The following is a 54,419-nucleotide window of genomic DNA, read 5'->3' as shown; positions in this document are numbered from 1 at the left end:
CCACCCTCGTCGACGAGCTGCCGCTGATCCACTACATGGCCGGAGCCCTCGGCGGTCCGGTCCGCGTCGCCCCTTACGCCCTCTACGGCAGCGACGAGCTGGCCGCGCACGCTCTGGAGGCCCTCACCGGCCGCACCGGCTGCCTCCTGCGCAACCACGGAACCCTCACGTACGGCGCGAGCCTCGACCAGGCGTACGACCGCACCGCCCAGCTGGAGTGGATGTGCCGGGTCTGGCTCACCGCATCCTCGGTACCCGGCCGCGCGCCCACCCTCCTCACTCCGGCCCAGACCGAACAAGCCAGGGAAAAACTCCGCGACTACGGCCGCCCGTAGGCCACCCTAGGGCCACCTGTGACCTCCGCCACCCCACTGCGACGGAGTCCGGCGGTGCCGTGCCGGCGGCTGGTCCGGCACCGCCGGTAGGGCGCGTGGCGGTTGCGCGCCGCGGCGGCGGCAGAAGTTTCCGGCTCGGCCCGTGCGGCGGGACGCCCGCCGCCCCGCCGCCGCCAGGCGTCTCGCCCACTGGCCGGTGCCGGGCCGGCCGCCCACACTGGAGAGCATGGGCATACGGACCACGGCGGCCGTGGCCGCCGTCACGGCTTTCGGTGCCGGTGCGGCCGCCCTGGCGGCCGGACGGTACGCCTCCGACGCCGCCCTGCGGGCTTCCCCCGGCGGGCCGCCGCCCGACCAGCCGCGGCTCGCCGTCCACGCCGTCGACGGCGACTTCATCACCCTCACCCGCCACCAGGCCTCGCTGCGCCCGGGCACCTACGGGCTGACCGGAAGCGGCCTGCACGCCGTCGTCGGCTCCGTCGTCCAGGACGCGCCGCACGCCGCCGACGCCGTGGTGCGCCGCCTGGAGCGCGTCACGCGCGGCGTGCCCGAGCCCGGCGACCGGGTGTGGATGACCCCGCAGCTGCACGCCGGGAACCCCCGCGACGCCCTCGGCCTCGACCACGCCGACGTCGTCGTCCCCGGCGAGCTCGGACCGCTGCCCGCCTGGTTCCTGCCCGCCGCCCGCGACACCTGGGTGATCACCGTGCACGGCCTGGGCGCCACCCGGGAGCACCCCATGGTCGTCATGCCGCTCCTGCACCGCCTGCGCCTGCCGGTCCTCGACCTCGCTTACCGGGGCGATTCCGGAGCCCCCCGGCCACCGGACGGAATCAGCCGTTTCGGGCTGGCCGAATGGCATGATCTCGCCGCTGCCGTCCGCTATGCCCTGGCCCAGGGCGCCCGCCGCATCGTCCTCCACGGCTGGTCCACCGGCGCCACCATGGCGCTGCTCGCCGCCACCGACCCCGCCCTGCGCCCGCACATCAGTGGCCTGGTCATGGATTCGCCCGTGCTCGACTGGCCGGCGGCCCTGCACTCCCTGGCCGCGGCCCGCGGCGTGCCCGCCCCGCTGCTCCCGCTCGCCCTGCACGCCGCCCGCGGCCGGACCGGAATGGCCCCCGACGGGCTCGCCCGGGTCCGGGACCCGGCCCGGCTGACCCTGCCCGTCCTCCTCGCCCACGGCCCCGACGACACCGTCGCGCCGTGGCACACGTCACGCGAACTCGCGGCCGCCCGCCCCGATCTGATCGTCCTGCACACCGTCCGCCGGGCCCCGCACGCCGCGATGTGGAATGCCGCCCCGGGGCGCTACGAGGAGGCCCTGCGGAGGTTCCTCATCCCCTTGATGTGACGTCCTCAGGGCCTCCAAGCAGCCCTGATCCAGCGGCAGGAAGTGAATGGTGGACTGCTGGACAATTGATTCCGATTGGGTTTTCGGAGCGGCAGCGGCAAGACTGCTCTTGTGACGTCCCGTACTCCGCGCGACTCCCGGCTCAGACTTGTCCCCCGACAGCCGATCGCCGCTGCCCGCCGGGCCGTGGCGAACCGAGGCTCCCGCCCGGCGCCCCGCCCGCCCGCCGGCACACCGGCACCGGCGGAGCTGGCCCGGCAGGCCAGAAACTGCCTCACCGGCGCGGTCCGAGTGGCCCGCTGGGCGGCCGACGAGCGCGGCCGCGGCGCCACCTTGCGCCCCGGCACCGCCGGAGGGCTCTCCGCGGAGACGGCCGAGCGGGCCGCCGCAGCCTTGGGCCTGACGCCCCACCAGGCGCGTACCGACTGGGATCACGCCCGCCTCGCCGGGCTCGTCGAGCTCCACGGCGGCACCGCCCGCCCCGGCTGGCGCCTGCAGGCGTGGGACCGCGACGACGGCGCCGTCCTGCGCGGCTGGGTCGCCCTCTTCGACGCCTGGTCCCTCGCCCACCCCGCACCCGCGGGCAGCGACGCGACGGTCGCCGCCGAGGTCGTCGAGGCCGCGCCGCAGCTGCTGTCCGTCATGCACCTGTCGGCCGGGCCCGTCGCCGTGCCGATGCTCCTCGACCTGCTCCAGCAGCGCGTCGCCGAGATCCGCGCCGAGCGCTGTGAAGTGCCCTACGGCGGCCGGCCGGTGCCCCCGGCCCGGTCCGCGCCCACCGACGAGGACCCCCTGGAGGAGTTGCTGGCCTGGGCGCTCGAAGGGCTCGCCTCCGTGGGCGCCCTGGTCGTGCCCGGCGGCACCGGGCCGGGGGCCGAAGCCGTGCTGACGCCGCTCGGCAACTGGGCGGTGTGGGTCAAGCTGGAGCAGATCTGCGTCGCTGCCCAGAGCCCCGCGGGCAACATCGAGCTGTCCGCCGAGGCCATGCTGCGCGGCTGCGCCGACCTCACCCCGGGCCCGGCCCGCGCCGAGTACCGCGCCTGGCTGGCCGCCCGCCCCGCCGGCAGCGCCCTCAGCGAGCTCCTCGACGCCGCCCGCGGCGACGACGCCCTCGTGCGGGGCCTGGCCTTCGAGGCCCTGCGCGCGGTCGGCGCGGCCGCGGAACCGGCCGTGCGGGCCGTGGCCGGCGAGCCGTGCCTGCGGCCCTACGCCCTGCTGTGGCTCGCCGAGCACGAGGGCCGCGACCCGGAGCAGGCCGCCGAGGTGCTCACCCGCGAGGAGGCCACCTGGCTGTGGGTGGACACCGCCGCGGCCGTCGCCGACCACGGGGAGAGCCGGCTGCTGGTGCGCCACCTCGACTCGGCGGTCCAGGGCACGGTGCCGGGCCTGCTGGAGGAGGTGCGGGCGGTGGGGCACCCGCGCACGGTGCAGGTGCTGGTCGCCCTCGCGGCGGCGCACCCGGACCCGGCCTTGGCCAAGGCTGTCCGGAAAGCCGCCTTCCAGGTCCACACGGGCGGAGCCTAGGCGCCCGGGCGGAGCCCGGCCCGGCAGGCCGCGCCGGGCTCCGCCCCCGCAGGCCGCGCCGGGCTCACCCGGCCGGGACGTACGTCCCGAAGCTCCACACGTTCCCCTCCAGGTCCCGCGCCATGTAGTCCCGCGAGCCGTACTCCTGGTCCGTCGGCGGCATCAGGATCTCCACGCCGCTCTTGTCGGCCTGCCGGAAGTGCGCGTCGGTGTCCTCGACCACGACGTAGACGCCCACCGGACCGCTCTCGCGCATGGCCTCGGCGAACACCCCCACCCGTCCCTTCGAACCGATCATCACCCTGCCGTTGCCGTAGGCGAGTTCGGCGTGCAGGACCGTGCCGTCCTCGCTCTCGTACAGGGCGGCCTGAGCGAAGCCGAACGCCTTGGTGAGCTGTGCGATCGCCGCCTTCGCGTCGCGGTAGAGCAGCGTGGGATAGATGCTCGGCGTGTGCGTGCCTGTCATCTGAGGTCACTCCTCGGTCAGCGGAAGGTGTTGCACCGGGCCATGTCCCCCGTGCTGTACCCCGTGTTGAACCACTGCTGCCGCTGCGCGGCCGAGCCGTGCGTCCAGCTCTCGGGGGTCACCCGGCCCTGGAACTTCTCCTGGATGCGGTCGTCGCCGACGGCCGCGGCCGCCGACAGGCCGTCGTCGATGTCCGCCTTGGTCAGCCGTTCGATCAGCGGACGTCCGGTGGACTTCTCGGGTGTGGTCGTCGCGTGCCGGGCCCAGACCCCCGCGTAGCAGTCGGCCTGCAGCTCGACCCTGACGGCGTTGCTCCCGGCGCCCGTGCCGCCGTCCCGGGAGCGGCCGAGGGTGCCCATCAGGTTCTGGACGTGGTGCCCGTACTCGTGCGCGACGACGTAGGCCTCGGCGAACGGGCCGCCGCTCGCCCCGAACTTCGTCCGCAGCTCGTTGAAGAACCCGAGGTCGAGGTAGACCTTCCGGTCGCCGGGGCAGTAGAAGGGCCCGACGGCCGAGGACGCGGCTCCGCAGGCCGTACGGACCTGGCCGGTGAAGAGGACCGTCGACGCCGGTGTGTAGGCGGCCGAGCGGCGGGCGAACTCCTGGCTCCAGAAGGACTGGGCGCTGTTGACCACGGCGACGATGCGGCAGTCCTCGCGGGTGTTGGCGTCGTGGCCCGTCCTGCAGTCCCGGGCGACCTGGGCTTCGCTGCTCGCGGTGCCGCCCGGCGCCGGTTCGGAGGTGAGCCCGAGCTCCTGCGGGCCGATGCCGAAGAACAGCCCGAGCACCAGCGCGACCAGCCCGATGATGCCGCCGCCGATGGTCATCCCGCCGCCCGGGATCCGGCTGCCGCGCTCGTCCTGGACCTGGGAGGTGTCCAGCCCCGCGTCGTCGTCGAACTGCATGCGCCCACCGCCTTCCCATCCCTGAGTATCGGCGAATCACCCTATTTATGGCTATTGAGGAAATGCCCGGCCCGGCGTGTCGGCGGGACCGTCCGGCGGTGCCCCGGATATCCAGGACAAACGGTACGGAAGGAGTGCCCCCATGGCGACGGCGGACACGGTGCACGGCGGCCGCGGCACCCCCTTCGCGGCCTCCCTCGCGCTGCTCCTCACCACCCTGCTCCTGGCCCTCCTGATGGCCGCCGCGGCCCGCCACGTCCAGCACGCACCCTTCGGCGACCGGCTCACCCTGCACGCCGCCGCCCGCCCGGCCCACTCCGGCGCCGCCCGCGCGCCCCGGCTGCGCATCGTGCGGGGCGGCCTGGAGGCGTACGACCCGGGCACGGGCGCGCGCCGCTGGACGTACGCCCGTGACGGGCACCACCCGCTCCAGGCCCGCCCCGCCCGCGGCGCGGCCGTCGCCCTCTGGGACGACGGCCTCGTCACCGGCACCGCCCTGCACCACGGCGCCCTCTCCGTCTGGCACCGCGGCGCCCCCGGCTGGCCCGGTGCCCCGGCCGCCCGGCACGCCCTCCAGCTGCTCGGCCCGCAGCCGGGCGCCGTGGCCGTCGTCACCCCGCGGCTGGTCACCGCCTACGCACTCGGTGACGGCGGCCTCCGGTGGCACCGCGAAGCGGGGCCCGGCTGCGCCTTCGACCCGTCCCGCACGGCCCGCCGCACCGACGTCCTCCTGATCGCACGCCACTGCGCCCCCGGAACGCCGTGGACGTCCCGGATCGCGGCCTTCTCCGCGGACCGCCCCTTCGCCTGACCTCGCGCGGCGCCCGCTCCGCGGACCCGCAAGCGCCCCGGAAAGCGAGTTGCGCTTCCCCGTTAGACTGATGGGTATGGCATTCCTCCTCGTGCATTAGACGGCGCCGGCCGCCCGTCGCCCGCGCGCCCGCAAGGGCCCGCCCGCGCGCTGCCGAGTTCACCCCCGTCCCCACCGCCGTCCACCACGCCCTGGAGTAATCCCCGTGATCACCGCCTCCGGCATCGAGCTGCGCGCCGGCGCTCGCATCCTCATCGAGAACGCCTCCTTCCGTATCGCCAAGGGCGACCGCATCGGCCTCGTGGGCCGCAACGGCGCGGGCAAGACCACCCTCACCAAGTGCCTGGCCGGCGAGGGCATGCCCGCGGGCGGCACGATCAGCCGTTCCGGCGAGGTCGGCTACCTCCCGCAGGACCCGCGTACCGGCGACCTCGACGTGCTCGCCCGCGACCGCATCCTCTCCGCCCGCGGCCTGGACTCCGTCCTGCGCAAGATGCGCGAGAACGAGGACCGCATGGCCAACGGCAAGGGCGCCACCCGCGACAACGCGATGAAGAAGTACGCCCGCCTGGAGACCGAGTTCCTCACCAAGGGCGGCTACGCCGCCGAGGCGGAGGCCGCCACCATCGCGGCCGCCCTCGGCCTGCCCGACCGCATCCTCGGCCAGCCCCTGCACACCCTCTCCGGCGGTCAGCGCCGCCGCGTCGAGCTGGCCCGGATCCTCTTCTCCGACGCCGACGTCCTGCTGCTGGACGAGCCCACCAACCACCTCGACGCCGACTCCATCGCCTGGCTGCGCGACTACCTCAAGACGTACCGCGGCGGCTTCATCGTGATCTCCCACGACGTCGACCTCGTCGAGACCGTCGTCAACAAGGTCTTCTACCTCGACGCGAACCGTTCGCAGATCGACGTCTACAACATGGGCTGGAAGCTCTACCAGCAGCAGCGCGAGGCCGACGAGAAGCGCCGCAAGCGCGAGCGCCAGAACGCCGAGAAGAAGGCCGCCGCCCTCAACTCGCAGGCCGACAAGATGCGCGCCAAGGCCACCAAGACCGTCGCCGCGCAGAACATGGCCAAGCGCGCCGAGCGGCTGCTCAAGGGCCTGGACGAGGTCCGCGTCTCCGACAAGGTCGCCAAGCTCCGCTTCCCGGAGCCCGCCCCGTGCGGCAAGACCCCGCTCACCGCCGAGGGCCTGTCGAAGTCCTACGGCTCGCTGGAGATCTTCACCGACGTCGACCTGGCCATCGACAAGGGCTCGCGCGTGGTCATCCTCGGCCTGAACGGCGCGGGCAAGACCACGCTGCTGCGGCTGCTCGCCGGCGCCGAGAAGCCCGACACCGGCCAGGTCACCCCCGGCCACGGCCTCAAGCTCGGCTACTACGCGCAGGAGCACGAGACGCTCGACCCGGACCGCACGGTCCTGGAGAACATGCGCTCCTCCGCGCCCGACCTCGACCTGGTCGAGGTCCGCAAGACGCTGGGCTCCTTCCTGTTCTCCGGCGACGACGTCGACAAGCCCGCGGGCGTGCTGTCCGGCGGCGAGAAGACCCGGCTGGCCCTGGCCACCCTGGTCGTCTCCTCCGCCAACGTGCTGCTGCTCGACGAGCCCACCAACAACCTCGACCCGGCCAGCCGCGAGGAGATCCTCGGCGCGCTGCGCACGTACAAGGGCGCGGTGGTGCTGGTGACCCACGACGAGGGCGCCGTCGACGCGCTCGAGCCGGAGCGCATCATCCTGCTGCCGGACGGCGTCGAGGACCTCTGGGGCCCGGACTACGCGGACCTGGTCGCCCTCGCCTGACCCCCCGCCCCGTACCGGGCGTGATCGGTGCCGTCCCGATCATTCGGCCGACGGGTGATCCTTCATCTGAGTGAGAGCGGCTCGTACCCCGCTGCCACCTGCTGCCCCGGCGCACGACCAGTGTCATGCGCCGGGGCGTTCGCACCACCGGGCGGGAGTGCCCCGTCTGACCTGCCCCTTCGCTACGCCACCCGTACGGCCGTACGAGCGCGCCCGTTCGGAATTGCCTGTTCCAAGGCCCGCCGACGCCGGATTTCAGGGCCGCCGGGGCCCGCGGACTTCTCATGGACCTTGTCGAATGGGTGGCCAGGAGGCCGTATAGGGGTGATCATGAGAGTCAAGAGGCGCATCTCCCATGAGGAGGCACGGGTGGCCGAGACTCTGAAGAAGGGCAGCCGGGTGACCGGCGCCGCGCGCGAGAAGCTCGCGGCAGACCTGAAGAAGAAGTACGACTCCGGTGCGAGCATCAGGGCGCTGGCCGAAGAGACCGGCCGCTCCTACGGCTTCGTTCATCGGATGCTCAGTGAATCCGGCGTGATCCTCCGGGGTCGCGGCGGAGCGACGCGCGGCAAGAAGGCCGCCTCGGCCTGACGCCCCGCGCACCCCAGGGCAACCGACAGTGTGGACAGTGCCACCCGGTCGGTCGAGCAGTCGACCGGGTGGTTACTGTGCAGTCACCTACTGTGCAGTAGTCCGATCGGAGGCCCTGATGACTACCCCCAAGACTCTGCTCGACCAGGACGGCGTACGGCTCACCGTGGATGACGCGGTGGCCACCGTCACCCTCACCAACCCCGCCAAGCGCAATGCCCAGTCGCCCACACTCTGGCGGGCGCTGGCCGAAGCCGGGCGGCTGCTCCCGGGCAGCGTGCGGATCGTCGTGCTGCGCGGGGAGGGCAAGTCCTTCTCGGCCGGTCTCGACCGGCAGGCCTTCACTCCCGAGGGCTTCGAGGGCGAGCCCTCGTTCCTCGACCTGGCCCGCGGCCCCGAAGAGGCGCTCGACGCCGAGATCTCCGCGTACCAGTCCGCTTTCACCTGGTGGCGGCGGAACGACATCGTCTCCATCGCCGCCGTCCAGGGCCATGCGATAGGCGCCGGCTTCCAGCTCGCCCTCGCCTGCGACCTGCGGGTCTGCGCCGAGGACGTGCAGTTCGCCATGCGCGAGCCCAGCCTGGGCCTGGTGCCCGACCTGGGCGGCACCCAGCCGCTGGTCGCCCTCGTCGGCTACGCCCGCGCGCTCGAGATCTGCGCCACCGGGCGCTTCGTGCACGCCGAGGAGGCCGAGCGCACGGGCCTCGCCAACCTGGTCGTGCCCGCCGGAGAGCTCGACGCCGCGGTCCAGGACCTCGCCGCGGCCGTCCTCGCCGCACCGCGGGACGCCGTCGTCGAGACCAAGGTGCTGCTGCGCGGCGCGGCCGGACGGACGTACGACGACCAGCGCGCCGCCGAGCGCGCCGCCCAGGGGCGGCGCCTGCGGGACCTGGCGGGGCTGGGGGAGTAGGCGGAGTAGGCCCCCTTTCCGTGTCGCAGCCTTCTGTGCCGCAGCTTTCCGTGTCGCAGCTTTCCGCGTCTCAGCCGCGGACGCGGACGCCGTAGCGGGTGCGCAGCACGTGCAGCTCCCAGTACGACACGGCGGTGACGGAGAAGGGGCCGCCGAGGAAAGCGGCGATCTGCACGCCGACCGGCCCGTTCGGCAGGCCGTCACCGAGCTGGACGATGTTCAGCACCCACACCAGGACGGCCGTGAGGACGGCCGGCAGCGCGGCGTGCACATCGGCCGTGTTGAAGGCGTAACGGGCGGCGGAGCCCGAGGAGAAGACGAGGAACGCCGCCGCCCAGACCAGGAACGGCAAGCCCACGATGAGGATGATGAGCGAGATGATCGCCTGGAGGGCCAGGATCCCCTGTGAGACCTTGAGCAGCAGGGCCAGGACCGCGAATCCGGCGATCGCGCCGAGCGGTATGCCCAGGTACCAGCCGATGGCCCTGAGCGGGTAGCGCAGCCGTGAGCGCAGCACCGGGCGGTGCTGCGGCGGCACGTACCAGATGAAGCCGGCGATGACGAGCGGGCCGACGAGCAGCAGGACCAGTGGTGCCACGAACAGCTTGGTGAGCCCGTCCTCGAACACCGCGCTCCAGCCGCCGTCGACGCCGTAGACGGATATCAGCCCGAACGTGGTGAGGGCTCCGACGACGGCCCGGACCTTCTGGACGCGGCCTATGACCGGGTCGGTGGTGCGGCCGGGGCCGGCGGTGGCGAAGATGCTGTTGGCGTGGCGGCGGGCGTGGCGTACGCCTCCCAGCCAGGTGCTGCCGCCGAATGCCATCAGCTGTCTCAGCGCCATGAGTCTTTCTCCCCCTGTGATGCGCGTGACGATTTTCCGCGGAAGCTTATCCGGGGCTTATCCCGCGGGGTGACCGGTGTGGTGGCCGCGGACGCGGACGCCGTAGCGGGTACGCAGGAAGTACAGCTCCCAGGCGGAGACGGCGGTGACGGAGAGGGGGCCGCCGAGGAGGGCAGCGATCTTGATGGGGAGGGGCCCGTTGGGAAGGCCGTCGCCCATGGATATGAGGTTGAGCCCCCAGACGCAGATGGCCGTGAAGATTGCAGGCAGCATGGGGTGCACGAGCCCGGTGTTGAAGGCGTGTCGCGCAACTGCGCCGGAAGCGAAGAACACGAAGGTGACCAGCCACAGGAGTACTACGAACAGGACGATCCTCAGGACGATGCCGAGCAGCAGGCCCTTGTAGCCGTAGCCGGCGATCGAGTGGTAGATGTCCTGCACATCCCGTAGCGCTATGAAGCAGCCGTAGGTCGCCACGGCACCCATGACGTAAAGGACAACGGCCTTCAGCGGATAGCCCAGGCGGGAGCGGAGCAGGGGGCGATTCTCCTTCGGCGCGTACCAGATGAAGCCCACCAGCACGAGGGGACCTACCGCCAGCAGGACCACCGGCGCGAGGAAGAGCTTGCTGATCCCGTCCTTGAGAGCAGCGCTCCAGCCGCCGTCCACGCCGTACGTCCAGAGCATGAAGAACGTCGCCACTGTGCCGATGACTGCCCGGAGCACCTGGACGGCCGTGATGGCGTCGTCCTCTATGCGCGCCGCGTCGGGGCTGGTGACGGCGCGGCGAGCCAGTGTGTGGGCGCTGGCCAGGAAGACCACCACACACCCGCCGTTGTCCTCCGCCTGCCCGGCCTGCCGACCGTCTGCCATGAGGTCCCTTCCCCCGGGACCTGCTGCCGCCGCCCCGCCCACTTGATCAGATAGGCGGGGATTCTATCGTTGTGACCATGACAGACACCGTGGACGGTGGCGCTACGACCTGCGCCGACGCCCCGGTCACCGCCGTGCGGACGTCTCGCGCCACATCCAGTGCGCGGCGCTCCGCGGTCACGGCGATGTCCGTCTGGACGTGATCGCCCTGGACGTGATCGCCGCCCCGGGTCCGCAGCGTCGCGCGGGAGACGCCCCGGACGGAGAGGGCCGCCCGGGTCAGGGGGTCCCGGCCCTGGCCGGCCGGGGGCGGAGGCTGGGGTGGCGGCGGTGCGGTGGCGGTGTCGTCCCGCCCGTCCCGGGATGGCCTGTCGTCCAGTAGTTCCGTCAGCCTGAGGTCGATCGCCTCCACGCGCAGGCCGATCCGCTCCGCCGCGGCCCGCCCCAGCACCGCCCGCAGCCGGGCCGCCGTCTCCGGGAACGGGACGTCCGCCGTCGTCGCGCACTCCGCCTCGATGCGCAGGGGCCCCGGCGGGAGCGCGCTCGGGGGCGGCGGCACCGCCGGTGGGGAGGCCGCCTTCGTGAGGGCGATGCGGACCGCGTTCAGACGTACCGCCGGGAGCGCGGCGTGCGTCGCACGGCGCAGTACGCCCACGGCCGCCGACTCCGTGATCCAGGCGCCGTCCGCCGCGCCGCCCAGGGGGAGCAGCCTGCCGAGTGCGAGCTGCCGCCGTACGGTCTGTGCCCACTGGTCCGCGGCCATCGTGGTCACCCCTCAGCCCTGTGGGGCAGGCCCTCGCCGCCCCCTCGCCTTCAGCCTGCCCCACCCGGCGCGTTCCGGACGGAGGGCTCACTCGGACAGCGGTTCGCTCCGGTCGTTTCCCCCGGATCCCCCGAGCGGTACGGGTGTAGCGCACCTAAGGTGGCAAACGGAGCCCGTCAGCGTCAGCCATGACGTTTCCTTTCACGGGAAAGAGGCGAATGGACGATGAGCGAGACCGTTAGCGGCAAGGAGACCGTTCCGACCGCCCCGGCCGACCGTGGCCGCACCACCATCGCCGACGGGGTCGTGGAGAAGATCGCCGGGCTCGCGGCGCGGGACGTCGTCGGCGTCCATGCGATGGGCAGCGGCCTCTCCCGCACTTTCGGAGCCGTCCGCGACCGGGTGCCCGGGGGGAGCAGGTCCGTCGCCCGCGGGGTGAAGGCCGAGGTCGGCGAGGTCCAGACGGCCCTCGACCTGGAGATCGTCGTGGATTACGGAGTGGCCATCGCGGATGTCGCCCGTTCCGTCCGGGAAAACGTCATCGCGGCGGTGGAGCGTATGACCGGCCTCGAAGTCGTCGAGGTCAACATCGCCGTCAGCGACGTGAAGCTGCCCGACGAGGAAGAGGAAGAGCCGGAGCCGAGGCTCCAGTAGGGAGCGCACGATGAGCATGGCCGTCGTCGGCATGATCGCCGGCATGGCGCTCGGGTTCGCCGGGTACTTCGGCGGGTTCGGGGCCTTTCTGCTTGTGGCTGCCCTGGGCGCGGTCGGGTTCGTGGTGGGCCGCTTCCTGGACGGGGACCTGGATCCGGGGGAGTTCTTCCGTCCCCGGGACCGGGAGGGGCGGCGGCGGTGACGTACGGGGCCGCCGCGCCGGGCGTGATGAGTGTGAGGCGTGTGACGGGTGCGAGGGGGGTGGCGGTCGGTGGTGGAGGCCGCTGAGCGTGGTGCGACCCGGATCGCCGATCGTGTTGTCGCGAAGATCGCTTCGCAGGCGGCCCGGGAGGCGTTGAGCGGTGCTCCGGCAGGTGCGGGTGCCTCGCCGCCGTACGCCACGGTCACCGTGCACGACGACATCGCGCGGGTCCGTGTCGCCGTCGAGCTGGCCTATCCCTCGGACATCGGGGCGCAGTGCGGTGCCGTGCGGCGGCGGATCGCCGAGCGGGTGCGGGCTCTCGCAGGGATGGAGGTGCCGGAGGTCACGGTCGGCGTGGAGCGGCTGCACTCCGTGCACACGGTGTCGGCGGGGCGGGAGCGGGTGCGGTGAGCGCGGGCAAGGAAGCGGGCAAGGAAGCGGTGCGTGGGGATGAGGGTGCGAGCGGGGGCGCGGGTGCGGTCCGGGCGCCCGCGCGGCGGTTCTGGTCCGTGCGGCGGGTGCCCGCGCTCCTGGTGGCGGCGGTGGTGCTGGGGGCGGCCGGTGTCCTCCTGTACGACGTGGCGGCCGTCCGCGCGCACCGGCCCGCCATGGCGTGGCGGCGCAGGCTCGCGCACGAGCTGGCCACGCGGCCCCTGGAGGACGGGTGGATCATCGCCGGTGCCTGCGTGGCCGTGGTGGCCGGGGTGTGGCTCGTCGTGCTCGCCCTCACGCCCGGGCTGCGGTCCGTCCTGCCGATGCGGCGCGACCGCGCGGACCTCAGGGCCGGCATCGACCGGCGGGCCGCGGCGCTGGTGCTGCGGGACCGGGCCATGGAGGTGGCGGGGGTGCAGTCCGTACGGGTCGGTGTCGGCCGGCGCCGGGTGAGGGTGCGGGCGCAGTCCCACTTCCGGGACCTGGACGACGTACGTGCGGATGTGGATGCGGTGATCGCCGAGGGGGTGCGGAAGTTGGGGCTTGCGCATGAGCCCGGGGTTTCGGTGCGGGTGAACCGGCCGGTGAAGCGGTGAGGATGTGGGGGCCGTGCTGAAGGCCGTCAACCGGGTGCTGATGGGAGTCGCCGGGCTGGTCCTGGCCGGGGGCGGCGTGGCGGTCCTCGTCGGGTCGCTCGACCTGCAGCGGCGGTGGGGGCTGTCCCTGCCGTCGGCCTGGCCGTTCGACGGGCCGCGGGACGTGCTGCTGAGCCGGGCCGCGCAGGTGAAGTGGCGCGGCGAGGGGTGGTGGTGGCCGGCGGTCATCGCCGCGCTCGCCGTGGTGGTCCTGCTGGCGTTGTGGTGGTTGCTGGCACAGGTCAGGCGGCGGCGCCTGAGGGAACTGGTCGTGGACAGCGGGGACGGGGAGGAGGCGGTTCTGCGGGGGCGGGCGCTGGAGGAGGCGGTCTGCGCGGAGGCCGAGGCGCTGGAGGGGGTGGAGCGGGCGCTCGTCGCGCTGCTCGGGCGGCGGACGGCGCCGGAGGCGCGGGTGGGGCTGACGCTGGCGCCGCACGCGTCGCCGGCGGTGGCGCTGGCGCGGCTGGACGGGGAGGCGCTGGAGCATGCGCGGGTGTCGGCGGGGGTGGGGCGATTGCCGGTGGAGGTACGGCTTCGGGCCGTGCGGCACGGGGCTGAGCGGGTCGGCTGAGTGGGGGGTGCGGGGCCGGGGCCTCCGGGGCAGGGGTCCGGGACCGTATATTTACGGGCCCGTGCCCGGCGCCGCCTTGGTGCTCCGTTCCTCGTCGGGCCCGCAAATACACGTCAGCGTCCCGGACCCCTGCCCCTGCGGCCCCGGCCCCTCCCGTCTCCTGCACTCGATCCCCCGGCCCCTCTGCTCTTCATGCCGTCAGAAGCCGTGGCGCGCGCCGCCGTCCACCGGGAGCATGACGCCGGTGAGATAGGACGCCGCGGGCGAGAGCAGGAAGGCTGCCGTCTTGCCGAATTCGGTCGGGTCGCCGTAGCGGCCCAGAGGGATCTGTGTGATTTTCCGGCGCCTTGCTCGCTCCGGGTCGTCTGAGAAGGCGTCCAGCTCTTTCGTCCGGTCGGTGTCCATGCGGCCCGGCAGCAGGCCTACGACGCGGATGCCTTTCGGCCCCAGTTCCCGGGAGAGGGATTTCGCGAAGCCTGCCAGGCCCGGGCGCAGGGCGTTGGAGATCGTCAGGCCCGGGATCGGTTCGTGGACCGATGCCGAGAGGACGAATGCGATGACCCCGCCCGGGGCCAGGGCCGCTGCCGTCGTACGGGCCAGGCGGATCGCCCCTAGGAAGATCGTGTCCACCGCTCTGTGCCACTGGTCGTCGGTGACGTCCGCCGTGGTTCCCGCCGGCGGTCCGCCCACGCTGATGAGGATGCCGTCGAAGCGGCCGAAGCGGTCGCGGGCCGCGGCGATCACCCGGTCCGGCGTGGCCGGGTCGGCGTTGTCCGCCGCCACGCCGACGGCCTCCGGGCCCAGGGCTGCAGCGGCCTTGCGTACGGATTCTTCCGTGCGGCCGGTTACCACTACCTTTGCGCCGTCGGCGACGAGTTCTTGTGCCGTCGCGTAGCCCAGGCCTCTGGTTGCGCCGGTGAGGACGTACGCGTGGTCTTTCAGTCCCAGGTCCATGCCCCTCAGTCTTGCGGAGCGAAGAGCGCCAAGGCGGTGTTGACCAGGCCGATGTGGCTGAAAGCCTGGGGGTAGTTGCCGAGATGCCGCCCGGCGTCGGGGTCGTACTCCTCGGCCAGGAGACCGACGTCGTTGCGGAGGGAGAGGAGGCGCTCGAAGAGGTCGTGCGCCTCCTTGGTGCGGCCCGTCATGTGCAGGGCTTCGGCCAGCCAGAAGGAACACGCCAGGAACGCACCCTCGTTGCCGGGGACGCCGTCCATGGGCTTTCCGTCGGAGCTGTAGCGGCGGACGAGGCCGCCGTGGTCCAGCTCGCGGCGGATCGCGTCGACCGTGCCGGTCACGCGGGGGTCCTCAGGTGGGAGGAAGCCGACACGGGGGATGAGGAGCGTGGCGGCGTCGAGCTCTTCGGAGCCGTAGGACTGGGTGAAGGTGCCGCGCTCGGCGTCGAAGCCCCGCTCGCAGACCTCGCGGTGGACCTCGTCGCGCATGGCGCGCCAGCCGTCCAGGTCGCCGGACAGCTCGGGGTCGGCTTCGAGGGCGCGGACGGCGCGGTCGGCGGCCACCCAGGCCATGACCTTGGAGTGGACGAAGTGACGGCGGGGGCTGCGGATCTCCCAGATGCCCTCGTCGGGCTCGCGCCAGTGCTCCTCGATGTACGCCATCAGGGAGCGCTGGAGCTTCCACTCGTGGGGCTTGGCCGGCAGGCCCCAGCGGCGGGCCAGGTGGAGGGAGTCCATGACCTCGCCGTAGACGTCGAGCTGGAGCTGCTTGACGGCGCGGTTGCCGAGGCGGACGGGGGCGGAGCCCTCGTAGCCGCGGAGCCAGGGGAGTTCGGTCTCGGGGAGCCGGCGCTCGCCGGCGAGGCCGTACATCACCTGCAGGTCGGCGGGGTCGCCGGCGGCGGCGCGCAGGAGCCAGGAGCGCCAGGCGGCCGCCTCGTCGGCGTAGCCGGCGGAGAGCAGGGCGCCGAGGGTGAGGGTGGAGTCGCGCAGCCAGCAGTAGCGGTAGTCCCAGTTGCGGACGCCGCCGATCTCCTCGGGGAGGGAGGTGGTCGCGGCGGCGGCGATGCCTCCGGTGGGGGCGTAGGTGAGCGCTTTGAGGGTGATCAGGGAGCGGACGACGGCTTCGCGGTGGGGGCCGCGGTAGGAGCAGCGGCCCGCCCACTCGCGCCAGTCCTCCAGGCTGTGGCGCAAGGACTCGTGGGGGTCGACGAGGGCGGGGCGCGGCTGGTGGGAGGGGTGCCAGGTGAGGACGAAGGAGACCGTCTCACCGGCGGAGACGGTGAACTCGGAGCGGGTGCTGAAGTCGCGGCCGTAGGTCTTGACGGGGGGCTCGCTGCGCAGCCAGGCGGAGTCGGGCCCGGCGACGGCGACGCGGTGGCCGTCGGTGCGCCGTATCCACGGCACGATGCTGCCGTAGTCGAAGCGCAGGCGCAGGACGCCGAGCATCTCGACGCTGCCGGAGACGCCCTCGACGATGCGGACGACGTCGGGGGCGCGGTCGCGCTGGGGCATGAAGTCGGTGACCTTGGCGGTGCCGGACGGTGTTTCCCAGACGGTTTCGAGGACGGGGGAGTCCTCGAGGTAGGTGCGCCGCGTGCAGGGGGTGCCGGGGTCGGTGCCGGCGGGGGCCAGTCTCCAGTGGCCGTTTTCCTCGTCGCCCAGGAGGGCGGCGAAGCAGGCGGCCGAGTCGAAGCGGGGCAGGCAGAGCCAGTCGACCGAGCCGTCGCGGCCGACCAGGGCGGCGGTCTGCAGGTCGCCGATGAGCGCGTAGTCCTCGATGCGTGCTGCCACGGACTGCGTCTTCCCCCGGTGCGGGGCGGCTACTCCGAGGTGGCGGCTGTACGGGCGACCGCGGGCTGTGCGCCGGTGGTGTCCGCGGACCCGGCGGCGGCTTCGGCGGCGCGGTCGCGGCGCTCGCGGCGGACGAGGACGACCCAGCCGACCGGCACGAAGGCGGCGAACAGCCACCACTGGACGGCGTACGCCATGTGCGGGCCGATGCTGTCGTGGTCGGGTGCGGCCACGGGCTCGGGGCCCTTGTCGCCGGGGTCCGGGGCGGTGAGCTCGATGTAGCCGCCGAGGACGGGACGGTGCAGCGACTCCGCCTGACGCTCGCTGTTGATGCGCATCACCTGACGGGGCGGCAGGCCGCGGGTGTCCTTGATGCCGCTGGAGTCGGTCTCGTCGGCGCGCAGCCGGCCGGTGACGGTGACCTTGCCGGCGGGCGGGGCGGGGACCTCGGGGAACTTCGTCAGATCGCCGGTGGAGGGGATCCACCCGCGGTTGACGAGTGCGGCCCGCCCGTCCGGCAGCAGGAGGGGGGTGAGGACCATGTAGCCGGACTTGCCGTCGGCGTCGGTCCGCAGCCGGACGACGACCTCGCCCTTGGTGTCGAAGGTGCCGCTCGCGGTGACCTTGCGCCAGACGTCGCCGGAGACGTCCTTGCCGGGCTCGGACAGCTCGGTGACCGGCACGGGGTCGGCGGCGAGACTGCGGGCGACGAAGTCGTTGCGCGCGACCCGGTGCTCGTGGCGGTGGAACTGCCAGAAGCCCAGTTTGATCATCACGGGGATGAGGACGAGCCCCACGAGGGTGAGGATCACCCACTGCCGGGACAACAGGAAGCGGTACACGCATTTGACGGTACCTGGCCCGGTTTACTCCGGGGCCATCGGGTGCCCCGCCGGCGCTCCCTTCTCAGCCCTGCCGCCCCCCGGGCGCCGGGACCACGTGCGAGAGCAGCTGGACGAAGACCGCCTCGTCGATCACCGGGGTGCCGAAGGAGCGCGCCTTGGTGGTCTTGGTCGTGGGGGAGTCCGGGTCGTTGGTCACGAGCACGCTGGTGAGCCGGGAGACGCTGGTGGCGATGTGCAGCCCGGCCTCGATGGCACGGTCCTCCAGCAGCTCGCGGTCGATGGAGGTGTCGCCCGAGAAGGCCACCCGCATGCCCTGGATGAGCTGTTCGCCCTCTTTGTACCGCCCGGGGTTGGGATACGGGCAGGCGGGACGCTTCCGGCTGGGTCGCCAGCTGTTCGATGAGCTGTATGAGCGTTGATGCCCGATATGCCCCGAGGTGCGGGAGGGTGTGGGGCTGTCGGACCACTCCGTCAGGGGCTGGCAGGCGAGCAGCGGAAGCCGCAGATCGGCCCCGGCCGCCAGGTGCAGGCTCGGCCGGAACGCCTCGGCCAGCACACGGGCGTCGTCGAGCGCGTGGTGGGCGCGCTGCTGCACGACGCCGTAGTGCGCCGCGAGCGACTCCAGCTTGTGGTTGGGCAGCGGCAGCTGCAGCTCCTTGGAGAGCGCGATCGTGCACAGCCGCTGCCGCACGGGCGCGGTCGCCCGCGCACGGGCGTACTCCCGGGCGATCATCGACCAGTCGAAGGCGGCGTTGTGCGCCACCAGGACCCGGCCCTCCAGCCGCTTCGCGAACTCGTCCGCGATCTCGGAGAACAGCGGCGCGCCGGACAGGACGGCGGTCGTCAGGCCGTGGATCCACACGGGCCCGGGGTCGCGCTCGGGGTTGACCAGCGTGTACCAGTGGTCCTCGACCTGCCCGCGGGCGTCCAGCTGGTAGACCGCCGCCGACACTATCCGGTCGTCCCGCGCGAGCCCGGTGGTCTCCACGTCGACGACCGCATACCCCTCGGGATACGCGGCCGGCCACGGAGTGGGAGTGTCGGCGGTGGTCTGGTCTTCGAGCATGGTCACAGAGAATACGGGGGCGTACTGACAGTGAGGCGAGCGGGCGGTGCGGCGATGAGGGGCGGGGAGGGTGCCGGGCCCGCTCCGGCCGCACCGCGAGGTGCCCGGGTGAGAAGACGGCCACGCCATTGACGGGCCTTGCCTCCGTAGGCCGAACCTCAGGTAACACAATTCGATACCGAAGGGTAACTACCCCTAGCGGCACGGGTGATGACGTGCCTATCGTGCGCCCATGCCGCACCTTCCCGATGTCGTGCTGTGGTCCATACCCGCCTTCCTCCTGCTCACCGTGCTGGAGCTGGTGAGCTACCGGCTGCATCCCGCCGAGGAGACGGGTGACGCGGGCTACGAGGCCAAGGACGCGGCGACCAGCATCGGAATGGGCGTCGGCAGTCTCGTCTTCGACGCGCTGTGGAAGATTCCGATCGTCGCCGTCTACACCGCGCTCTACGAGCTCACGCCGCTGCGCATTCCCGTGCTGTGGTGGACGCTCCCGCTGATGCTCCTGGCGCAGGACTTCTTCTACTACTGGTCGCACCGCGGGCACCACGTCATCAGGATCCTGTGGGCCTGCCACGTGGTGCACCACTCCAGCCGGAAGTTCAACCTCACCACCGCGCTGCGCCAGCCCTGGACCACGCTGACCGTGTGGCCCTTCTACCTGCCGATGATCGCCGTCGGCGTGCACCCGGCCGCGCTGGCCTTCTGCTCGTCCGCCAACCTCGTCTACCAGTTCTGGGTGCACACCGAGCGGGTGCGCAAGCTGCCCCGGCCCTTCGAGTACGTCCTGAACACGGCCTCCCACCACCGGGTCCACCACGCCTCGCAGGGCGGCTACCTGGACCGCAACTACGGCGGGATCCTCATCGTCTGGGACCGGCTCTTCGGGTCCTTCGTCCCCGAGGGCGAGCGGCCCGTCTACGGGCTGACCAAGAACATCGACACCTACAACCCGCTGCGCGTGGCCACCCACGAGTACGCCGCCATCGCCCGCGACCTGCGCGCGGCGCGTGACTGGCGGGAGCGGCTGGGGCGGGTGTTCCGGGGGCCGGGCTGGCAGCCGGCTGCCGGGCGGGAAGCGACGGACGCCGGGCGGGAGACGACGGGCGCCGGGCGGGAGGCGACGGCTGCCGGGACCCCGGCCGCCGAAACCGCCCCCGCCCACGAGCAGGCCGCGTGAGGCCCACCCGCGCCCTGCCCGTCCTCTTCGCCGCCGTCGCCGTCGCGCACCTGGCCGCCCTGCCGGCCGGGTCCGCGGTCGCGCTCGTCACCAAGCCCGCCCTGATGCCCCTGCTCGCGGCATGCGTCCTCGTGCGCGGCGGGCCCCGGCTGCTCGTCGTGGCGCTGCTGTTCGGATGCGGGGGCGACACGCTCCTGCAGATCGGCGGCGACGTGCCGTTCCTGCTCGGCATGGCGTCCTTCGCCGCCGGGCACGCCTGCTACCTCGTGCTGTGCTCGCGGCACGGCACCCCCGGCGGTGCCCGCACCCGCCGGCTGGCCGCCGGCTACGGGGCGGCCTGGCTCGCCACCGTCGTGCTGCTGTGGCCCGATCTGGAAGCCGGGCTGCGCGTGCCCGTCGCGCTCTACAGCCTGCTGCTCGTCACGATGGCGCTGTACGCGACCCGCACCCTGCCGCTCGCCGCGGCGGGCGGTGCGCTGTTCGTCGTGTCGGACACCCTGATCGCCACCGGCGTCGCCGACTGGCCCCAGGCGCCCGCCGCCCAGTTCTGGATCATGCTCACCTACCTCGGCGCGCAGCTCCTGCTCGCCGAGGGACTCCTCCGCAGTGCGGAACGGGCCGGACGCACGCCCGGCCCCTCCACCGACGAGCGCGAGCGTCAGCGCACCGCGTCCAGGGCGTCGACGATGCCGAAGCCGTAGAAGCCGTTGACGTTCTTGTTGCCGGTGCAGACGGCGTCGACCTTGCCGTCGCCGTCACCGTCGTAGGGGCCCGACGGGCAGCCGGGGTTGTCGGCCTGCGCCTTGAGGAGCCACTGGATCTCCTGCGGGGACGACTTGGGGTGCGCGCTCTTCAGCAGCGCCGCCACGCCGGCCACGTGCGGGCCGGCCATCGAGGTGCCCTGGAGGTAGCCCCAGTCGCCGCCGGGCAGCGTGGAGAGGATGCGGCCGTCCTTGGCGGGCAGGTCCGGGACCTGGTACTTGTCGCCGCCGGGGGCCGCCACGTCGACCTGGTTCAGACCGTAGTTGGAGTAGTAGGCCTTCGCCGACTTCACACCGGTCGACGAGACGGTGACCACGCCGGGCAGCTGGGCAGGGACGTCGAGGCAGACGGACGGGTCGATCTTGCGGTTCTGGGCCGGCCTGCCGCGGTCGTTGGGGCTGGAGGTGTCGGTGATCTCCTTGGCGGCCAGGTCGAAGTTGGAGTTGCCGGCCGAGGCGACGTTGACGGTGCCCTTGTCCTGGGCGTACTTCGTGGCGCGGGCGACCGACTCGGATATCGCCTTCTGGTCGGGGTCGTCCGCGCAGTTGAACAGCCACGGGTCGACGTAGTAGCTGTTGTTCGTCACCGCTATGTCGTGCTCGGCGGCGAAGACGAACGCGCAGACCACGCTCTCGGCGTAGAAGAAGCTGCTCTTGTTCGACACCTTGATGCCCGAGACCTTGACGTTCGGGGCGACGCCCGCGACGCCGACGCCGTTGCGGGCCGCGGCTATCGTCCCGGCGACGTGCGTGCCGTGGTAGTCCTCCGCCGGGTCGTACGGCCGCCACGCGCCGGGGCTGATGTCCGCCTTGCCGGTGACGCAGCTCGCCGACTGGCTCCGGGAGAAGTTGGGGGCGAGGTCCGGGTGGGTGTCGTCCACACCGGTGTCGATGACGCCGACGGTGACCTTGCGGCTGCCCGGGTTGATCTTCGCGGCCCGGTCGGCCTTGATGGCGGGGAGGTCCCACTGCAGGTCCTCCAGCGGCTCGGCGCCGCCGGCCTGCTGCCGGGCGGCCGCCGCCGCGCTGCTCCTGGGCAGCTTCACCTTCTCGGGCTTGCCGACGTCGGTGGTGCCGGCCGGGGCGATCGGCGCGGTGCGGGTGGCGCCCGCCGACTGCACGCCGGGGACCGCGCGCAGCGCCGCGGCGAAGCCGGGGTTCTTGGAGTGGGCGACGATCACGCCTATCTGCCCGTAGGCGGCCACGATGCTGCCGTCGGCCCCGGTGACGGCCTTCTTCACCTTGGCGAGGGTGGCGCGGTCGGTGGCGGTGTTCACCACGTACGACAGGAGGGGGCCGTCCGTGGCGGTCGTCTCCGCCCGGGGCCCGGGCTGCGGGGCGGCGGCGGCCACTCCGGGCAGGAGGCCGAGCGAGGCGGTGAGGGCGAGACCGACGGGGACGGCCAGCAGGGCGTGCCGTCTTGAACGCAGAGGAGCCATGGGTTCTCCACATCATCCGAAAACCGCCGGAGCGCAGGTCGCGCGCGGGCGGGTACATGACGAGTGAAGCTAGCGCCGATCATGGCACCGGGCAATGCATTCCGGAACAAACGCCCTGAGCGGCCATGACCCGGCAACAAATGGCGCAGAGCCGGGGGGAGTTCGGAACGACTCCCTCCGGGGAACCCCCCGGGAGGGGGTCGTGTCAGGACGTGAGATCGCTGTCGCGCAGCCCGTCGATGCTCAGCGGCGGAAGCGGCACCCGCGGCCCGTACCACCGCCCCGCTCTCGGCGGCGGGACGGACCGGCCGGTCGTCACCGCCGCTATGGGCGCCGTCAACCTGACGATCCCGAACGGTCGTCGACCGGGGGACGGCGGGGTGGGAGGAGGCGCATCGCTCACACCAGGGTCAACGACACCGCGGGCGGGCGGTGTCGCCCCCGGCGGCAGCTGCTGCCCGATTCCGCACCTTCCCCCTGTCGCATACTGCGACCTGCCTCTACGATGCGTGATCCGGATCACAAGCCATCGGCTCGCGCCTCACACCCCCCTTTGTCAGGAGAGACCGTGGACACCGCACCAACCACCACACAGGGGCCGGACGAGCCCGACGGCCCGTCGACCACCGCAGCCGCCCCGCCCGCGGCCGGGAACGATCGTTTCAGCACACTGCAGTCGAGCGCCGAGTTCGGGGAACTGCGCCGCGCGCAGCGCTCGTTCGCCTTTCCGCTCACCATCGCCTTCGTCTCCTGGTACTTGCTGTACGTCCTGCTCTCGAACTACGCCGGCGATTTCATGGGCACCACGGTCCTGGGCAACATCAACGTGGCGTTCGTCCTCGGGCTGGCCCAGTTCCTCACCACCTTCCTGATCGCCTGGTGGTACTCGCGGCACGCGGCCGCGAAGCTCGATCCCAAGGCCGAGGCCCTGCGGGCCCGTCTGGAAGCGGAGGAACGAGCGGCATGACCAGTGCCCTGCAGTCGGGCCTCCCCCTCGCGGCAGGCGCCGCGGGCGAGCACCGCACCCTGATCATCACGCTCTTCTCCGTCTTCGTCGCCGCCACCCTCGCCATCACCGTCTGGGCCGGCCGGCAGACCAAGGACGCCACCGACTTCTACGCCGGCGGCCGCTCCTTCACCGGCTTCCAGAACGGCCTCGCCATCTCCGGCGACTACATGTCCGCCGCGTCCTTCCTCGGCATCGCCGGCGCCATCGCCCTCTTCGGCTACGACGGATTCCTCTACTCCATCGGCTTCCTCGTCGCCTGGCTGGTCGCCCTGCTGCTCGTCGCCGAACCGCTGCGCAACTCCGGCCGCTTCACCATGGCCGACGCGCTCGCCTACCGGCTCAAGCAGCGCCCCGTACGCACCGCCGCCGGCACCTCCACCATCGTCGTCTCGATCTTCTACCTGCTCGCGCAGATGATCGGCGCGGGCGCGCTCGTGGCGCTGCTGCTCGGGGCCTCGGGCGAGAGCTCGCGGCGCTGGATCATCGCCCTGGTCGGCCTGGTGATGGTCCTCTACGTGACCATCGGCGGGATGAAGGGCACCACGTGGGTGCAGATCGTCAAGGCGGTCCTGCTCATCCTGGGCACCCTGCTCATCACCGTCCTCGTGCTCAACAAGGTCGGCTGGAACATCTCCACCCTGCTCGGGCGCGCCGCCGAGGAGAGCGGCAAGGGCAAGGCCTTCCTCGAACCGGGCCTGCAGTACGGCAAGGACGGCACCACCAAGCTCAACTTCATCTCGCTCGGCCTCGCCCTCGTCCTGGGCACCGCCGGCCTGCCGCACATCCTCATCCGCTTCTACACCGTGCCCACCGCCAAGGCCGCCCGCAAGTCCGTGAACTGGGCCATCGGCATCATCGGCGCCTTCTACCTGATGACCATCGCCCTGGGCTTCGGCGCCGCCGCCCTCGTCGGCTCGAAGTCCATCACCGCCTCGGACCCCTCGGGGAACACCGCGGCCCCGCTGCTCGCCCGGGAGGTCGGCGGCGGCGCCGGATCCACCGGCGGCGCGGTCCTCCTCGCCGTGATCTCCGCCGTCGCCTTCGCGACGATCCTCGCGGTGGTCGCGGGCCTCACGCTCGCCTCCTCGGCCTCCTTCGCGCACGACCTGTGGGCCAACGTCATCCGCAAGGGAAAGACCAGCGAGAAGGAGGAACTCCGCACCGCCAAGTGCGCCGCCGTCGTCATCGGCGCGGTCGCCATCCTGCTGAGCATCTTCGCCCACCGGCTCAACGCCGCCGCCGTCGTGGCCCTCGCCTTCGCCGTCGCGGCCTCCGCCAACCTCCCCACGATCCTCTACAGCCTCTTCTGGAAGCGCTTCACCACCCGCGGAGCCCTGTGGTCGATCTACGGAGGGCTGATCTCCTCCGTCGGCCTCGTGATCTTCTCCCCGGTCGTCTCCGGCAACGAGAAGGCGCTCTTCCCCGGGATGAGCTTCGACTTCTTCCCGCTCGGCAACCCCGGCCTGGTCTCCATCCCGCTCGGCTTCCTGCTGGGCTGGCTCGGCTCGCTGCTCTCCCGGCCGCAGCCGGAGGCGGACGCGAAGTACGCCGAGCTCGAGGTCCGCTCCCTCACGGGCTACGGCGCACACTGACGCCGCACCGCCGCGGCGCCGGACGGGCCGGTGAGCCCGTCCGGCGTCCGGCGCCCGCCGACCCGCGTCCGTGAAGACCCGCGTCCGTGAAGACCCACCGTCACCGGCCATCACGTACGCTGCGGACAGCGAACGAACGTTCAAGCCCAGTCCGCCGGAGGCGCAGCGTGCTCATCGACACCTACGGTCGCATCGCCACCGACCTCCGTGTCTCCCTGACCGACCGCTGCAACCTGCGCTGCACCTACTGCATGCCCGAAGAGGGCCTCCAGTGGCTCGCCAAGCCGGACCTGCTCACCGACGACGAGATCGTCCGCCTGGTCCGCATCGCCGTGACCTCCCTCGGCGTCACCGAGGTCCGCTTCACCGGCGGCGAGCCCCTGCTGCGCCCCGGCCTCGTCTCCCTCGTCGAGCGCTGCGCCGCCCTGCGGCCGCGCCCCCGGATCTCCCTCACCACCAACGGCATCGGCCTCGCGCGCACCGCGACGGCCCTGGCCGACGCCGGCCTCGACCGGGTCAACGTCTCCCTCGACACCCTGCGCCCCGACGTCTTCCAGAAGCTGACCCGCCGCAAGCGCCACCAGGACGTCCTCGACGGCCTCGCCGCCGCCCGCGCCGCCGGCCTCGCACCCGTCAAGATCAACGCCGTGCTGATGCCCGGCCTCAACGACGACGAGGCCCCCGACCTGCTGGCCTGGGCCCTCGGCCACGGCTACGAACTGCGCTTCATCGAGCAGATGCCGCTCGACGCCCAGCACGGCTGGCGCCGCGACGGGATGATCACCGCGGCGGACATCCTGGCGAGCCTGGCCACCCGCTTCGACCTCACCCCCGAAGGCGCCGACGAGCGCGGCGCCGCCCCCGCCGAACGCTGGCTCGTCGACGGCGGGCCCGGCCGCGTAGGCGTCATCGCCTCCGTCACCCGCCCCTTCTGCGGCGCCTGCGACCGCACCCGCCTCACCGCCGACGGACAGATCCGCAACTGCCTGTTCGCGCGCGAGGAGTCCGACCTGCGCGCGGCGCTGCGCTCCGGGGCCACGGACGAGGAGATAGCCGGGCGATGGAAGCAGGCGACGCACGGGAAGAAGGCGGGGTCGGGCCTGGACGACCCGTCCTTCCTGCAGCCGCAGCGGCCCATGTCGGCGATCGGGGGCTGAGCTCCTGAGCACCGTCGGGGGCTGAGCTCCTGAGCTCCTGAGCCCCGCCGGGGCCCGGCACCGCGTGCTACGGGCGAGGAGAGGCCTCCCACTCCGCCAGCGTCACCACGTCCTTCAGAAAGCCCCGCAGGCCGAGGAAGTTGGACAGGTGCTCACGGTGCTCGTCGCACGCGAGCCACGTCTTGCGGCGGTCGGGGGTGTGCAGCTTGGGGTTGTTCCACGCCAGCACCCATACGGCGGGGGCGCGGCAGCCCTTGGCGGAACAGATCACGGTGTCATCGGGGGAATTCACACCCCTGACTCTACGAACCGCGTGCAGACACGGCGACGCCGGGCAGCCACGGGGGGAGCCGCCCGGCGTCGGTCTGTCGCTCCGACGGGGGATGCGGAGCGCTTAGGAAGTATGTCACGGGGTGCCCGGCGCGCGGCACTGAAACCACATGATTGATCTGAGGTTTTCTTGAGCTTTGCCGAACGTGCCACCACCCGCCGCGCCCCGCGGGGCATCAGCCGTGGTCACGCCCTTGATCGCCCTCGGGGCCACGGGGGGCTTCCGGGACGGATTCCGCCCCCTCCTCGGCCGGACCGGGCATCAGCACCGGCCGCGTCGGTGCCGGTACGAACGTCCCGGGGAGCGAAGGGGCGTTCTCCCGGCCCGCGTTGGCGATCACGACCGCCACGTAGGGCAGCAGGGCACCCAGGATCAGCGTGCCCACCGCCACATAGCGCTCGACGTTCCACAGCACCACGGTGAGCACCACCGACAGGGTGCGGATCATCATCGAGATGACGTAGCGGCGCTGGCGGCCGCGCACATCCTCGGCCAGCCCCTGACGGGCGCCGGTGATCCTGAAGACCGCCGTCCCGCCCTGCTTCCGCATCACGTTCCACCACCTGATCCACCGTGCCTGCACGCCCTGAAGCGGGACACCCTCCACGTTACGCCGCGTGGCCGCCGGGTACGAGAGCGGGTCCCGCGCCGTCCCCGCTCCGACCTGCGGCTGCGTACGCCACAGCCGCATCGCGGCGGAGGGACGGCTCCGGCGTGCGCCGTACGGACAGTGGCCTCAGAATGGCGGGGCACGGCACATCGCGCCGCTGAGGAGGCGACATGAGCTGGTTGTGGGCCATCATCGTCGGACTTGTCCTGGGCCTGATCGCCAAGGCGATCCTGCCGGGCAAACAACAGGTCCCCCTCTGGTTGACGATCATCCTGGGCATGATCGGCGGCCTGCTCGGCAACTGGGCCGCCGCCGGCCTCGGCATCGACGAGACCAAGGGCGTCGACTGGGGCCGGCACCTGCTGCAACTGGCGGGTGCGGTCCTCGTGGTCGGCATCGGCGACCGTCTGTGGGTCGCGGTACGCGGCAACAGGAGCGGCGGGAGACACGCGGCGTAACGTACCTGGATGTCTCCGCGCCCGGACGCACAAACGCCTCGGGGCGGCCCGTGCGCAGCTCGCGCACGGGCCGCCCCGGGCCTTCAGTCAGTCCCCGGCGGCGAAAGCCACTACCGCAGCTCGGCGATCTTCCGGCCCGCCTTGAGGTAGACCCGGCCGGCCCCGGCGATCTCGGCGACCGTCTCCGCCACGACCTCGCCCAGCGGGCGGATCGCATCGGCCTCGGCCAGCACGACGGCCTCCTGGCCGCCGTCCGTCTCGACCACCAGGCGCAGGCCGTTCTGCTTGGCGACCCGGCGGGCCGCCGAAGCGGACGGCTGGAAGCCCAGGACCTGGCTCAGCACGGCCGTCGCCGGCGAGGCGCCGTGCTCCGAGAGCTCCACCACGGGCGTCTCCACGTCGGAGAAGCTCTTCTTCGAGAACTGTGCGACGAATCCGCCCCGGGCCGCCATCGCCGCCTCGATCCCGTACAGCGCGGCCACGACCTCGCCCGCGAGGATCTTCTTGAGGTCCATCGGGTGCAGCGAGCGCTCCTCGACCCGGGACAGCGCGAGGGCGATCTCCTCGTCCGTCCACTCGGTCCAGGCCTTCAGGTACGGCTCCATCAGCCGGTCCGGCACCGACATGATCTTGCCGAAGACGTCGTCGGCCGGAGCCGACAGGCCCACGTAGTTGCCCTTGGACTTGGACATCTTCGCGCCCGTGCCGTCCGTGCCCTCGATCAGCGGCATGGTGACGACGAGCTGCGGCCGCTGGCCCTTCAGCTCCATGAGCTTGCGGCCCATCTGCAGGTTCAGCAGCTGGTCGGCGCCGCCCAGCTCGACGTCGCAGTCCAGCGCGACCGAGTCCAGGCCCTGGGCGATCGGGTACAGCAGCTCCGACATCGTCAGGCCCGACCCGGCCGCCAGCCGGTTGCGGAAGTCCTCGCGCTGCAGCAGCTGCGAGACCGGCACCTGCGAGAGCAGGCCGAGCAGCTCCGGGAAGGTGTACGGGGCCAGCCAGGTGCTGTTCTGGACGAACGTGACCTTCTCGAAGTCGAAGAACGGGCGGACCTGCTCGCGGTAGCCCGCGAGATTCCTCGCGATGTCCTCGTCGGTCAGCGGCGGACGCTCGGCCGTGCGGCCCGTCGGGTCGCCGATCTTGGCCGTGAAGTCACCGATGAGGAGGGTGACGTCGTGGCCCATGCGCTGGAAGCGGCTGAGGATGATCATCGGCACGGCGTGGCCCAGGTGGACGTCGGCCGCCGTCGGGTCGATGCCCAGCTTGAGCTGCAGGCCCTTGCCCGCCGCCCGCCGCTCCTCGATGCGCTCGGCCAGCTTGTCCACGCCCGGCAGCACCTCGACGGTGCGGGCGGCGATCAGCTCGGCCTGCTCCTTCGCCGACAGATCCGTCAGATCGAGATAGCGCCGCGAGCCCGTCTCCTGGAGCAGCCGCTGGACGGTCTGGTCGGAGGAGAGGTCCTGCGCGAGGAGCTCACCTGCGCGGGCGACGGATTCGCCGAGGCGTGTCATGACATTCCTGGGGATCGATGGGACGGATGAGAAACGGACGGAGAAGAAAGACGGAGAAGAAATAGGGACGCATACGGAAGACGTATGCGAGCGGAGGACAGGTGGACGCGGACCAGTCTATTCGGCCCGGTGCCGCGCCCCTGCTGTCACACCCCCTGCTGTCACACCCCTCGCTGTCACACGCCCCGGCTGACGGAGCTCATGTTGAAGTCCGGCACGCGCAGGGCGGGCATCGCGGCCCGGGTGAAGTAGTCGCCCCACTCGCGCGGCAGCGTCGGCTCGGTGCGGCCCGCCTCGGTGGCGCGCGAGAGCACCGACACCGGGGACTCGTTGAAGCGGAAGTTGTTGACCTCGCCGACGACCTCGCCGTTCTCCACGAGATAGACGCCGTCCCGGGTCAGCCCCGTCAGCAGCAGCGACGCCGGGTCCACCTCGCGGATGTACCACAGGGAGGTCAGAAGCAGGCCTCGCTCGGTGGCCGCGACCATCTCGTCGAGCGTGCCGGTGCCCCCCGCGTCCAGGATGAGGTTGTCCACGAGCGGGGCGACCGGCAGGTCCGTGAGCCCGGCGCTGTGCCGCGTCGTGACCAGGTGCTCCAGCACGCCGTCACGGATCCAGTCCGTCGGACCGAGCGGCAGGCCGTTGTCGAAGACCGACGCGTCGTCCCCCGAGCTGGTCGTGAGCACGAACGGCGCGCACTCCAGGCCCGCGGCGTGCGGGTCGCTGCGCAGCGTCAGCGGCAGCGGGGACAGCTTCTCGCCGACCCGGGTGCCGCCGCCGGCCTTCGAGAAGACCGTCCGGCCCTCGGCGGCGTCACGGGCGGCCGCCGACCACATCTGGTAGACGAGCAGGTCGGCGACGGCGGTCGGCGGCAGCAGCGTCTCGTACCGCCCGGCCGGCAGCTCGACCTTCCGCTCGGCCCACGCGAGGCGCTGCGCCAGCTCGGCGTCCAGGGCCTGCGGGTCGACGTCGGTGAAGTCGCGCGTGGCCCGGCCCGCCCAGGCGGAACGGGTGCCGTCCGGCGACTTGGCGTTGAGCTCCAGGGACCCCGTCGGCTGGTCGTGGCGCAGCCGCAGCCCGGTGGACGTGCCGAGGTAGTACGAGGAGACCTCGTGGAGGGCGAAGCCGTACAGCTCGCGGCCCTGCGACCGGGCACCGGCGAAGGACTCGCCGAGCGCGGGCGCGAAGCCGTCGAAGACCGCGGAGGAGGTCTCGGCGGGCGGGGCGGTGAAGTCGGGGGAGTGCGGCACCCCCGACACCAGCGGCTGGGCGTCCTCGGCCGGCCCCGCCTCGCGCGCGGCGGCCTCGGCGGCCCGCACCAGCGGCTCCAGCTCCGCGGCCGTGACGGCCGACCGCGAGACGACGCCCGAGGCGGTGCCCTCGGCGCCGTCCACCGTGGCGATCACGGTGACGGTGCGGCCGCGGGTGACGCCGTTGGTGGTGAGCGCGTTGCGCGCCCAGCGGAGGTTGGCGGTGGAACGCTCGCCGGCGATGACCATGCAGCCGTCGGCGCGGGACAGCTCCAGGGCGCGCTCGACGATCTCGTGCGGCTGGTGACGAGGGCTCACTGACCGGCCTCCTCAGTGGTGTTCAGGATGTTCACGTTCTCGAAGAGGGCCGAGGGGCAGCCGTGCGAGACGGCCGCGACCTGCCCGGGCTGGGCCTTGCCGCAGTTGAACGCGCCGCCCAGGACATACGTCTGCGGTCCGCCGACGGCCGTCATCGAACCCCAGAAGTCGGTGGTCGTCGCCTGGTACGCGACATCGCGCAACTGCCCGGCCAGCCGCCCGTTCTCGATCCGGTAGAACCGCTGCCCGGTGAATTGAAAGTTGTACCTCTGCATGTCGATCGACCACGAGCGGTCGCCGACCACGTAGACCCCGCGCTCGACGCCGGAGATCATCTCCTCGGTCGACGGCCCGCCGGGCGCCGGCTGCAGGGAGACGTTGGCCATCCGCTGGACCGGCACGTGGGAGGGGGAGTCGGCGAACGCGCAGCCGTTGGAGCGCTCGAAGCCGGTCAGCCTGGCGATGCGGCGGTCCAGCTGGTAGCCGACCAGGATGCCGTCCTTGACGAGGTCCCAGGACTGGGCCTCGACGCCCTCGTCGTCGTAGCCGGTGGTCGCGAGGCCGTGCTCGGCGGTCCGATCGCCGGTGACGTTCATCAGCTCCGAGCCGTACTTCAGCGAGCCCAGCTGGTCGAAGGTCGCGAAGGACGTGCCCGCGTACGCGGCCTCGTAGCCCAGCGCGCGGTCCAGCTCGGTGGCGTGGCCGATCGACTCGTGGATCGTCAGCCACAGGTTGGACGGGTCGACCACCAGGTCGTACGAGCCGGCCTCGACGCTCGGCGCGCGCATCTTCTCCGCCAGCAGCGCCGGGATCTCCGCCAGCTCGGCGTCCCAGTCCCAGCCGGTGCCCGTCAGGTACTCCCAGCCGCGGCCGGCCGGGGGAGCGATGGTGCGCATCGCGTCGAAGCCGCCGGTGGCGGGGTCGACCGCGACCGCCGTCAGCTGCGGGTGCAGCCGGACGCGCTGCTGGGTGGTGGTCGTGCCCGCCGAGTCGGCGTAGAACTTGTTCTCCTGGACGGTCAGCAGCGAGGCGTCCGCGTGCGCCACCCCGTCAGCCGCCAGCAGCCGCGAGCTCCAGTCCGCGAGCAGCTCGCTCTTCTCGGCGTCCGGCACGTCGAAGGGGTTGATCTCGTAGGACGACACCCAGGTCCGCTCGGCGTGCACCGGCTCGTCCGCCAGCTCCACCCTCTCGTCCGAGCCGGCCGCCGCGATCACCTTCGCCGACAGCCGCGCCATCGCCACGGCCTGCCCCGCCACCCGCGCCGCCGCGTCCATCGTCATCTCGACGCCCGCCGCGAAGCCCCAGCTCCCGCCGTGCACCACCCGCACCGCATACCCCAGGTCCGTGGTGTCGGAGGTCCCGGCCGGCCGGGCGTCCCTCAGCCGCCAGGAGGCGCTGCGCACCCGCTCCAGGCGGAAGTCCGCGTGGTCGGCCCCCAGCGCCCGGGCGCGCGCGAGAGCCGCGTCGGCGAGTTGCCGCAGCGGCAGCGCGAGGAACGACTCGTCGATTTCATGTGGCACGGATGGCCTCCCCTAGGCATGCGATGTCTCCCGAGGACGCAGTGAATCACGCCCCGCCGCCCATGGTCCCGGGCTTTTGTGCAGTTCAGGGGCAGATCGGGGAACGCGCCCCACACGGGTCCGCAGGGGCCTCGCAGCTCCGCTTTCTGTAGGGACCCCACAGGGTCCGCCATGCGCTCCTGTTAGGGGCGGGCTGCACGTCAGAGGCCTCGGCCCGATAGTTTTCGTACGGTACAGACGACCAATGGCAGCCAGCTGGCAGCTACACGTGAAGGAAGGGTGGTCCTTTGAGCCGCTCGGTTCTGGTCACCGGAGGAAACCGGGGCATCGGCCTGTCCATCGCCCGCGCCTTCGCGGAGGCGGGCGACAAGGTCGCCTTCACCTACCGCTCGGGAGAGCCGCCGGCCGCCCTCCTGGAGCTGGGGTGCCTCCCCGTGAAGTGCGACATCACGGACCCCGAGCAGGTCGAGCAGGCCTACAAGGAGATCGAGGAGAAGCAGGGCGCGGTCGAGGTGCTGGTGGCCAACGCCGGCGTCACCCGCGACCAGCTGCTCCTGCGCATGTCCGAGGACGACTTCACCTCCGTCCTCGACACCAACCTCACCGGCACCTTCCGGGTCGTCAAGCGGGCCTCGAAGGGCATGCTGCGCGCCCGCAAGGGCCGCATCGTGCTGATCTCCTCCGTGGTGGGCCTGCTGGGCTCCGCGGGCCAGGCCAACTACGCCGCCTCCAAGGCCGGCCTGGTGGGCTTCGCCCGCTCGATCGCCCGTGAGCTGGGCTCCCGGAACATCACCTGCAACGTCGTCGCCCCCGGCTTCGTCGACACCGACATGACCCGCGTGCTCAGCGACGAGCAGCGCGAGGGCATCACCAAGCAGGTTCCGCTCGCGCGCTACGCGCAGCCCGAGGAGATCGCCGCCTCGGTCCGCTTCCTCGCCTCCGACGAGGCCGCATACATCACTGGAGCCGTCATTCCTGTCGACGGCGGATTGGGCATGGGTCACTGAACGTCATGAGTGGAATCCTTGCAGGCAAGCGCATCCTGGTCACCGGCGTCCTCACCGAGTCGTCGATCGCCTTCCAGGCCGCCAAGGTCGCCCAGAACGAGGGCGCCGAGGTCATCCTGACCGGCTTCGGCCGGCTCTCCCTGGTCGAGCGGATCGCCAAGCGGCTGCCGAAGCCCGCGCCGGTCATCGAGCTGGACGTCACCAACCAGGAGCACCTCGACGGCCTGGCCGACAAGGTGCGCGAGCACCTCGGCGAGGGCGTGGCCCTCGACGGCATCGTGCACTCCATCGCCTTCGGCCCGCAGGGCGCCTTCACCTTCCTCGATGCCACCTGGGAGGACGTCTCCACGGCCGTCCAGGTCTCCGCGTACTCCTACAAGTCGCTGGCCATGGCCCTGCTCCCGCTGATGCGCGAGGGCGGCTCGATCGTCGGTCTGACCTTCGACGCGCAGATCGCCTGGCCGAAGTACGACTGGATGGGCGTGGCCAAGGCCGCTCTCGAGGGCACCAACCGCTACCTCGCCCGCGACTTCGGTCCCAAGGGCATCCGCTGCAACCTGGTCTCCGCCGGTCCGATCAAGTCGATGGCCGCCAAGTCCATCCCGGGCTTCGAGGAGCTCGCGGACGTGTGGAACCACCGCGCCCCCATCGGCTGGGACCTGGCCGACCCGGAGCCGGCGGGCCGCGGCGTCGTCGGCCTGCTGTCGGACTTCTTCCCCCGCACCACGGGCGAGATCGTGCACGTCGACGGTGGCGTGCACATGATGGGCGCCTGAGCCCCGAAGCGCATCCCCGGTGCCCGTTCCGCTACGCCGGAACGGGCACCGGCCGTTTCCGGCTCGTGCGCCGGAGCTCGTCCCCCCACACTGAAGGGCGGGAGGAGGTACGCGCATGAGCCCCCCGCTCCGCCGCACCGCGGCCCTGCTGTTCGCCGCCGCGGCCCTGGCCGGCTCGACGGCCCCGGTGTCCCCGGCGGCGGCCGCCGCCCAGGCCGCTCCGCCCGTCCCGCGGCACGCCGAGTGCCGCACGCGCGTCCACGGCTCCCACGCCACCACCCACTGCTTCAACGGCAACGCCACCACCGACCGCGTTCAGCTGCACATCGAGTGCGTGCGCTGGTGGGACCCGGACATGGACACGGCTCAGGCCGTCGTCGGCCCCGCCGGGCACGTCGCCCTCGCCCAGCGCTGCTGGCTCGGCATACGCCACGCCTGGGTGACCCACCGGCCGGCCGCCTGAGCGGTCAGCGGGCCACGCCCCGGCAGCCGAACGGACCGAACGGATGCGCGCTCGCCTCCGCCCCCGCGGTCTCCTCGTCGCCGTCCGCGATGGCCGCGACCAGCCGCCCGTGGTCGGCGAGCTCTTCGGGCCGCATCGCGCTCCCCACGAATGCCCGCAGGAACTGGCGCATCACCCCGCCCAGGTCCGCGTACACCTCGGACATCACTTCGTTGTGCGCGGCGGAGACGACCGCGGTGTGCAGCGTGGCGTCCGCCTCCACGAACCGCTCGGCGTCCCCCGAGCGCCACGCCTCCTCGCGCCGCTCCAGCAGCGCGGCCAGCTGCACCAGGTCCTGCTCGGTGCGCCGGCGGGCCGCGAGCCGGGCCGCCGAGGCCTCCAGGGCGCAGCGCAGCTCGGCCACGTCCATCGGGTCGGCGTCGGCGAAGCGGCGGTGCATCACGCCGGCCAGCTCGCTCGTGGCTATGACGTACGTGCCCGATCCCTGCCGGATGTCCAGCAGGCCGTTGTGCGCGAGCGCCCGTACGGCCTCGCGCACGGTGTTGCGCGCGACGCCGAGCTGCTCGACCAGCTCCGGCTCGGTGGGGATGCGCGAGCCGACGGGCCACTCACCGGACGTGATCTGGCTGCGCAGCCCGGCGATGACCTGGTCGACGAGGCGGGAGCGCTTGGGCGAGTTCAGTGGCATCGACAGTCTCCATTCATCCTATGATTCTATCTATGATGCCTGTCATGGCATCCACGGCAGACGAAGACCTGAGAGCGGCCGAGACCGCCGCCGCAGCCGACCCCGCCGGCTCGAGGCAGGCCCCCGCGCCTGCGGGGGAGGGCGCTCCGGGTCACGCCTGGGCGGCCCGGCTCCTGGTCGCCGGCCTGGTCCTCGCCGCGCTCAACCTCCGCCCCGCCGTGACGAGCCTGGGCTCGCTGCTGAAGGAGGTCCGCGCGGACCTCGGCATGAGCGGCACCGTGGCGGGCCTGCTGACGTCCGTGCCCGCGTTCTGCTTCGCGGTCTTCGGCCTCGCCGCGCCCCGGCTGGCCCGCCGCTTCGGCCCCGCGGCCGTCGTCTGCGCCGGCATGGCGGCGATAGCCGCCGGTCTCGCCCTGCGGCCGTACGCGGGCGGCGTCCCCGGTTTCCTCGCCCTGAGCGTGCTCGCGCTCGCGGGCATCGCCGTCAGCAACGTCCTGATGCCCCTGGCCGTCAGACGCTGGTTCCCCGACCGGGTCGGCCCGATGACCGGCCTGTACTCCATGGCCATCGCCGCGGGTGCCGCGGCCGCCGCCGCCGGCACCGTGCCGCTCGCCGGGGCGATGGGCCACAGCTGGCGCCTCGGCCTCGGCTCGTGGGCGCTGCTCGCCGCCGCGGCCGGGCTCCTGTGGCTGGTGGCCGCCCGCCGCGGCCGTACGGACGGCGGCGCCGCCCCCGCGGCCGCCGCCCAGGACGCTCCCCGCACCAGCATCACGCGCAGCCCCACCGCGTGGGCGCTCGGCATCTTCTTCGGCATCCAGGCGACCGGCGCCTACATCGTCATGGGCTGGATGCCGGCGATCTTCCGCGACGCCGGGGTGTCCGCCTCCACCGCGGGCATCCTGAGCGCCGTCACGATGCTGACCGGCATCCCCCTGGCCTTCGCGCTGCCGCGCCTCGCCGCCCGCCTGCCCCACCAGGGCGTCCTCGTCATCGCCCTGGCCTGCTTCGGGCTCGCGGGGTACGCGGGGCTGTGGCTGGCCCCGGCCGCGGGCGCCTGGGCCTGGGCCGTGCTGCTCGGCGTGTCCAACAGCGCCTTCACGCTCGCCCTGACGCTGATCGGCATGCGCGCCCGCACGGGCGGGGGCGTGGTGCGGCTGTCGGCGTTCGCCCAGAGCACCGGCTATCTGATCTCCATCCCCGGCCCGCTGCTGGTGGGCTGGCTCAACGAGCGCACGGGCGGCTGGGACGTGCCGCTCGCGCTCATGGCGGCGCTGATGGTGCCTCAGGTCGTGGCGGGCGTGCTGGCCGGGCGCGCCCGCACCGTGGAGGACGAGCTCTGACCCGGACGCGGCCGCCGGGGCGCGGGGTGGGAGACTGGCCGCATGCAGCCTGTGCTCGATCCCAATCCCAAGAACGGCCAGAAGACCCTGCTGACGATCCTCGGCGCGATGCTGGGCATCACGGTCGTCATCTCGGTCATCGCGACGGTCTTCTCCCCCTGAACCCTGCCCCCGGGCCCTGACTCCGGGCCCCTTCCGGTCCGCCTCCAGGCGATGGTGGGGCTAACCCCCCGTCCCCTAGGGGGGACAGGTCAGGGGCAAGTGGGTGGTCCACCGGATGGGAGCGGGGCGCCATTCTCCGTAGGTTCGTAGTACACCGCGACGGGGCGGTGCACCGAACCACTCGGAGGCGATCCCATGCCCGCCGGTACGAAAGCCCGGACTCCCGGCACCGTGCAGACGCGGCTGCCCTGGTGGGCCCTCGCGCTCGCCGCCGTGGCGTTCACCGTCTTCTGCGCCCTGCCCGTCGCTCCCGCCACCGCGGACTCCGGTCCGGATCCCGCCGCCTCGGGCACCGTCGCCCGCGTGGTCGCCTTCGTCCGGCTCGCGCTGGGCGAGGAAGCCCCGTGAGGGCAGGCGGGGCGCGTGCGCCGCTTCGGGTGCAACCCTTTCAACACCCCGCGCCTCGCCGTGGGTTTCATGCGAAGCTGGACGGCATGAGCTCCGAATCGACCCGCAGGATCGTCGTTTTCCGGCACGCCAAAGCCGAATGGTCCGACGTCGACGACCACGAACGTCCGCTCGCGGACCGCGGCCGCAAGGACGCCCCGGTCGCAGGCCGCTGGCTCGCCGGTTCCGGCATCAACCCCGACCTGGCCATGTGCTCCACCTCCGCCCGCACCCGCGAGACCTGGAAGCTCGCCGTCCCCGAGCTGTCCGAGCGCCCCCGGACGGTCTACGAGGAGCGGATGTACGAGGCCTCGCTCGGCGAGCTGATCGCCCTGCTCAACGAGGTCTCCGACGAGGTCCAGGACCTCGTCATGATCGGGCACAACCCCGGCATGCACGCCCTGGCCGACGCCCTCGCCGGCGAGTCCGAGGGCGATCTGCTGCCGCGGATGAACCGCGCCGGGTTCCCCACCTCCGCCATCGCCGTGCTCGCCTTCACCGGATCGTGGAAGGCCGTCGAGCACGGCGTCGGCAAGCTGGTCGCCTTCTGGGCGCCCCACGCCTAGCGCCCGTCCGGCGGATGAGATGCGTGCACCGATCCCCGGCCGTCGCTCATTCCGCCGGACCCTCACCGGCGTGGTGCCTCCGTCGTGGTGCCTCGCCGTGGCGGCGAGCCTTCCCGCTGCCGGAGCTGCCGGAGCTGCCGGAGCCTACTCGTGGGTGTTCGCCGCCTCGACCTCTTCGCGGGTGACGCCCAGCAGGTAGAGCACCGTGTCCAGGAACGGGACGTTCACCGCCGTGTGCGCCGCCTGGCGCACCACCGGCTTGGCGTTGAAGGCCACGCCCAGCCCCGCGGCGTTGAGCATGTCGAGGTCGTTCGCGCCGTCTCCGATGGCCACGGTCTGCGCCAGCGGCACGCCCGCCTCGGCGGCGAACCGCCGCAGTAGCCGGGCCTTGCCCGCCCGGTCCACGATCTCCCCGGTCACCCGCCCGGTCAGCCGGCCGTCGACGATCTCCAGGGTGTTCGCCGAGGCGAAGTCCAGCCCGAGCCGCTCCTGCAGGTCGTCCGTGACCTGGGTGAACCCGCCCGAGACCACGCCCACCTGGTAGCCGAGCCGCTTGAGCGTGCGGATCAGCGTCCGGGCGCCCGGCGTCAGCCGCACCTCCGCCCGCACCTTGTCCACGACGGACTCGTCCAGCCCCGCCAGCAGCGCCACCCGGGCGTGCAGGGACTCCTCGAAGTCCAGCTCGCCGCGCATCGCCCGCGCGGTCACCTCCGCGACCTCGGCCTCGCAGCCCGCGTGCGCCGCGAACAGCTCGATGACCTCGTCCTGGATCAGCGTGGAGTCGACGTCCATCACGATCAGCCGCTGGGCCCGCCGCTGCAGGCCCGCCGCCACGACCGCCACGTCGACCCCGCGCACCGCGGCCTCCAGGGCCAGCGCCGTCCGCAGGGCCTCCGTCTCCACGCCGGACACCGCGAACTCAACTGCCGTCACCGGATACTTGGCGAGCCGGAAGATCCGGTCGATGTTGCCGCCCGTGCCGGTGATCCGCGCCGCGATGGCGGCCGTCGACTCGGCGGTGAGCGGATGGCCCAGCACCGTGACGTGGGAACGCCCCGTGCCGCGCGGGCGGTTGTCGCCCCGGCCCGAGATGATCTCGGCCTGCAGCCGCATCGACTCGGCCCAGCTGTGCACCGTCGCCCGCAGCTCGCCCTCGGCGTTCCCGCCCCCCTCCGGCGCCGTGACCAGCGCGCACAGGGTGATCCGGCCCCGGGTGACGACCTGCTCGATGTCGACGACGTCCACGGCGTACGCGGCGAGCGTGTCGAACAGTCCGGCGGTGATGCCCGGCCGGTCCTTCCCGAAGATCTTGACGAGGAGGGTCGGCTCGTCGTCGGCGGGGACGGGGGTGACAGGCGAGGTCTGCGATGCGCTCATGGTCCTCTTACCGTATCGGGCCCCGCGCCGGATACGCACAGGTGTCCCGGCTAGCACTCGGCGAAGACATGCCCAAGGCGCGGCCTACACCGCGTGAACGCCGTCAGCGGCGCCGCGGCGGGGGCCCGGGCGGCGGAGGCGGAGGCTCCTCCGGCGGCGGCGCCCCGTAGCGGTATCCGCTGCCCCGGGGCCGGCGGGGCGGCGGCAGCGGCCGGCCCGTCTGCGTCGGCGCGCTGGAGCGGTCGTCGAAGGGCGGGCGCTTGTACGGGTTGGTGTCGTCCCGCGCGGGACGCCTGTACGGGTTGGAGTCGTCCTGCCCGCGCCGCCCCGGCGGGGGACCGTACGGGCCGGGCGGCGCCGCCGCGGCCGGGTGGGCCGCAGCGGCCGCCTCCGGGCGCCCGAAGATCACCGCCCGCCGCCCCGCCGTGCCGGTCGCCCACGCGAGGAGACCCCCCACCGCCCCGGCGGCGGCACCCCACGCGGCGCCCAGCGCCGCCGCCATCGCCGCATTGCCGCGCAGCTCCAGGCCCGCCCCGAAGGCGTCGAAACCCAGCACCGACAGGCTCGCGTCCGCCTTCACCCGCGTCGCGAGCACCAGCAGCGGCAGGGCCAGGGCGGTCGCCACCCCCAGCGCCACGGCGCAGCGCGCGGCGAACGCCGTCGCCCCCAGCCCCTCCCGCGGCGCGCGGACCGCGGTGAGCACCCCGACGCCCAGCATCATCAGCACACAGGCCACGGCCAGCAGCCACACCGTGCTGTCGAGCTCGGCCAGCCGCCCCAGCGTGACCGCCTCCTCGGCCCGCGCGCTCAGCAGCTCGTCCAGCGGGGAGGGCAGCACCTTGGTCAGCGCGCCCGTGGCCGTGCCGCGCCAGGAGACGAACAGCCCCAGCGGCACCGCGAGGAAGACCCCGTTCGGTGCCCCGAGCAGTGCGGCACCGAAGATCCGCTTCGGCTGGCCGTCGCCGGCCGCCGCGTACGCCGCGGCGGCCAGGCCCGCCGCCACCGCGAGGACCAGCACTGCGCACAGCGCCGAGACCGCGGGACGCACGCCCCGGTGCAGCGCCTGCAGGCCGCGGGGGAGCGGCGCCCGGCGCGCGCCCAGGACCGCGATCAGCAGGATGCCCAGGACCCAGACCGCGCCCCCGAACAGCGAGGGACCCGTCCGCACGCTGAAGCCGACGGCGGCCTTGGCGTCGGCCAGGCCGGCGAGCCGGTCCGGCAGCCCGCCCGCGATGTCCCCGACGTCGCCGATGCCCGGGATCACCAGCTTGGGGCCGCCTCCGCCTCCATCCTCGCCTCCGCCGAGGCCCAGGCCGCTCCCGTCGATGGTGATCGAATCCTCCCCGGCCCAGGCGAGGCCGCCGAGCAGGAGCAGGAAGAGCACGATCACCGCGCCGGCCCGCGCGGCGAGCTCTCCGGCGCCGATCGTGGCACCGGCACGGCGCAACGATCGCGCAAAGATCATTCCCAGCAACAGGGCGCCCGTCAGGCTCACTCCCAGTGGCGCGATTTCGATGGCGGTGTGCGCCCCGGCGCCCTTCAGGCCGAATGCTTCAATATCCCCCGAAGGCGTGAGTGATCCACCTACGGCGAGCACGACGACGGCCGCGGTCATCGGCCCCAGCGCGCCCGCCGTATCCGCGCCGAGCAGGTGCAGCCCGAGCGCCGCAATCCCCGCCATGGCCAGAAAAGACCAGCTCACAGCCGCAATCGACGTCAGCAACAGCTCCGCCGGACGCACCCCGCGCCCGCCCCCGTCCACGGTCATCACGGCCCCCCGCGCCGGTCTGCAGCCGGGCTATTGCCCGGATGCGCATGATCCGTACGTATCCATGGCGGTAACCACTCTCAGGGTATGTTTCGGATCGGTCAACGGCGCCTGTTACACGGTCGCGGCAATCCCCGACTTTCGGTTCGGGGACTGTGCCTGAAATAGTTCCTCCCGATGTTCGCCATCCCTAGACTCCCTGATGCAGGGGGCTCATCGGGGGACAAGTAGTGGGGCATGGAGTGCCGGAACTCGTACTGGAATTGAATGGACAGACCTGGACGCTTGATCCGTCCAGGTCCTACACCCTCGGGCGGGATCCGCAGGGTGACATGGTGCTGCAGGACGCCCGCGTCTCGTGGCGGCACGCCACCGTACGGTGGGAGGGCCGCAGTTGGGTCATCGAGGACCACGGCAGCACCAACGGCACGTACGTGCAGGGCCAGCGGATCCACCACATGGAGATCGGCCCCGGCTCGACGGTGCACCTGGGCAACGCGACGGACGGACCGCGGCTGAACCTGAGCGCCGGTGCCGCCGGCGCCGGTGCCGGCGTCCCGGCCGCGGACCTCTACAGCGCGCAGACCGCCATGGCCGCGCCGCTGCACCAGGCTCCGCCGCAGCACACGCCGCACCAGCCGCCGCAGCACCAGCAGCCCGGCGGCTGGCAGCAGCCGGGGCAGTACCAGCCGCAGCAGCACCAGCCGCCGCAGCAGCACCAGCAGCCCGGCGGCTGGCAGCAGCCCCCGCAGCAGGCGTACGTCCCCCAGCAGCCGGGACCCGGCGCGCACCAGCCCCCGGCGCACGGCGGCACGCCCTCGCAGGGCGGCGCCCCGCCCGTCTACGGCGACCGCAGCCCGACCAGCTTCCACCAGATGGCCGTCGGCCGCGGCACGATGCGCATCGGTCGTGCCCTGGAGAACGAGCTGGTCGTCTCCGACCTCCAGGTCTCCCGGCACCACGCCGAGTTCCGCTCCACCGGCGACGGCCGCTTCGAGATCGTCGACCTCGGCAGCCACAACGGCACCTACGTCAACGGTCAGCCGGTCCGCCAGCAGATCATCGGCCCCAACGACATCGTCGGTGTCGGTCACTCCACCTTCCGCCTGGTCGGCGACCGGCTGGAGGAGTTCGTCGACACCGGCGACGTCTCCTTCTCCGCCCGCCACCTGACGGTCACCGTCGACGGCGGCAAGCAGATCCTCAAGGACGTCTCCTTCGGCGTCCCCGAGAAGTCGCTGATCGCCGTCATCGGCCCCTCCGGCTCCGGCAAGTCCACCCTCCTCAAGGCGCTCACCGGCTACCGGCCCGCCAACGAGGGCGACGTCCTCTACGACAACCGGAATCTCTACAAGCAGTTCGCCGAGCTGCGCCAGCGCATCGGCCTCGTCCCGCAGGACGACATCCTGCACAAGGAGCTCACCGTCCGGAAGGCGCTGCGCTACGCGGCCAAGCTCCGCTTCCCCGGTGACACCGCGGCCTCCGAGCGCGAGGCCCGGATAGACGAGGTGCTGCGCGAGCTCAAGCTCGACGTCCACAAGGACAAGAAGGTCACCGCCCTCTCCGGCGGCCAGCGCAAGCGCGTCTCGGTGGCCCTGGAGCTGCTGACCAAGCCCTCGCTGATCTTCCTGGACGAGCCCACCTCCGGCCTCGACCCGGGCATGGACCGCGACGTCATGCAGCTGCTGCGCGGCCTCGCGGACGACGGCCGCACGGTCCTGGTGGTCACCCACTCCGTCGCCGAGCTCGCGCTCTGCGACAAGCTGCTCGTCATGGCCCCCGGTGGTTCCGTCGCCTACTTCGGCCCCCCGGAGGAAGCGCTCAACTTCTTCGGCTACGAGACCTGGGCGGACGTCTTCTCGGCCTTCGAGAACTACCGCGACTACGACTGGTCGGGCCGCTGGCGCGGCTCGCAGCACTACCAGATGTACGCGGCCGACATCGACGCCGTCGCCCCGCAGTCGGTGCACGTCCAGCCGCAGATGGTGCGCCCGCCGAAGGCCCAGAGCTGGGGCTCCCAGCTGTGGACGCTGATGCGCCGCTACACCTCCGTCATCGCCTCGGACCGCGGCTTCATGGCCCTGATGCTGATCCTCCCGGCCGTCCTCGGCGGTGTCAGCACGGTCATCCCGTCCGACTTCGGCCTCGGGCCGGCGACCAAGGGCCACTTCAACCAGGACGCCGGCACGATCATGCTGATCCTCGCGGTCGGCATGTGCTTCTCCGGCGCCGCCAACTCCGTCCGTGAGCTGATCAAGGAACGGGTGATCTACGAACGGGAACGGGCCGTCGGCCTGTCCCGCTCCGCGTACCTGATGTCCAAGGTGGTCATCCTCGGCCTGATCACCGCGGTGCAGGGCGCCCTCATCTGCGCCATCGGCTTCTCGGTGCGCAAGCTGCCGGAGAACGGCCTGGTCTTCAAGGCGGCGCCCGCCCTCGAGCTCTGCCTGGTGATCATCGCCCTGGGCTTCACCTGCATGATGATCGGCCTGGTCATCTCCGCGCTGGTGAAGACCGCCGAGAAGACCATGCCGCTGCTGGTCATGTTCGCGATCGTCCAGGTCGTCTTCACCGGCATCCTGTTCAAGATCTACGACTCGCCGGGCATCGAGCAGTTCGCCTGGCTGATGCCGGCCCGCTGGGCCATCGCCGGCGTCGGCACCACGCTGGACCTCTCACACGTCATGGCCCCGTTCGACAAGGCCAGGCCCCCCAAGCTCGACCCGCTCTGGGAGCACACCGCCACCCAGTGGACGATCGACATCGTGGCCCTGATCGTCATCGGCATCGCCTGTGGCTTCGCAGTCGCACGTTTGCTGCGCCGCCACGAGCCGGAGGTCATGCGCAAGTAGTCCGCGCCCGTTCCGCACATACGCCGAAGGGCGGCACCCGCACCGGGTGCCGCCCTTCGGCGTATGTCGTCGTCCGCGCTCTCGCCCTTAGTAGGCGGAGTTCACGTTGTCCATGGAGCCGTAGACCTTCCACGCGTAGTTGCACGCGGCGGTGATGTTGGCGACCGGGTCGTAGATGTCCCAGGAGGTGCCCTCGACGTGGTACGCCTTGAAGGTCGGGTCGATCACCTGGAGCAGGCCCTTGGAGGGGATGCCCTTGGCGGCGTTGGAGTCCCAGAGGTTGATGGCCTTCGGGTTGCCGGTCGACTCCCGCATGATGTTGCGGTGGATGCCGGCGTAGGAACCCGGGATGCCCTTGGCCTTCATGACGTCGAGGGCTTCCTTGATCCAGCCGTCGAGGTTGTCGGCGTAGGTCTTCGGAGCCGGGGCGGGCGCGGCCTGGACCGGCTTGCGCTCCGCCGAACGGCTCGCGGCCTCCTTCTCGGCGCGCTCCTTGTCGGCCTTCGCCTTGGCGGCGGCCTCGTCGTCCGCCTTCTTCTTGGCCTCGGCCTGGGCCTTCGCCTGCTTGGCGGCGTTGTCGGCCTGCTTGCCGATCTGCTCCCGCTGGTCCTGGGCGCCGAAGGCCTCTGCGCTCCACGCGACGGGCTTGACGGCGATGGGCTGCTTGTCCGCGTCGGCGGAGCCCGGTATCGCGGCGACCGCCAGAGCGGCGACGGCTGCGGCGGAGACGCCGGCGGCGGTGAACTTCTGGACCTTGGACAGGCGGCTATAACCAGAGATGGGGGAGCGCATGCTGAGCTGAACCTCTTCCGATCGCATGAAGTCGCAGTGGCCCGGATCGGCGCGAATGAGCGCCGCGTCTCGATCGACGGCGCCGTGCGACGTGGAGAATTCTTAGCGGCCGCAAAATGCTGTGGCAAAGGTGCGACGTACTACCCGGCTTCGTTGCCGAGGCCCTGCGGGGAGGGGTAAAGGGAAGGTCAAAAGGGCCCCTGCCACCCGCTTACGCCGGTTTTATGCGCCCACTAGGCGAGGTCGTAGGTGACGTGCGTCCTATGTGCGGCGTCACACCGGGCGAGCGCTCCCGTCGCCCGGTGCGACCGGTTCCGCACACAGCGTGCCCGTTCGGGCTCAGACCTCCACCAGCACCTGATCGAGGCTCTTGCGCACCAGGTCCGGCACCTGGCAGTCGTCCGCCGGATAGCCGACGGGGATCACCGCGAACGCCTTCTCGTTCACCGGACGGCCCAGCACCTCGGACAGGAAACGCATCGGGCTCGGCGTGTGCACCAGGGCGGCGAGCCCCGACAGGTGCAGCGCGGACAGCAGCATCCCGACCGCGATGCCGACCGACTCGTCCACGTAGTAGTGCTTGCGCTTCTCCCCGTCCTCGCCGAGCCAGTACCGCTGCTGGAAGACCACGATCAGCGCGGGCGCGTCCGTCAGGTGCGGCTTGACCTCGTCCGTGCCCAGCGGCCGCAGGGCCGCCAGCCACTCCTCGCCCAGCCGGCCCGCGTACGAGAGCTGCTCCTCCTCCTCCGCGGCGGCACGGATGCGCCGCCGCACCGCGGGGTCCTTCACCAGGACGAAGGTCCACGGCTGCTGGTGCGCCCCGGAGGGCGCGGTGGCCGCGCACGCGATGGCGTCCCGGACCACCTGCTCCGGCACCGGGTCGGCGGAGAACTGCCGTACCGTCCGCCGCCCGTCCATCCGCTCGCGCAGCTCCGCGGCGCGGGCGAGGGACTCCTGGGCGGGCATCCGGGAGGGCCGGTAGGGCACGGGCCGGTAGGACTCACCGTGGGTGGGTGTCCACTGGGTTGGTATAGACATGATGAGTACATGCCCACGGCAGGGGGCGGGCAGCCACCCGACCACCGGCCTAGGCCGAACGACTCAGGCCCGGCCGCCGCCGGCCTGATCCCGGGCCCCGCGGCCCTCGCTACCGTAAAGCCATGACCAATGGCCCCCGCTCCGGCCTCACCGCCGTGAGCACCGCACTCCTCGCCATGAACAGACACCTGCAGGTGCACGACGTCCTCAAGACGATCGTCGTCTCCGCCCGGGAGCTGCTGGACGCCCGGTACGCGGCCCTCGGCGTCCCGGACGACCACGGCGGCTTCGCCCAGTTCGTCGTCGACGGGGTCAGCGACGAGCAGTGGAAAGCCATCGGCCCCTTGCCCCGCCAGCACGGCGTCCTCGCCGCGATGATCCAGCACGCGACCCCCGAGCGCCTCGCCGACGTCCGCTCGGACCCCCGCTTCGGCGGCTGGCCCGCCGCCCACCCCGACATGCGCGACTTCATCGGCATGCCGGTCGCGGACGGCGACGAGGTCCTTGGCGCGCTCTTCCTCGCCAACAAGAGGCGCCCCGCCCGCGCCGGCGAGCCGCCCTGCGGCCTCGAGGAGGCGGGCCGCACCTGCGGCTTCACCGCGGAGGACGAGGAGCTGCTGAGCGTGCTCGCCCAGCACGCGGCCATAGCCCTCACCAACGCCCGCCTCTACGAGCGCAGCCGCGAGCTGACCATCGCCGAGGAGCGCGCCCGCCTCTCCCACGAGCTGCACGACGCCGTCGCCCAGAAGCTCTTCTCGCTGCGGCTGACCGCCCAGGCCGCCGCAGCCCTCGTCGACCGCGACCCCGCCCGCGCCAAGGAGGAGCTGCACGAGGCCGCCCGGCTCGCCGCGGAGGCCACGGACGAGCTGCGGGCCGCGGTCGTGGAGCTGCGGCCCGCAGGGCTGGACGAGGACGGCCTCGTCGCGACCCTGCGCACCCAGGTCCAGGTCCTCGACCGGGCCCACACCGCCAAGGTCACCTTCGCCTCGCACGGCGTACGGGCCCTGCCGGCCGCCCAGGAGGAGGCCCTGCTGCGCGTGGCCCAGGAGGCCCTGCACAACGCCCTGCGCCACTCCGGAGCGGGCCGCGTCCAGGTCACCCTCACCCGGGCGGGCCAGGGCGCGGCGCTGTGCGTCGCCGACGACGGCTGCGGCTTCGAGCCCGAGGCCGTCCGCCGGGCCGGGCGCCACCTCGGCCTCGTGTCGATGCGCGACCGCGCGAGCGGCGTCGGCGGCAGTCTGACCGTTACCTCGGAGCCCGGGATGGGCACCGCGATCGAGATGGAGGTGCCCGGTGGCTGAAGGCGTGATCCGCGTGGTGCTGGTGGACGACCACCAGGTGGTCCGCAGGGGCCTGCGCACCTTCCTGGAGGTCCAGGACGACATCGAGGTGGTGGGGGAGGCGGCGGACGGCGCGGAGGGCGTCGAGCGTACGGAGGAGCTGCGCCCGGACGTCGTCCTCATGGACGTGAAGATGCCCGGGACCGACGGGATCGAGGCGCTGCGCCGGCTGCGGGAGCTGGAGAACCCCGCCCGGGTGCTGATCGTCACCAGCTTCACCGAGCAGCGCACGGTCATCCCGGCCCTGCGCGCGGGTGCGGCGGGCTACGTCTACAAGGACGTGGACCCCGACGCCCTGGCGGGCGCGATCCGCTCGGTGCACGCGGGCCACGTCCTGCTGCAGCCCGAGGTGGCGGGGGCGCTGCTGTCGCAGGAGGAGGCCGGGAGCGGGGGCCAGGGGCGGGGCAACGCGCTGACCGAGCGGGAGCGGGAGGTGCTGGCGCTGATCGCGGACGGCCGTTCGAACCGGGAGATCGCCCGCGCGCTGGTGCTCTCGGAGAAGACCGTCAAGACCCACGTGTCGAACATTCTGATGAAGCTGGACCTCGCCGACCGGACGCAGGCGGCGCTGTGGGCCGTCCGACATGGGATCGGAGCTTGATCGGCACGGCCCCGCGGCAAAGCGGAACGTCGCGTTCTGATCAGAGATTCATACGACCGTGTGGTGGTCGCTCCGGCCCCGCAACCCGAATGGCCGCGGCCCGTTCTCCATGGCGTACCGCGGCGGCTGGCCGTGGCAACGCCCTAGGAAGGTCATAAGAAGAGTGAAGAACATGAAGAAGGCCGCAGTCATCACCATCGCCGCCGGCGGTCTCGCCCTCGCCGGTGCCGGTGCCGCCTCTGCGCACGCCCAGGCCGACGGCACGGCGAAGAACTCCCCGGGTGTCGCCTCCGGCAATGTCGTCCAGGTTCCGGTGAAGGTCGGCGCCAACCTCTGCGGCAACACCATCAGCATCGTCGGCGTCCTGAACCCGGCCGCCGGCAACCTCTGCGTCAACAAGTAGTACCGGTGCATCCCGCCTGCCCGGCGCGCCCTGCATAGCCCGGGCAGGCGCGGACGAGCAATCGTCCGAACGAGGGCAACACCGCCGATGGCCGTGCCATCGGCGGTGCGCTGGCGTTCATCACTACGCGACCCCGCGGCTGGGGCCGCCGAGAACGTCAGCAGAAGGAAGACCCTCACCATGAACAGTGCCAAGAAAGCCGCTCTCGCCCTGGCGGTCACGGGGCTCGCCGTCGGTTCCACTGTGGGCGTCGCGTCCGCTCACGACCACGGTGACCGCCAGGTGCACCAGCACCGTCACCACCCCGGGGGCGCCATCGCCAACGGCGCCGCCAAGGGCTCGCCGGGCGTCGTCTCCGGCAACGTCATCCAGATCCCGGTGCAGGTGCCGCTGAACGTCTGCGGCAACACCATCGACATCCTGATCGGCCTGCTGAACCCGACCTTCGGGAACACCTGCGTCAACGCCAGCTCCGGCTGGGACGAGCACCGTAGCTACCACGAGCACCGTGGTCACCACGAGGGCCGTCACCACGACAAGCACGACTGGAACGGCCACGGCAAGCACGGTCACAACGGCCACGACGGTCACAACGGCCATGATGGTCACAACGGCCACTGGGGTGGCCACGACGGGCGTCACTGACCCGTACCGGCGCAACGGGAAGGCCCCGCGGACTTCCGGGTCCGCGGGGCCTTCCCGCGCTTTCGCACTTCCCGCACGACCGGCGGTCACCGGCTCAGTGCCGCTTGCGGGCCCTCTCCTCGACGATCGCGTTGTACGCGGCCACCTGGGCCCGCCGGGCCGTCCGCTCCACCGGCCGCAGCGCCTGCGCCCGCGCCGCTATCTCCGACGCGCTCACCGCGGCCCCGTGCTCGCGGCCGCCGCCGTCCCCCGGCTCGTGGGCGATCGCGATCAGCGCCCCCACGCGCTGCGCCAGCTCCAGCACGCGCACGGCCCGCGGCGGATACCCCGGTGCCAGCACCTCGCGCCCGCGCTCCGCCCGCGCCCGGTATGCCTCCAGTGCTGCCTGCGCCACCGGCCCCGACCCCGCCACGTCCAGCCGCGTGAGCATCTCCGTGGCCTCCCGCAGGGCCTCCGCGAGCTCCCGCTCGGCCTCCCCGAGCGAGGGCACGTCCGCCGGCGGCGCGTCCCGTACGGGCAGGCAGTGCCAGACGACCTCGACGTGCACGTCGCCCTCCGGCCCGGCCTCGTACACCTCCGGTACGAGCCCCAGCGCGGCCCCCGTGGCGACGACCGCCTCCCCGGCCTCCTGGGCGCGGGCATTGAACTCCGGCGGGCCGCTGAGGCCCAGCGGGTGGCCGGGGGCCGGCAGGGCGAGGCGCAGTCCCGTGGCCCCCAGCGCCCGCAGCCGGCCGAGGGCGAGCGTCAGGCCGACGGGGCCGGATTCACCGGGAAGGCCCACGACGCGGTGGACGGCGTCATCCCCGGTGATCCGGTGCGCGGCGTCATCAGGTGCGGCAAACCCGGCAATGAGGGCATTTCCCCACGCGGTGAGCCGCCCTGAGCGATGTTCATCGAGCATGGCCACCAGCCTAAGGACTGGTGTCCCCGGCGGGTGGCGTAGGTTTTCCCTGGGGGCTGCGCTTACCGGCGCCGCGACGACGAGACTGCAATGGGAGACAACGCGCTCATGAGCGAAGTGCTGGAACTGGTGGACGTATCCGTGGTCCGCGAGGGCCGGGCTCTGGTGGACCAGGTCTCCTGGTCGGTCAAGGAGGGGGAGCGCTGGGTCATCCTCGGCCCCAACGGCGCCGGCAAGACCACCCTCCTGAATGTCGCCTCCAGCTACCTCTTCCCGACCACGGGCACGGTCAAGGTCCTGGGCGAGAAGCTCGGCGCGGTCGACGTCTTCGAGCTGCGCCCGCGCATCGGCGTGGCGGGCATCGCCCTCGCCGACAAGCTGCCGCGCAGCCAGACCGTCCTGGAGACGGTCCTCACCGCCGCCTACGGCATGACGGCCACCTGGCAGGAGAGCTACGAGGAGGTCGACGAGCAGCGCGCCCGCGCCTTCCTCGACGTCCTCGGCATGACGGACCTGCTGGACCGCAAGTTCGGCACCCTCTCCGAGGGCGAGCGCAAGCGCACCCTCATCGCCCGCGCGATGATGACCGACCCCGAGCTGCTGCTCCTCGACGAGCCCGCCGCGGGTCTCGACCTCGGCGGCCGCGAGGACCTCGTGCGCCGCCTCGGCCGGCTCGCCCGTGACCCGCTCGCCCCCTCGATGATCATGGTCACCCACCACGTCGAGGAGATCCCCGCGGGCTTCACCCACGTCCTGATGATCCGTCAGGGCAAGGTGCTGGCCGCCGGCCCCGTCGAGCTGGAGCTCACCTCCCGCAACCTCTCCCACTGCTTCGGCCTCCCGCTGGTCGTCGAGCGCAGGGGCGACCGCTGGACGGCCCAGGGCCTGCCGCTCTCCTGACCCGCAACCAGGGCGCCCGGCTCCCGGGCACCCTGTCCCGGGGGCGGTCACCGCGCCTACCATGACCACGTGGACACATGGGTGTGGTGGCTGGTGGCCGCCGTCGGACTGGGCATCCCGCTGGTGGTGACCGCGATGCCCGAGTTCGGCATGCTCGCTCTCGGCGCCGTGGCCGCCGCCGTGACCAATGCGCTGGGTGCGGGCACCGTGGCGCAGTTCGTCGTCTTCGCCGCCGTCTCGGTCGCCCTCATCGCCGTCGTGCGCCCGGTCGCCATGCGGCACCGCGCCCAGCGGCCCGAGCTGGCGAGCGGCGTGGAGGCCCTCAAGGGACGGCAGGCCGTCGTCCTGGAGCGGGTCGACGGCAGCGGCGGCCGGATCAAGCTCGCCGGTGAGATCTGGTCGGCCCGCGCCCTCGACTCCGAGCGCACCTTCGAGGCCGGCGAGCACGTCGACGTCGTCGAGATCGAGGGCGCCACGGCCATCGTGATGTGACGCGGTGTCCATGACGGCGGTGTCCGCGAAGCGGCGTCCGTGGAAGCGATGCCCGTGAAGTGCGGTCAACGCCTGCACGGCGGCACCGCGTTCTGAAAGACTCGAACTGGATCAACCCGGTCCACCCGATCAACGACCAGAGGCACGGGGAGCCCCGATGGAACCGATCATCATCGTCCTGATCATCTTGGTGGTGCTCGTCTTCATCGCCCTCATGAAGACGGTGCAGGTCATTCCGCAGGCCAGCGCCGCCATCGTGGAGCGCTTCGGCCGCTACACCCGCACCCTCAACGCCGGCCTGAACATCGTCGTCCCCTTCATCGACTCCATCCGCAACCGCATCGACCTGCGCGAGCAGGTCGTGCCGTTCCCCCCGCAGCCGGTGATCACCCAGGACAACCTGGTCGTCAACATCGACACCGTCATCTACTACCAGGTGACCGACGCCCGCGCCGCCACCTACGAGGTCTCCAGCTTCATCCAGGCCATCGAGCAGCTCACCGTCACCACCCTGCGCAACATCATCGGCGGGATGGACCTGGAGCGGACCCTCACCTCCCGCGAGGAGATCAACGCCGCCCTCCGCGGCGTCCTCGACGAGGCCACCGGCAAGTGGGGCATCCGCGTCAACCGCGTCGAGCTCAAGGCCATCGAGCCCCCGACCTCCATCCAGGACTCGATGGAGAAGCAGATGCGCGCCGACCGTGACAAGCGCGCCGCGATCCTCACCGCCGAGGGCATCCGCCAGTCGCAGATCCTCACTGCCGAGGGCGAGAAGCAGTCCGCGATCCTGCGCGCCGAGGGCGAGGCCAGGGCCGCCGCCCTGCGCGCCGAGGGCGAGGCCCAGGCCATCCGTACGGTCTTCGAGTCCATCCACGCCGGAGACGCCGACGAGAAGCTGCTCGCCTACCAGTACCTCCAGATGCTCCCGAAGATCGCCGAAGGCGACGCCAACAAGCTCTGGATCGTGCCCAGCGAGATCGGCGACGCCCTCAAGGGCCTGAGCGGCGCCGTCGGCAACCTCGGCCCCATGGGCGGAGCGCCCAAGTCCCCCCGGTCCCCCAAGGAGCCTCCGCGCCGCGAGCAGCCCGGCATCGACTGACGGCCTCCCTCTCCTGCATGATCAGCAAGGCCCCTCGACCTTCCACGGCGGGGAGGCGACACCCTGATCATGAAGGAGATGGCCTTGTCCATCTGGGAAGCACTCGCGGTCTTCGCCGCCGGCATCGGCGCGGGCACCATCAACACCATCGTCGGCTCCGGCACCCTGTTCACCTTCCCGGTGCTCCTCGCCGTCGGCCTGCCGCCGGTGACCGCCAACGTCTCCAACACCATCGGCCTGGTCACCGGCAACATCAGCGGCACCCTCGGCTACCGGCGTGAACTCCGCGGCCAGCGCGCCCGTGCCGTCCGCCTCGGCCTCACCGCCCTCGTCGGCGGCCTCGCCGGAGCCGTCCTGCTGCTGGCCCTGCCCTCGAAGGCGTTCGACGCCATCGTGCCCGCCCTCATCGGCATCGCCCTGGTCCTCGTCGTCCTCCAGCCCCGCCTCGCCAAGGCCCTGGCCCGCCGCCGCGAACGCAACGGCACCGAGGACGAGCGCACCGACGGCGGCCCCGCCCTCCTCACCGGCCTGCTCCTGGCCAGCGCCTACGGCGGCTATTTCGGTGCGGCCCAGGGGGTCCTCTACCTCTCCCTCATGGGCCTGCTCCTGCGCGACGACCTCCAGCGCATCAACGCCCTCAAGAACCTCCTGGCCGTCATCGTCAACGGCGTCGCCGCACTCTTCTTCGTCTTCGTCGCCCACGTCGACTGGACCGCAGTCCTGCTCGTCGCCGCCGGCTCCACCCTCGGCGGGCAGATAGGCGCCAAGGTCGGCCGCCGCCTCTCGCCCACGGCGCTGCGGGGCGTCATCGTCGCCGTGGGCGTCGTCGCCATCGTGCAGATGGTGCTGCGCTAGGCCGCCGAGCTGCGCCGGACGGGGGCGCCGTACGCCCCCGTCGCCAGCAGCAGCGACTCCGCCGGAGTGGGCTCGAACGGCAGGTTCAGCAACGGCATCCCCGCCTGCTCCGGCGTCCGGTCCGCCTTGCGGTGGTTGTCCTCCGCGCACGCCGCGACCGTATTCAGCCAGCTGTCCTCGCCGCCGCGCGACCGGGGCACCACGTGGTCCACGGTCGTGGCCCGCCGCCCGCAGTACGCGCACCGGTGCCCGTCCCGCACCAGCACCCCCCTTCGTGACCAGGGCGCCCGTCTTCGGAACGGCACCCGGACGTACCGGCAGAGCCTGATCACCTGCGGTGCGGGCACGTCGACCGCGGGGCCCCGCACCCGGCGCCCCGGGCGGGCCTGCTCGACCACGGCCTTGCCCTGCAGGACGAGCACCACCGCACGCCGCAGCGACACCGTCGCCAGCGGCTCGAAGCTCGCATTGAGGACCAGCGTCTCCCGCATCCCGGCCACCTCCCGGATCACCCCCGCCCCAGCGGCGAGATGGCTCAACTGTGCCGGGGCCGTTGCACAGCGGACAACGCAATTTCAATGCTGCGCAAAGGAGTTGGAGGCGGATGAAGGAGAAGAAGGCAGGGGAGAGGGCGGGGGGTTGAAGAAGGGGGGGCAACGCTCCGGGCCCTTCCCCCGTAACGAACACGGGCCCGGAGCGTACGGCAGCGGACGCGGTCGCCCGGCACGCAGCCCGGCTCCGGCAGACCGCGGGCGCAACTGCGCCCCGCCGCCCCCGCCACTGCGGTGTCCACTGCCCAACGGCCATGCGGGGCCGTCAGCCATGCACCACTGTGCGATTCAAGGGCGGCGGGGCGCAACGGAATTTCCGGTCGCACCACGCCGGTACGGGCCCGCGCGGCACGCACGACGGGCCCGCGCAGGAGCCTCAGCCCGCGGCCGGCGCCTCGTACTCACCGATCAGCTGAGCCCGCCCCAGCGCATGGAACCGCAGGTGGAAGCCCACCACCGCCGGCGAGGCGTCCGCGTCCGGACCGAGCTTCTCCTGGTCCACCGCGTACACCGTGAACACGTAGCGGTGCGACCCGTCGCCCCGCGGCGGAGCGGCACCGCCGAAGTCCCGCGTGCCGTAGTCGTTGCGCGCGTGCACCGCGCCCGCCGGAAGCCCCTTCATGTCCCCGCTGCCCGCGCCCGCCGGAAGCTCCGTCACCGAGGCCGGGATGTCGAACAGCACCCAGTGCCAGAACCCGCTGCCCGTCGGCGCGTCCGGGTCATAGCACGTCACCGCGAAGCTCTTCGTGTTCGCGGGGAAGCCCTCCCAGCGCAGCTGCGGAGAGACGTTCCCACCGCTGTGGACCTGATCCCGGCCGAGCGTCCCACCATCCGTCAGATCATCGCTGGCCACCGCGAACGAGGGCACCGGCGGATGGAAATCGTGGGGGAGCGGCCGTCGCTTCTGCTCGGACACCTCTGCGCCTCCTGTAACGCGCGGGAATGCTGCGGAACACTGAAGACGTCAGCCTAACGAGCCCTCAGGGGCTGCGGCTGAGACCATACGAAGCGTGCTTCGACAGTTTGGCCCCATCGGGCGACCGGCCGGGCGCGCCCTGCGCACCCTGACCGTCCTCCTCGCCGCCCTCCCCCTGCTCCTCCTGCCCGCCTGCTCCTCCTCCGACGGCGGCAGCGGCAAGAAGGGCGGGGGCGGCGGCGCCTCGACCGCCGCACCGCCCACACCCTCGTGGGCGCACGGCATGAAGACCGTCTCGCGGGAGAAGCTGCCGCCCGAGGCCCGCAAGACCCTCGACCTCATCGACAAGGGCGGACCCTTCCCGTACGACAAGGACGGCACCGTCTTCGGCAACTACGAGAACCGGCTGCCGAAACAGACCCGCGGCTATTACCACGAGTACACCGTCCCCACGCCCGGCGCCCGCAACCGCGGCGCCCGCCGCATCATCACCGGCAGCCACGCCGAGCGCTACTACACCAGCGACCACTACCAGACCTTCGAAGCGGTGGTACAGCCATGACGGACCTGCTGCCCGCACCCGGACTCACCGGACTCCTCCTCGGTACGACCCCGCCCGGCGTCTACCGGCTGCCGCCCAGCGACACCACGCCCCGCGTCGTGTCGCTCGCCGCGGAAGCCGACTGGCGCGGGGCCACCCTGCACCTCGGCGGGGTCACCACCAAGACGGCCTTCCTCGCGCGGTGCGCCACCGACCTGGAGTTCCCCGAGTGGTTCGGCCGCAACTGGGACGCCCTCGCCGACTGCCTCACCGACCTCTCGTGGTGGCGCGAGGAAGGCAAGGCGCGCGGCTACCTGGTCCTCGCCGAGGAGTGGACGGCCTTCCGCAAGGCGTCACCGAAGGACGCCCGCACGGCGGAGGCGATCTTCGGCGACGCCGTCGACTACTGGGCCGAGGCGGAGACACCG

59 protein-coding genes (2 of these 59 running past the window's edge) are annotated in these 54,419 nt (G+C 72.3%); 36 read left to right on the top strand and 23 right to left on the bottom strand.

Annotation, left to right across the window (positions count from 1 at the left end; all coding sequences use genetic code 11):
- The 3 genes from FGW37_RS07725 to FGW37_RS07715 all read left to right on the top strand — a co-directional run.
- Positions 1-335, top strand: partial view of a class II aldolase/adducin family protein gene (locus FGW37_RS07725; RefSeq protein ID WP_179080380.1) — the 3' portion only. Its footprint begins 316 nt before the window's first position; only the last 335 of its 651 coding nucleotides appear in the window; its start codon lies off the left edge, out of view; the stop codon is at positions 333-335.
- Positions 336-561: 226 nt separating this feature from the next.
- Positions 562-1,689: an alpha/beta hydrolase gene (locus tag FGW37_RS07720; RefSeq protein WP_179080379.1), complete on the top strand. Its 1,128-nt coding sequence runs from the start codon at positions 562-564 to the stop codon at positions 1,687-1,689.
- Between the two features lie 111 nt (positions 1,690-1,800).
- Positions 1,801-3,213, top strand: a complete 1,413-nt coding sequence (locus FGW37_RS07715; RefSeq protein ID WP_179080378.1) for a hypothetical protein — start codon at positions 1,801-1,803, stop codon at positions 3,211-3,213.
- A gap of 64 nt (positions 3,214-3,277) precedes the next feature.
- On the opposite strand, the gene FGW37_RS07710 is transcribed toward FGW37_RS07715, so the two are convergent.
- Both FGW37_RS07710 and ypfJ read right to left on the bottom strand, forming a co-directional pair.
- The gene (locus FGW37_RS07710; protein WP_179080377.1) at positions 3,278-3,679 is read right to left on the bottom strand and encodes a VOC family protein; all 402 of its coding nucleotides are present in this window, start codon (positions 3,677-3,679) and stop codon (positions 3,278-3,280) included.
- Between the two features lie 17 nt (positions 3,680-3,696).
- On the bottom strand, positions 3,697-4,584 hold the full coding sequence (ypfJ, locus tag FGW37_RS07705) for a KPN_02809 family neutral zinc metallopeptidase (RefSeq protein WP_179080376.1): 888 nt from the start codon (positions 4,582-4,584) through the stop codon (positions 3,697-3,699).
- A gap of 142 nt (positions 4,585-4,726) precedes the next feature.
- Between ypfJ and FGW37_RS07700 the strand changes: the two genes are divergently transcribed.
- The 4 genes from FGW37_RS07700 (at position 4,727) to FGW37_RS07685 (ending at position 8,700) form a co-directional block, all read left to right on the top strand.
- Positions 4,727-5,395 carry a PQQ-binding-like beta-propeller repeat protein gene (locus tag FGW37_RS07700; RefSeq protein ID WP_179080375.1) on the top strand — a complete coding sequence of 223 codons (669 nt, stop codon included), beginning with the start codon at positions 4,727-4,729 and terminating at the stop codon, positions 5,393-5,395.
- Between the two features lie 205 nt (positions 5,396-5,600).
- Positions 5,601-7,199, top strand: coding sequence for an ABC-F family ATP-binding cassette domain-containing protein (locus FGW37_RS07695; RefSeq protein ID WP_058044985.1), 1,599 nt, complete (start codon positions 5,601-5,603; stop codon positions 7,197-7,199).
- Between the two features lie 369 nt (positions 7,200-7,568).
- Positions 7,569-7,790: a helix-turn-helix domain-containing protein gene (locus tag FGW37_RS07690; RefSeq protein WP_030366669.1), complete on the top strand. Its 222-nt coding sequence runs from the start codon at positions 7,569-7,571 to the stop codon at positions 7,788-7,790.
- Between the two features lie 118 nt (positions 7,791-7,908).
- Positions 7,909-8,700, top strand: coding sequence for an enoyl-CoA hydratase/isomerase family protein (locus FGW37_RS07685; RefSeq protein WP_179080374.1), 792 nt, complete (start codon positions 7,909-7,911; stop codon positions 8,698-8,700).
- A 70-nt stretch (positions 8,701-8,770) separates the two neighbouring features.
- Here FGW37_RS07685 and FGW37_RS07680 read toward each other — a convergent pair whose 3' ends face one another.
- From FGW37_RS07680 to FGW37_RS07670, 3 genes are read right to left on the bottom strand one after another with little or no spacing between them, the layout of a single operon-like run.
- Complete coding sequence (locus tag FGW37_RS07680; protein ID WP_179080373.1) at positions 8,771-9,544, bottom strand: hypothetical protein; 774 nt, start codon at positions 9,542-9,544, stop codon at positions 8,771-8,773.
- A 57-nt stretch (positions 9,545-9,601) separates the two neighbouring features.
- On the bottom strand, positions 9,602-10,417 hold the full coding sequence (locus FGW37_RS07675) for a hypothetical protein (RefSeq protein ID WP_179080372.1): 816 nt from the start codon (positions 10,415-10,417) through the stop codon (positions 9,602-9,604).
- 46 nt (positions 10,418-10,463) lie between these two features.
- Positions 10,464-11,180 carry a nucleopolyhedrovirus P10 family protein gene (locus FGW37_RS07670; protein ID WP_179080371.1) on the bottom strand — a complete coding sequence of 239 codons (717 nt, stop codon included), beginning with the start codon at positions 11,178-11,180 and terminating at the stop codon, positions 10,464-10,466.
- 225 nt (positions 11,181-11,405) lie between these two features.
- Between FGW37_RS07670 and FGW37_RS07665 the strand changes: the two genes are divergently transcribed.
- The 5 genes from FGW37_RS07665 to amaP all read left to right on the top strand — a co-directional run bounded on the left by FGW37_RS07665 (position 11,406) and on the right by amaP (position 13,674).
- Positions 11,406-11,834 (top strand): Asp23/Gls24 family envelope stress response protein, encoded by a 429-nt coding sequence (locus FGW37_RS07665; RefSeq protein ID WP_179080370.1) that lies wholly within the window; start codon positions 11,406-11,408, stop codon positions 11,832-11,834.
- Positions 11,835-11,844: 10 nt separating this feature from the next.
- Positions 11,845-12,036, top strand: a complete 192-nt coding sequence (locus tag FGW37_RS07660; protein ID WP_179080369.1) for a hypothetical protein — start codon at positions 11,845-11,847, stop codon at positions 12,034-12,036.
- Positions 12,037-12,108: 72 nt separating this feature from the next.
- Entirely contained in the window at positions 12,109-12,447 is a 339-nt protein-coding gene (locus FGW37_RS07655) for an Asp23/Gls24 family envelope stress response protein (RefSeq protein WP_246430736.1), read from the top strand.
- A 29-nt stretch (positions 12,448-12,476) separates the two neighbouring features.
- Complete coding sequence (locus FGW37_RS07650) at positions 12,477-13,064, top strand: DUF6286 domain-containing protein (RefSeq protein WP_246430735.1); 588 nt, start codon at positions 12,477-12,479, stop codon at positions 13,062-13,064.
- A gap of 4 nt (positions 13,065-13,068) precedes the next feature.
- Complete coding sequence (gene amaP / locus FGW37_RS07645) at positions 13,069-13,674, top strand: alkaline shock response membrane anchor protein AmaP (RefSeq protein WP_179080366.1); 606 nt, start codon at positions 13,069-13,071, stop codon at positions 13,672-13,674.
- A gap of 198 nt (positions 13,675-13,872) precedes the next feature.
- Here the strand turns inward: amaP and FGW37_RS07640 are convergent, their stop codons facing one another.
- The 4 genes from FGW37_RS07640 to FGW37_RS07625 form a co-directional block, all read right to left on the bottom strand.
- Positions 13,873-14,628, bottom strand: a complete 756-nt coding sequence (locus FGW37_RS07640; RefSeq protein WP_179080365.1) for an SDR family oxidoreductase — start codon at positions 14,626-14,628, stop codon at positions 13,873-13,875.
- A gap of 5 nt (positions 14,629-14,633) precedes the next feature.
- Complete coding sequence (locus FGW37_RS07635; RefSeq protein WP_179080364.1) at positions 14,634-16,421, bottom strand: glycoside hydrolase family 15 protein; 1,788 nt, start codon at positions 16,419-16,421, stop codon at positions 14,634-14,636.
- 29 nt (positions 16,422-16,450) lie between these two features.
- A complete protein-coding gene (locus FGW37_RS07630; RefSeq protein WP_179080363.1) occupies positions 16,451-17,263 on the bottom strand; it encodes an SURF1 family cytochrome oxidase biogenesis protein in 813 nt (270 codons plus the stop codon).
- 64 nt (positions 17,264-17,327) lie between these two features.
- Positions 17,328-18,332, bottom strand: a complete 1,005-nt coding sequence (locus tag FGW37_RS07625) for a DEDDh family exonuclease (RefSeq protein ID WP_179080362.1) — start codon at positions 18,330-18,332, stop codon at positions 17,328-17,330.
- Positions 18,333-18,564: 232 nt separating this feature from the next.
- Between FGW37_RS07625 and FGW37_RS07620 the strand changes: the two genes are divergently transcribed.
- Together FGW37_RS07620 and FGW37_RS07615 are read left to right on the top strand one after the other, a co-directional pair.
- On the top strand, positions 18,565-19,512 hold the full coding sequence (locus tag FGW37_RS07620) for a sterol desaturase family protein (protein ID WP_179080361.1): 948 nt from the start codon (positions 18,565-18,567) through the stop codon (positions 19,510-19,512).
- The gene (locus FGW37_RS07615; RefSeq protein WP_179080360.1) at positions 19,509-20,213 is read left to right on the top strand and encodes a lysoplasmalogenase; all 705 of its coding nucleotides are present in this window, start codon (positions 19,509-19,511) and stop codon (positions 20,211-20,213) included. The genes FGW37_RS07620 and FGW37_RS07615 overlap by 4 nt, the downstream gene beginning before the upstream one ends.
- Here FGW37_RS07615 and FGW37_RS07610 read toward each other — a convergent pair.
- Positions 20,171-21,712 (bottom strand): S8 family peptidase, encoded by a 1,542-nt coding sequence (locus FGW37_RS07610; protein ID WP_179080359.1) that lies wholly within the window; start codon positions 21,710-21,712, stop codon positions 20,171-20,173. The two genes, FGW37_RS07615 and FGW37_RS07610, sit on opposite strands and share 43 nt — an antisense overlap.
- Positions 21,713-22,280: 568 nt before the next feature.
- On the opposite strand from FGW37_RS07610, the gene FGW37_RS07605 reads away from it, so the two are divergent.
- The 3 genes from FGW37_RS07605 (at position 22,281) to moaA (ending at position 25,470) form a co-directional block, all read left to right on the top strand.
- A complete protein-coding gene (locus FGW37_RS07605; RefSeq protein WP_246430305.1) occupies positions 22,281-22,679 on the top strand; it encodes a DUF485 domain-containing protein in 399 nt (132 codons plus the stop codon).
- On the top strand, positions 22,676-24,313 hold the full coding sequence (locus FGW37_RS07600; protein WP_179080357.1) for a solute symporter family protein: 1,638 nt from the start codon (positions 22,676-22,678) through the stop codon (positions 24,311-24,313). Before FGW37_RS07605 ends, FGW37_RS07600 begins: the two co-directional genes overlap by 4 nt.
- A gap of 167 nt (positions 24,314-24,480) precedes the next feature.
- A complete protein-coding gene (gene moaA, locus FGW37_RS07595; RefSeq protein WP_218650575.1) occupies positions 24,481-25,470 on the top strand; it encodes a GTP 3',8-cyclase MoaA in 990 nt (329 codons plus the stop codon).
- 67 nt (positions 25,471-25,537) lie between these two features.
- Here the strand turns inward: moaA and FGW37_RS07590 are convergent, their stop codons facing one another.
- Positions 25,538-25,762, bottom strand: a complete 225-nt coding sequence (locus FGW37_RS07590) for a hypothetical protein (RefSeq protein WP_179080356.1) — start codon at positions 25,760-25,762, stop codon at positions 25,538-25,540.
- Between the two features lie 214 nt (positions 25,763-25,976).
- A complete protein-coding gene (locus FGW37_RS07585) occupies positions 25,977-26,351 on the bottom strand; it encodes a DUF3099 domain-containing protein (RefSeq protein ID WP_179084566.1) in 375 nt (124 codons plus the stop codon).
- 230 nt (positions 26,352-26,581) lie between these two features.
- Here FGW37_RS07585 and FGW37_RS07580 point away from each other — a divergent pair, with 230 nt between their 5' ends.
- Positions 26,582-26,869, top strand: coding sequence for a GlsB/YeaQ/YmgE family stress response membrane protein (locus FGW37_RS07580; RefSeq protein ID WP_179080355.1), 288 nt, complete (start codon positions 26,582-26,584; stop codon positions 26,867-26,869).
- 110 nt (positions 26,870-26,979) lie between these two features.
- On the opposite strand, the gene tyrS is transcribed toward FGW37_RS07580, so the two are convergent.
- The 3 genes from tyrS to FGW37_RS07565 all read right to left on the bottom strand — a co-directional run bounded on the left by tyrS (position 26,980) and on the right by FGW37_RS07565 (position 31,468).
- Positions 26,980-28,380, bottom strand: coding sequence for a tyrosine--tRNA ligase (gene tyrS, locus FGW37_RS07575; protein WP_179080354.1), 1,401 nt, complete (start codon positions 28,378-28,380; stop codon positions 26,980-26,982).
- A gap of 176 nt (positions 28,381-28,556) precedes the next feature.
- Positions 28,557-29,948, bottom strand: coding sequence for a metallopeptidase TldD-related protein (locus FGW37_RS07570; RefSeq protein WP_179080353.1), 1,392 nt, complete (start codon positions 29,946-29,948; stop codon positions 28,557-28,559).
- Positions 29,945-31,468: a TldD/PmbA family protein gene (locus FGW37_RS07565; RefSeq protein ID WP_179080352.1), complete on the bottom strand. Its 1,524-nt coding sequence runs from the start codon at positions 31,466-31,468 to the stop codon at positions 29,945-29,947. The genes FGW37_RS07570 and FGW37_RS07565 overlap by 4 nt, the downstream gene beginning before the upstream one ends.
- A 287-nt stretch (positions 31,469-31,755) precedes the next feature.
- Between FGW37_RS07565 and fabG the strand changes: the two genes are divergently transcribed.
- The 3 genes from fabG (at position 31,756) to FGW37_RS07550 (ending at position 33,714) form a co-directional block, all read left to right on the top strand.
- The gene (gene fabG / locus FGW37_RS07560) at positions 31,756-32,475 is read left to right on the top strand and encodes a 3-oxoacyl-[acyl-carrier-protein] reductase (RefSeq protein ID WP_179080351.1); all 720 of its coding nucleotides are present in this window, start codon (positions 31,756-31,758) and stop codon (positions 32,473-32,475) included.
- A gap of 5 nt (positions 32,476-32,480) precedes the next feature.
- Positions 32,481-33,251: an enoyl-ACP reductase FabI gene (gene fabI, locus FGW37_RS07555; protein ID WP_179080350.1), complete on the top strand. Its 771-nt coding sequence runs from the start codon at positions 32,481-32,483 to the stop codon at positions 33,249-33,251.
- Between the two features lie 115 nt (positions 33,252-33,366).
- The gene (locus FGW37_RS07550) at positions 33,367-33,714 is read left to right on the top strand and encodes a hypothetical protein (RefSeq protein WP_179080349.1); all 348 of its coding nucleotides are present in this window, start codon (positions 33,367-33,369) and stop codon (positions 33,712-33,714) included.
- 4 nt (positions 33,715-33,718) lie between these two features.
- Here the strand turns inward: FGW37_RS07550 and FGW37_RS07545 are convergent, their stop codons facing one another.
- Positions 33,719-34,402: a FadR/GntR family transcriptional regulator gene (locus FGW37_RS07545; protein WP_179080348.1), complete on the bottom strand. Its 684-nt coding sequence runs from the start codon at positions 34,400-34,402 to the stop codon at positions 33,719-33,721.
- 44 nt (positions 34,403-34,446) lie between these two features.
- Between FGW37_RS07545 and FGW37_RS07540 the strand changes: the two genes are divergently transcribed.
- From FGW37_RS07540 to FGW37_RS07530, 4 genes are all read left to right on the top strand, one after another.
- Positions 34,447-35,742, top strand: coding sequence for an MFS transporter (locus FGW37_RS07540; protein WP_179080347.1), 1,296 nt, complete (start codon positions 34,447-34,449; stop codon positions 35,740-35,742).
- Positions 35,743-35,784: 42 nt separating this feature from the next.
- Complete coding sequence (locus tag FGW37_RS33835; protein ID WP_256790788.1) at positions 35,785-35,904, top strand: SGM_5486 family transporter-associated protein; 120 nt, start codon at positions 35,785-35,787, stop codon at positions 35,902-35,904.
- Positions 35,905-36,099: 195 nt separating this feature from the next.
- Complete coding sequence (locus FGW37_RS07535; protein ID WP_179080346.1) at positions 36,100-36,312, top strand: hypothetical protein; 213 nt, start codon at positions 36,100-36,102, stop codon at positions 36,310-36,312.
- 86 nt (positions 36,313-36,398) lie between these two features.
- On the top strand, positions 36,399-36,917 hold the full coding sequence (locus FGW37_RS07530; RefSeq protein WP_179080345.1) for a SixA phosphatase family protein: 519 nt from the start codon (positions 36,399-36,401) through the stop codon (positions 36,915-36,917).
- A 144-nt stretch (positions 36,918-37,061) separates the two neighbouring features.
- On the opposite strand, the gene serB is transcribed toward FGW37_RS07530, so the two are convergent.
- Positions 37,062-38,294 (bottom strand): phosphoserine phosphatase SerB, encoded by a 1,233-nt coding sequence (gene serB / locus FGW37_RS07525; protein ID WP_179080344.1) that lies wholly within the window; start codon positions 38,292-38,294, stop codon positions 37,062-37,064.
- 103 nt (positions 38,295-38,397) lie between these two features.
- Entirely contained in the window at positions 38,398-40,062 is a 1,665-nt protein-coding gene (locus FGW37_RS07520; protein WP_179080343.1) for a streptophobe family protein, read from the bottom strand.
- A 230-nt stretch (positions 40,063-40,292) separates the two neighbouring features.
- Here FGW37_RS07520 and FGW37_RS07515 point away from each other — a divergent pair, with 230 nt between their 5' ends.
- Entirely contained in the window at positions 40,293-42,914 is a 2,622-nt protein-coding gene (locus tag FGW37_RS07515) for an FHA domain-containing protein (protein ID WP_179080342.1), read from the top strand.
- 87 nt (positions 42,915-43,001) lie between these two features.
- Here FGW37_RS07515 and FGW37_RS07510 read toward each other — a convergent pair whose 3' ends face one another.
- Positions 43,002-43,706 (bottom strand): transglycosylase SLT domain-containing protein, encoded by a 705-nt coding sequence (locus FGW37_RS07510; protein WP_179080341.1) that lies wholly within the window; start codon positions 43,704-43,706, stop codon positions 43,002-43,004.
- Positions 43,707-44,045: 339 nt separating this feature from the next.
- Positions 44,046-44,744: a nitroreductase family protein gene (locus tag FGW37_RS07505; RefSeq protein WP_179080340.1), complete on the bottom strand. Its 699-nt coding sequence runs from the start codon at positions 44,742-44,744 to the stop codon at positions 44,046-44,048.
- Between the two features lie 122 nt (positions 44,745-44,866).
- Between FGW37_RS07505 and FGW37_RS07500 the strand changes: the two genes are divergently transcribed.
- The 4 genes from FGW37_RS07500 to FGW37_RS07485 all read left to right on the top strand — a co-directional run bounded on the left by FGW37_RS07500 (position 44,867) and on the right by FGW37_RS07485 (position 47,733).
- On the top strand, positions 44,867-46,045 hold the full coding sequence (locus tag FGW37_RS07500; protein ID WP_179080339.1) for a GAF domain-containing sensor histidine kinase: 1,179 nt from the start codon (positions 44,867-44,869) through the stop codon (positions 46,043-46,045).
- Positions 46,038-46,685, top strand: coding sequence for a response regulator (locus FGW37_RS07495; protein ID WP_179080338.1), 648 nt, complete (start codon positions 46,038-46,040; stop codon positions 46,683-46,685). The genes FGW37_RS07500 and FGW37_RS07495 overlap by 8 nt, the downstream gene beginning before the upstream one ends.
- Before the next feature lie 163 nt (positions 46,686-46,848).
- Positions 46,849-47,088 (top strand): chaplin, encoded by a 240-nt coding sequence (locus FGW37_RS07490; RefSeq protein ID WP_058045022.1) that lies wholly within the window; start codon positions 46,849-46,851, stop codon positions 47,086-47,088.
- Positions 47,089-47,268: 180 nt separating this feature from the next.
- Complete coding sequence (locus tag FGW37_RS07485) at positions 47,269-47,733, top strand: chaplin (protein WP_179080337.1); 465 nt, start codon at positions 47,269-47,271, stop codon at positions 47,731-47,733.
- Positions 47,734-47,827: 94 nt separating this feature from the next.
- Here the strand turns inward: FGW37_RS07485 and FGW37_RS07480 are convergent, their stop codons facing one another.
- On the bottom strand, positions 47,828-48,634 hold the full coding sequence (locus FGW37_RS07480; protein ID WP_179080336.1) for a hypothetical protein: 807 nt from the start codon (positions 48,632-48,634) through the stop codon (positions 47,828-47,830).
- A 90-nt stretch (positions 48,635-48,724) separates the two neighbouring features.
- On the opposite strand from FGW37_RS07480, the gene FGW37_RS07475 reads away from it, so the two are divergent.
- The 4 genes from FGW37_RS07475 (at position 48,725) to FGW37_RS07460 (ending at position 51,983) form a co-directional block, all read left to right on the top strand.
- Entirely contained in the window at positions 48,725-49,534 is an 810-nt protein-coding gene (locus FGW37_RS07475) for an ABC transporter ATP-binding protein (protein WP_058045023.1), read from the top strand.
- A 69-nt stretch (positions 49,535-49,603) separates the two neighbouring features.
- Positions 49,604-50,026: an NfeD family protein gene (locus FGW37_RS07470; protein WP_107105644.1), complete on the top strand. Its 423-nt coding sequence runs from the start codon at positions 49,604-49,606 to the stop codon at positions 50,024-50,026.
- 157 nt (positions 50,027-50,183) lie between these two features.
- Positions 50,184-51,128, top strand: a complete 945-nt coding sequence (locus FGW37_RS07465; protein ID WP_058045024.1) for an SPFH domain-containing protein — start codon at positions 50,184-50,186, stop codon at positions 51,126-51,128.
- An 84-nt stretch (positions 51,129-51,212) separates the two neighbouring features.
- The gene (locus tag FGW37_RS07460) at positions 51,213-51,983 is read left to right on the top strand and encodes a sulfite exporter TauE/SafE family protein (RefSeq protein ID WP_179080335.1); all 771 of its coding nucleotides are present in this window, start codon (positions 51,213-51,215) and stop codon (positions 51,981-51,983) included.
- Here FGW37_RS07460 and FGW37_RS07455 read toward each other — a convergent pair.
- Positions 51,980-52,474: an HNH endonuclease gene (locus FGW37_RS07455; protein ID WP_179080334.1), complete on the bottom strand. Its 495-nt coding sequence runs from the start codon at positions 52,472-52,474 to the stop codon at positions 51,980-51,982. The genes FGW37_RS07460 and FGW37_RS07455 overlap by 4 nt on opposite strands.
- 436 nt (positions 52,475-52,910) lie before the next feature.
- Positions 52,911-53,450, bottom strand: coding sequence for a YbhB/YbcL family Raf kinase inhibitor-like protein (locus FGW37_RS07450; protein WP_179080333.1), 540 nt, complete (start codon positions 53,448-53,450; stop codon positions 52,911-52,913).
- Between the two features lie 94 nt (positions 53,451-53,544).
- Between FGW37_RS07450 and FGW37_RS07445 the strand changes: the two genes are divergently transcribed.
- Both FGW37_RS07445 and FGW37_RS07440 read left to right on the top strand, forming a co-directional pair.
- Positions 53,545-54,012, top strand: a complete 468-nt coding sequence (locus tag FGW37_RS07445) for a guanyl-specific ribonuclease (protein ID WP_246430304.1) — start codon at positions 53,545-53,547, stop codon at positions 54,010-54,012.
- On the top strand, positions 54,009-54,419 hold the 5' portion of the coding sequence (locus tag FGW37_RS07440) for a barstar family protein (protein WP_179080332.1). It continues 21 nt past the right edge of the window; the window shows 411 of its 432 coding nt (coding positions 1-411); its start codon is at positions 54,009-54,011; the stop codon falls past the right edge of the window. The genes FGW37_RS07445 and FGW37_RS07440 overlap by 4 nt, the downstream gene beginning before the upstream one ends.

Source organism: Streptomyces rectiverticillatus, assembly GCF_013394065.1.
Taxonomy (GTDB): Bacteria; Actinomycetota; Actinomycetes; order Streptomycetales; family Streptomycetaceae; genus Streptomyces; species Streptomyces rectiverticillatus.
Note: the sequence above shows the minus strand (reverse complement) of the source record. Positions and strands in the feature narration are given on the sequence as shown.

Excerpts from the sequence above, each read along its gene's own strand:
- FGW37_RS07720 (WP_179080379.1), top strand. The coding sequence starts at position 562 with ATGGGCATACGGACCACGGCGGCCGTGGCCGCCGTCACGGCTTTCGGT.
- FGW37_RS07710 (WP_179080377.1), bottom strand. The coding sequence starts at position 3,679 with ATGACAGGCACGCACACGCCGAGCATCTATCCCACGCTGCTCTACCGC.
- ypfJ (WP_179080376.1), bottom strand. The coding sequence starts at position 4,584 with ATGCAGTTCGACGACGACGCGGGGCTGGACACCTCCCAGGTCCAGGAC.
- FGW37_RS07700 (WP_179080375.1), top strand. The coding sequence starts at position 4,727 with ATGGCGACGGCGGACACGGTGCACGGCGGCCGCGGCACCCCCTTCGCG.
- FGW37_RS07685 (WP_179080374.1), top strand. The coding sequence starts at position 7,909 with ATGACTACCCCCAAGACTCTGCTCGACCAGGACGGCGTACGGCTCACC.
- FGW37_RS07680 (WP_179080373.1), bottom strand. The coding sequence starts at position 9,544 with ATGGCGCTGAGACAGCTGATGGCATTCGGCGGCAGCACCTGGCTGGGA.
- FGW37_RS07675 (WP_179080372.1), bottom strand. The coding sequence starts at position 10,417 with ATGGCAGACGGTCGGCAGGCCGGGCAGGCGGAGGACAACGGCGGGTGT.
- FGW37_RS07670 (WP_179080371.1), bottom strand. The coding sequence starts at position 11,180 with ATGGCCGCGGACCAGTGGGCACAGACCGTACGGCGGCAGCTCGCACTC.
- FGW37_RS07665 (WP_179080370.1), top strand. The coding sequence starts at position 11,406 with ATGAGCGAGACCGTTAGCGGCAAGGAGACCGTTCCGACCGCCCCGGCC.
- FGW37_RS07660 (WP_179080369.1), top strand. The coding sequence starts at position 11,845 with ATGAGCATGGCCGTCGTCGGCATGATCGCCGGCATGGCGCTCGGGTTC.
- FGW37_RS07640 (WP_179080365.1), bottom strand. The coding sequence starts at position 14,628 with ATGGACCTGGGACTGAAAGACCACGCGTACGTCCTCACCGGCGCAACC.
- FGW37_RS07625 (WP_179080362.1), bottom strand. The coding sequence starts at position 18,332 with ATGCTCGAAGACCAGACCACCGCCGACACTCCCACTCCGTGGCCGGCC.
- FGW37_RS07620 (WP_179080361.1), top strand. The coding sequence starts at position 18,565 with ATGCCGCACCTTCCCGATGTCGTGCTGTGGTCCATACCCGCCTTCCTC.
- FGW37_RS07610 (WP_179080359.1), bottom strand. The coding sequence starts at position 21,712 with ATGGCTCCTCTGCGTTCAAGACGGCACGCCCTGCTGGCCGTCCCCGTC.
- FGW37_RS07600 (WP_179080357.1), top strand. The coding sequence starts at position 22,676 with ATGACCAGTGCCCTGCAGTCGGGCCTCCCCCTCGCGGCAGGCGCCGCG.
- FGW37_RS07585 (WP_179084566.1), bottom strand. The coding sequence starts at position 26,351 with ATGCGGAAGCAGGGCGGGACGGCGGTCTTCAGGATCACCGGCGCCCGT.
- FGW37_RS07580 (WP_179080355.1), top strand. The coding sequence starts at position 26,582 with ATGAGCTGGTTGTGGGCCATCATCGTCGGACTTGTCCTGGGCCTGATC.
- tyrS (WP_179080354.1), bottom strand. The coding sequence starts at position 28,380 with ATGACACGCCTCGGCGAATCCGTCGCCCGCGCAGGTGAGCTCCTCGCG.
- fabI (WP_179080350.1), top strand. The coding sequence starts at position 32,481 with ATGAGTGGAATCCTTGCAGGCAAGCGCATCCTGGTCACCGGCGTCCTC.
- FGW37_RS07550 (WP_179080349.1), top strand. The coding sequence starts at position 33,367 with ATGAGCCCCCCGCTCCGCCGCACCGCGGCCCTGCTGTTCGCCGCCGCG.
- FGW37_RS07545 (WP_179080348.1), bottom strand. The coding sequence starts at position 34,402 with ATGCCACTGAACTCGCCCAAGCGCTCCCGCCTCGTCGACCAGGTCATC.
- FGW37_RS07540 (WP_179080347.1), top strand. The coding sequence starts at position 34,447 with ATGGCATCCACGGCAGACGAAGACCTGAGAGCGGCCGAGACCGCCGCC.
- FGW37_RS33835 (WP_256790788.1), top strand. The coding sequence starts at position 35,785 with ATGCAGCCTGTGCTCGATCCCAATCCCAAGAACGGCCAGAAGACCCTG.
- FGW37_RS07535 (WP_179080346.1), top strand. The coding sequence starts at position 36,100 with ATGCCCGCCGGTACGAAAGCCCGGACTCCCGGCACCGTGCAGACGCGG.
- FGW37_RS07530 (WP_179080345.1), top strand. The coding sequence starts at position 36,399 with ATGAGCTCCGAATCGACCCGCAGGATCGTCGTTTTCCGGCACGCCAAA.
- serB (WP_179080344.1), bottom strand. The coding sequence starts at position 38,294 with ATGAGCGCATCGCAGACCTCGCCTGTCACCCCCGTCCCCGCCGACGAC.
- FGW37_RS07520 (WP_179080343.1), bottom strand. The coding sequence starts at position 40,062 with ATGACCGTGGACGGGGGCGGGCGCGGGGTGCGTCCGGCGGAGCTGTTG.
- FGW37_RS07510 (WP_179080341.1), bottom strand. The coding sequence starts at position 43,706 with ATGCGCTCCCCCATCTCTGGTTATAGCCGCCTGTCCAAGGTCCAGAAG.
- FGW37_RS07505 (WP_179080340.1), bottom strand. The coding sequence starts at position 44,744 with ATGTCTATACCAACCCAGTGGACACCCACCCACGGTGAGTCCTACCGG.
- FGW37_RS07500 (WP_179080339.1), top strand. The coding sequence starts at position 44,867 with ATGACCAATGGCCCCCGCTCCGGCCTCACCGCCGTGAGCACCGCACTC.
- FGW37_RS07485 (WP_179080337.1), top strand. The coding sequence starts at position 47,269 with ATGAACAGTGCCAAGAAAGCCGCTCTCGCCCTGGCGGTCACGGGGCTC.
- FGW37_RS07480 (WP_179080336.1), bottom strand. The coding sequence starts at position 48,634 with ATGCTCGATGAACATCGCTCAGGGCGGCTCACCGCGTGGGGAAATGCC.
- FGW37_RS07475 (WP_058045023.1), top strand. The coding sequence starts at position 48,725 with ATGGGAGACAACGCGCTCATGAGCGAAGTGCTGGAACTGGTGGACGTA.
- FGW37_RS07465 (WP_058045024.1), top strand. The coding sequence starts at position 50,184 with ATGGAACCGATCATCATCGTCCTGATCATCTTGGTGGTGCTCGTCTTC.
- FGW37_RS07455 (WP_179080334.1), bottom strand. The coding sequence starts at position 52,474 with ATGCGGGAGACGCTGGTCCTCAATGCGAGCTTCGAGCCGCTGGCGACG.